Origin of the sequence: Aeribacillus sp. FSL K6-8394 (assembly GCF_038008865.1) — a bacterium.
Taxonomy (GTDB): Bacteria; Bacillota; Bacilli; order Bacillales; family Aeribacillaceae; genus Aeribacillus; species Aeribacillus composti.
Genome location: NZ_JBBPAA010000003.1, coordinates 57,672 through 115,342, shown reverse-complemented (window position 1 = coordinate 115,342; position 57,671 = coordinate 57,672). Strand labels below are relative to the sequence as shown.

The following is a 57,671-nucleotide window of genomic DNA, read 5'->3' as shown; positions in this document are numbered from 1 at the left end:
CGAACCTCATATAAGGCTAGGTATGATTGAGTGAGTTTGCAAAACAAAACAAAGCTCTTTCTGTCGAAGGTCATATCGAGTAAATGAGGCGGATAGATGGTGTGAAAGTGCATGTACTTACCCGGGGAGGTCTGGCGGATATGTGAAGTACTCTTCATAACCTACTTAGTGATAAGTAGCTGAACCGTCAGAAGTCAGCAGAGGTCATAGTATTAGTTGGTCTAGAACAACTAAGAAGGACCGAACAATTAAGAGAGAATAGCCCTTGGCATTCAGTGAGTCATGATGAACACAGAAAACGTAGTACCTCACTTGAGGGAGGAAGCGGTGAATCCCGTGGGAGACCTCTTGGAGGGTGGAGTGACCACTGGCATAAAGAGAACAGCTATTCACGGAAGTTATAAAGACTTGCGTCAATTATCTTAATGGAACCGCCGTATACGGAACCGTACGTACGGTGGTGTGAGAGGACGGGAGTTAATCGCTCCCTCCTACTCGATTATAAAAAAACTTAGCAAAAAGACTTGGACAGAATGTTCGACAGCAACAAATTATTTTCCGGGAAATACGACAATATTTTATTTTTTTCGAAAAAAGGATGAATTCCTAGCATTTCCACCTACAAAAGAAAAAAGTTTGTGAAACATCCCCAAAGATATCACCTACATTTAAGCATATTCGTGATAAAATAAAATACAATAGAACATTTGAAGTAGGAGAAAGCAGGTGACACCGTGTGTAAGATCATTTCCATAGCGAACCAAAAAGGCGGCGTTGGAAAAACAACAACTTCCGTTAACCTCGGAGCTTGCTTAGCATACACAGGAAAGCGGGTTCTATTAGTCGATATAGACCCTCAAGGTAATGCGACAAGTGGGGTTGGTATTGAAAAAGCGGATGTCGACCTTTGTGTGTATGATCTTTTAGTAGAGGATGCAGATGTAAAAAAAGTCATTAAAACAACACAGATTGAAAATCTTGATGTGATTCCAGCAACTATTCAACTTGCAGGTGCTGAAATTGAATTAGTTCCGACGATTTCCCGTGAAGTCCGATTAAAAAGAGCGCTTGAACCAGTGAAGCAGCAATACGATTACATATTAATTGATTGCCCGCCTTCGCTCGGACTTTTAACACTCAATGCGCTAACGGCTTCGGATTCGGTCATTATTCCAGTTCAATGCGAGTACTATGCTTTGGAAGGATTGAGCCAGCTGTTAAATACTATTCGGTTGGTTCAAAAACATTTGAATTCGGATTTGATGATTGAAGGTGTATTGCTGACAATGCTTGATGCGCGGACTAATTTAGGCATTCAAGTAATTGATGAGGTAAAAAAATACTTTCAAGACAAAGTGTATCAAACCATTATTCCACGAAATGTGCGGCTTAGTGAAGCACCGAGCCATGGACAGCCTATTATCCTTTATGATTCAAGATCCAAAGGAGCAGAGGTTTATTTAGAATTAGCAAAGGAAGTGGTGGCAAATGGCTAGAGGATTAGGGAAAGGAATTAATGCACTTTTTGCCAATTTAGAACTGAATAAGGAAGAAGTGGTGCAAGATATTAAAATAGGGGATTTACGTCCAAATCCTTATCAACCGCGAAAAACATTTGACCCTGGTTCGATTGAAGAGCTTAAGCAATCCATTTTGCAGCACGGAATTTTACAGCCGCTGATAGTCCGAAAGAGCATAAAAGGCTATGAAATTGTAGTCGGTGAACGCCGTTATCGAGCAGCAAAAGAAGCGAAGCTTAAGACAGTTCCGGCAGTTGTGAAAGAGTTGACAGATGAGCAAATGATGGAAATCGCTCTATTAGAAAATTTGCAAAGGGAAGATTTAACCCCGATTGAAGAGGCGAAAGCGTACCAATCGCTTTTGGAGCATTTAAACATTACACAAGAAGAATTGGCAAAACGTCTTGGCAAAAGCCGTCCGCATATTGCCAATCATTTGCGGCTCCTAAGCCTTCCACCGTTCGTCCAAACATTGATATCTGAAGGCAAGCTATCAATGGGTCATGGGAGAACATTGCTTGGCATAAAGAAAAAAGAGAAACTTGAATATTTAGTGAATAAAATTTTAAAAGAAAATTTAAATGTCCGGCAAGTAGAACAGTTAGTGCAGCAGATGAATGAAAGTGTTTCACGTGAAACAAAGAAAAAGATAGAGAAAAAAGATGCTTTTATACGTGAACAAGAATCGTTTTTACGAGAAAAATTTGGAACATCCGTTTCCATTAAGCAGCAAAAGAAGAAAGGGAAAATAGAGATTGAGTTTTTTTCGAAAGAAGATTTGGTGCGTATTTTAGAACTGTTGGATGTAAAAGTATCATCTTGATGTTGAAGAACAGCTAAAATTCAAATCCTCTTCGAAATAGCGATACGTTTGATTGTTCAGATTCTCTTATAGAATTGAAGGCATTGATCAAACTTGCTGAGATGACGTCAGCCATGCTCATAACAAGATGGAGCCTCGTATTTTGCAAAACAAAAAACTCCATAAAGCCGCTGACATTAACGATTCCGGTGATGTGCATATCTCCGACCGCCGGAAGCGATTTGTTGACAGCTGCACCTGGCTTTAAGGGACCTTCCGCTACTTGAAAAGAACCAATGTTTTGATAGAGACCTAAACAAGCATCCACAGCAATGATGAAGGGATGTTCGAACTGATTGTTTATCGTCTCAATCGTTTCTCCTAAATTGACAGCATGAACCGGAGATTTCAAAGTCCCAAATATATGAACATGAGTTGAATTTTGTTCCATTAGCTTCGTCCCGACTATCGGACCTAACGCATCTCCTGTTGAACGATCTGTTCCAATGCATAAAACGACGATGGAATCTTGATGTTCTTTTGGTATAAGACTTCCAATTTTTAGTGATAATTTAGTAACAGCATCTGTATGATGATAAAAGATTCTTTCTTTTTCTTTTTTATAAGGGAAAAAATTTGTTTTTATATTCATCAGCCATTCACCCCCTGAAATAGTATTACCAGTATACGGAATATTTAAATTTTCTATACCTAAAAATGAATAGTGTTTATACCTTCAAACGGGATTGGCTTGATGAAAGGTACAAATCAAATACAAAACTTGTTAAAATAAATCTATCATGGCGCCATCTAAGTATAGATGGCTTTTCGCTTTAACTAAAAAGATATACTGTATGTTTGCTATAAATGGAATATTTAAGGAAGGGATGATGACGGCTTAGATGGTTAACAAGGAATTTGACCTTTATGATATTGTTGAAATGAAGAAACCTCATCCTTGCGGAGAAAATCGCTGGAAAGTGATCCGAATGGGAATGGATATCCGTATTAAATGTGAAGGTTGCAGCCATAGTGTTCTCATGCCGAGAAAAGAATTTGTAAGAAAGATGAAAAAAGTCATTGAAAAACATAGTGAGAAGCAACAATGAAAGACTGCTGCCTTAAATCGGCAGTCTTTTTTTTATAGAGCTGATCGATTTGGAGGATGAAAGCTTGTCATTTTTCTTGTTCCTATCTATAATGGGTGAAGATTAGTTGATGAGATAGTGTCCGTACAAAAAGAGGAGTGGAAAATTCATGGGATTAACTGCTGGTATTGTTGGTCTTCCGAATGTTGGAAAATCAACGCTGTTTAATGCGATCACACAAGCGGGGGCCGAGAGTGCGAACTATCCGTTTTGCACCATTGATCCGAACGTAGGAATTGTTGAAGTGCCTGATTATCGCCTGCAAAAGCTTTCAGAATTATTTAAGCCGAAAAGAACGGTTCCGACAACATTTGAATTTACTGATATTGCAGGAATTGTCAAAGGGGCAAGCAAGGGAGAAGGTCTTGGCAATAAATTTTTGTCTCACATTCGCCAAGTGGATGCAATTTGCCATGTTGTTCGCTGTTTTGATGATGAAAATATTACGCATGTTGACGGAAAAGTGGATCCGATTGCAGATATTGAAACAATTAACATCGAGTTAATTTTGGCCGATTTGGAAACAGTTGATAAACGGATCGATCGCGTTGCCAAAATAGCAAAACAAAAAGACAAGCAAGCTATGTTTGAATATGAAATTTTAATGAAGTTAAAAGAAGCGTTTGAAAATGAAAAGCCCGCCCGTTCTGTTTCATTCACGGAAGAACAGATGAAATATGTAAAACAGCTTCATTTGCTCACCATTAAACCTGTACTTTATGTAGCAAATGTTAGTGAGGAAGATATATCCTCTGGAAGTAATGAATATGTGGAAAAAGTGCGCAAATATGTTGCTGCGGAAAATGCCGAAGTAATTGTCGTATGTGCAAAAATTGAATCTGAAATGGTCGAGCTTGATTCGGAAGAAAAAGAAATGTTTTTGCAGGAGCTTGGAATTCAGGAATCTGGTTTAGATCAATTAATTAAAGCATCTTACAGCTTGCTGGGACTCGCCACATATTTTACTGCTGGGGAACAAGAGGTTCGGGCATGGACGTTCCGCAAAGGAATGAAAGCACCTGAGTGCGCAGGCATCATTCATTCTGATTTTGAACGGGGATTTATTCGGGCCGAAACAGTTTCCTATACAGACTTAATTGAGGCAGGTTCGATGGCTGCTGCAAGAGAAGCTGGAAAGGTTCGATTGGAAGGAAAAGATTACGAGGTTCAAGACGGAGATATTATTCATTTTCGATTTAATGTCTAATGTTGCGAGATCAATAAAATTTTGCTATAATTTTGGTTTGTGAGTAATGATAATTACTCCTTGCCCGAATTGGGCCGTCAAGACCAAAAGGAGGTGTAAGAGAATGAGAAAATACGAAATTATGTATATTATCCGTCCAAATATTGAAGAGGATGCTAAAAAAGAGCTAGTTGAGCGTTTTAACGGCATTCTTGTGAACAATGGTGCGGAGATTACAGAGGTGAAGGAATGGGGAAAACGCCGTCTCGCTTATGAAATTAAAGACTTCCGAGATGGTATTTACATGATTTTAAACGTTCAAGCTTCACCTCAAGCGGTTGAAGAATTTAACCGTTTGGCAAGAATCAATGAAGATATTTTACGTCATATCATTGTTAAAGAAGAAGAGTAATTTGTTCCAATATACGTGTTAAAATGGTAATATCATCTTAAAAGACATTTTAGGAGTGGTTCTGAAATGATGAATCGTGTCGTTTTGGTCGGTCGGCTTACAAGAGATCCCGAATTACGATACACGCCCAGCGGTGTAGCCGTTGCAACCTTTACATTGGCAGTTAATCGAAATTTTACAAATCAGCAAGGGGAACGCGAAGCAGATTTTATCAACTGTGTCGTTTGGCGGCGTCCTGCGGAAAACGTAGCCAACTATTTAAAAAAAGGCAGCCTTGCGGGTGTTGATGGCCGTCTTCAAACACGCAGCTATGAAGATCAAACGGGAAGAAGAGTATTTGTAACAGAAGTTGTGGCGGACAGTGTTCAATTTTTAGAACCGAAGAGTGCCGCAGCCGGGAATAATTCGGGATTTTTTGCAGGAAATCAAGGAAATGCAAATCCATATGGCGGTGCACCATTTGATCCAAACCGGAATAATCAGAACCACCAAAACTTTGACGATGATCCATTTGCTAATGATGGACAACCGATTGATATTTCAGATGATGATTTACCATTTTAACCGATTGTACGCCTAGATAAATGTAAAGAAGGGAGGAATTGTAATGGCTGGACGCAGAGGCCGCGGTAAACGCCGGAAAGTGTGCTATTTCACAGCAAACGGCATTACGCACATTGATTACAAAGATGTTGATTTGCTTAAAAAATTCATTTCTGAACGCGGAAAAATTTTGCCTCGCCGTGTAACAGGAACGAGTGCAAAATATCAACGGAAATTAACAGTTGCCATTAAACGGGCCCGTCAAATGGCATTGCTTCCTTATGTTGCAGATGATAAATAAGAAATTTCAAAGGCAGCAAGGTGAATCCCTTGTTGCTTTTTTCTTGTCCGTTAAATGAAACCATGATTTGATTGTTTAAAAAGTCTAGATTAAAATAATGGTATGAGTCTTGATTGAGGTGAGTCTGTGAAACGTACGAATGTTTTAACAGAAGGTGCTATATTCGTTGCTATTTATACCGTTTTTCTATTAATTACTTTATATGTTCCGATATTAAGCGTTATATCAATATTTTTCCTTTCGACGCCGTTTATTATTTTCGGTATCCGCCACGGAATCAAGCAGTCTTTTGTTTTATTATTAGCATCAATCGTGATGACATTTTTGGTCGGCTCCATCGTTTCGCTGCCGATTGGGCTCATGTTCAGTGTGACAGGTATCATAATGGCATACTTTTATCGTCAAAAACGGCAGCTGTTTGCGTTAATAGGCGGCACCATTTCATTGCTCATCAATTTTGTTCTTGATTATGCGTTATCAATTGTTTTTTTGGGCGTTGATCTTTTTAGTGATGTTATACAACAAACCAAGTCTTCAGTAAGGGAAACATTAGCCGCATTCCCTTCAATGGATGAAGAAATGAAAAAAACAATGATGGAGCAAATGAACGAGCAGTTTGATTTATTAATGAACTTGCTTCCGAGCATGTTTGTCATTGTGTCATTTATGTTAGCCGTGATTATACATATATTGAACATTGGAATTATAAAAAGATTAAAATTGAATGTTGGAACAATCACCCCTTTCCGCGACTGGAAATTTCCAAAAAGTATTATTTGGTATTATTTAATCGCCATTCTCCTTATGCTTATCAATTTGCCTAAAGAATCTTTCTTAAATAACGCGCTTTACAATATTGTGTTTGTTTTACAGACTGTGCTTTTAATTCAAGGGTTTTCCTTTATTTTTTATTTTTGTCATGTGAAAAAACTTTCGAAAGCAGTGCCGGTATTGATTGTAATTGGAACATTTATTTTGCCAATTCTTCTTTATCCAGTACGAATATTGGGAATCATTGATTTAGGGTTTAATCTCCGCGAAAAAATACGTTAGGCCTTGGTTCGTTCTTTTTGCAAGGAGCTGAATAAAATGCCGAGTTTTTTTGAAAAACCTTTATTCTTTTACCCGTTATACGCACTCATCGGCGTAATAGCGGCAATGATCGGTTTTCTGTTATTTTATAATTGGGTGATTGGCTGTATTAGCGCAATCGTTGCAGGTTGTCTGTTGTTTTTTTTCTTTTATGCTGTTAAACGATTGAAATTGGAATTGGAACATTCTATTTCTGATTTAACGTTTCGTTTGAAAAAAGCTGGCGATGAAGTTTTTATGAAGATGCCGATTGGCATTATGCTTATCAACGATCAATTTGCAGTGGAATGGGTCAATCCATTTTTAGCTTCATATTTTAAGAACGACAAGCTGGTCGGTCGTCCTCTTGACGAAATTTCTGAAACATTAAAAGTGTTATTTCAAAAAGGGATAGATTCCGATATCGTGACTCTTCAAAATCGTAAATTTCGCGTCATTGTCAAAAAAGAAGAAAGGCTTCTTTATTTTTTTGATGAAACGGACCAAACGGAACTAAAAAAGCAGTATGAAAGCGAACGGATTGTTTTAGCTTATATATTTTTAGATAATTATGATGAAATTGCACAAGGGCTCGACGATCAAAAGCGGAGCAATTTAAACAGTCTTGTGACATCCATATTAAATAAATGGGCAGTCGATAACGGTATTTTTTTAAAAAGAATTTCCTCTGAACGTTTTATTGCGGTTTTTAATGAAAAAATTTTGGCTGAGCTTGAAAAAACGAAATTTTCTATTTTAGATGAAGTCAGAGAAAAAGCGGTTATTCAAAATGTTTCTCTCACCTTAAGCATCGGGATTGGAGCCGGCATTAAAGATCTGTCTGAATTGGGGCATCTGGCGCAGTCGAGTCTAGATCTTGCCTTAGGCCGCGGAGGAGACCAAGTTACTATTAAACGGGGAAATGGCAAGGTTAAATTTTACGGCGGACAAACAAATCCGATCGAAAAACGCACACGCGTTAGAGCTCGAGTGATTTCCCATGCATTAAAAGAAATCATTCGTGAAAGTGATAAAGTATTTATTATGGGTCATAAAAATCCTGACATGGATTCAATTGGTTCAGCAATAGGAATATTGAAGGTGGCGCAAATCAATCATAAAGAAGGTTTTATTGTTGTAAACTATGAAGAATTCGGCCAAGGACTTCAAAAGCTTGTGGAGGAAGTAAAGAAGGATGCTGAGTTATGGTCCAGATTCATTACTCCGGATGAAGCCCTGAATATTGCAACAGATCATTCTCTTCTCGTGATTCTAGATACGAATAAACCTTCAATGGTGGCTGAACAAAAATTGCTGAGCGAAATTGACCATGTAGTAGTCATTGACCATCATCGCAGGGGAGAAGAATTTATTCAAGATCCACTGCTTGTTTATATAGAACCTTATGCATCATCTACATCTGAACTTGTTACGGAAATTTTAGTATATCAGCCTGCAGAATTTAAAATGAGTACAATAGAGGCAACTGCATTGTTGGCAGGTATTACGGTAGATACAAAATGCTTCACGCTTCGAACAGGCTCTAGAACATTTGATGCGGCGTCTTATTTGCGATCAAAAGGAGCGGATACAATCCTTGTCCAAAAATTGTTGAAAGAGGATATTCAACAATTTGTTCAACGTGCCAAGTTCATTCAAAACACAGAGATTATGAATAATGGGGTTGCAATAGCAAAAGCAGATCGAGAAGATGAATATTACGATCAAGTGATCATTGCTCAGGCAGCTGACACTCTTTTATCAATGAACGGCGTATTGGCGTCGTTTGTCATTGCGAAGCGTGATGAACATACAGTCGGTATTAGTGCTAGATCATTGGGCGATTTTAATGTTCAATTAATAATGGAAGCACTTGGAGGTGGAGGGCATTTAACAAATGCCGCGACCCAGTTGGAGCATGTTACGATAAATGAAGCAGAAAAACGATTAAAAGAAGCTGTTCAACAATATTTAGAAGGGAGAAATGAAGAATGAAAGTGATTTTTTTACAAGATGTAAAGGGGAAAGGGAAAAAAGGTGAAGTAAAAAATGTAGCTGACGGCTATGCCCAAAATTATCTTTTTAAAAAAGGTTTGGCTGTTGAAGCGACGAGTGCCAATTTAAAACAGCTGGAAGCGCAAAAGAAAAAAGAAGAAAAAGAGGCAGCGGAAGAATTAGCGCAGGCAAAAAAATTAAAAGAACAGCTTGAAAAAATCACGGTTGAATTAAAAGCGAAAGCCGGTGAGGGCGGAAGATTATTTGGTTCTGTAACAAGCAAACAAATTGCTGATCAATTAAAAAAAGCACATAATATTCAAATCGATAAACGGAAAATTGATCTTCCAGATGCGATTCGTTCTTTAGGCTATACAAATGTTCCGATTAAGCTTCATTCGGAAGTGACGGCGACGTTAAAGGTACATGTTACAGAAGAATAATGGCAAGGAGCAATGTGGTATTATGGAAAGAAGTTGATCTTGAAGTAATGCCACATTTCTCTTTATACTTTTTGGAGAAAAAATTTATGTGTCCACGGTAAGGCGGTGATCATCTTGAATGATCTTCTGGTCAGTGATCGAATTCCACCACAAAATATAGAAGCAGAGCAGGCAGTGCTTGGGGCAATTTTTTTAGAACCTGAAGCGCTTATGTTAGCTTCCGAAATATTAGTTCCTGAAGATTTTTATCGATCCAGCCATCAAAAGATTTTTCAATCGATGTTGAGGCTTTCGGAAAAAGGAGAGCCCGTCGATTTAGTAACTGTGACAAAAGACTTGGCGGATGCGAAAATTTTGGAAGAGGTTGGCGGGGTTTCTTATTTAAGCGATTTAGCGGGATCCGTTCCTACAGCAGCAAATATCGAATATTATGCGAAAATTGTTGAAGAAAAATCGATATTGAGAAGACTTATACGAACAGCAACGGCTATAGCTCAAGAAGGCTATAATCGGGAAGACGATGTGGAAACACTTTTAACAGAAGCCGAAAAAAGCATCATGGAAGTGGCGCAGCGGAGAAAAGCCGGATTGTTTCAAAACATTAAAGATATTCTTGTTCGAACATACGATAAAATTGAAATGCTCCACAATCGCAAAGGGGAAATTACAGGAATTCCTACAGGCTTTTCCGAATTGGATCGTATGACGGCCGGTTTTCAGCGAAATGATTTAATTATCGTAGCGGCCCGCCCGTCTGTCGGTAAAACTGCATTTGCCTTAAACATCGCTCAAAATGTTGCGACGAAAACGGACGAAAATGTAGCGATTTTTAGCTTGGAAATGGGTGCGGAACAGCTTGTCATGCGTATGCTTTGCGCAGAAGGAAACATAGATGCCCAAAATTTGCGAACGGGAAATTTAACCCCGGATGATTGGGGAAAGTTGACGATGGCAATGGGGAGTTTATCAAATGCCGGCATTTATATTGATGATACACCTGGCATAAGAGTGAGTGATATTCGCGCCAAATGCAGACGGTTAAAACAGGAAAAGGGCCTTGGTTTAATTATCATAGATTATTTGCAATTAATTCAAGGAAGCGGGCGGAATCGGGAAAACCGCCAGCAGGAAGTTTCGGAAATATCAAGATCTCTTAAGGCTTTGGCACGTGAATTGGAAGTGCCGGTCATCGCATTATCCCAGCTATCACGAAGCGTCGAGCAGCGTCAAGATAAACGCCCGATGATGTCAGATATTCGGGAGTCCGGTAGTATTGAGCAGGATGCAGATATCGTCGCCTTTTTATACAGAGATGATTACTACAATACGGAATCAGAAAACAAAAATATTATTGAAATCATTATAGCCAAGCAGCGGAACGGCCCTGTAGGAACTGTTCAGCTTGCATTTGTAAAAGAATATAATAAATTTGTAAATCTTGAAAGAAGATATGAAGACGATCATATTCCTCCTGCTGTCTCTTGATGAGGCAGTTGTTTTTTGTAAGTATCTTATATAACACGAACAAAATATTTAATAATAAAGTGAACGTTCGGATTTTATTGACTCTACTTGCTACAATTGGTAGAATAAACTTGTTTCTTTGTATTGGATTTTTGGTGAACACGGAGGTGCACACATGTCATCAGTTGTTGTTGTTGGTACACAATGGGGGGATGAAGGAAAAGGGAAGATAACCGATTTCCTTTCTCAAAATGCGGAAGTGATCGCCCGTTACCAAGGTGGAAACAATGCTGGCCATACAATCAAATTTAACGGTGAAACATATAAACTGCATTTAATCCCATCCGGTATTTTTTATCAAGATAAAATTTGTGTCATCGGAAACGGAATGGTTGTCGATCCTAAAGCGCTGGTAGAAGAGTTGAACGGTTTGCATAAACGGGGAATTCAAACAAATAATCTGCGAATTTCCAACCGCGCTCACGTCATTTTGCCTTATCATTTAAAATTGGATGAAGTGGAAGAAGAACGAAAAGGAGCCAACAAGATCGGGACGACGAAAAAAGGAATAGGTCCAGCCTATATGGATAAAGCAGCCCGTATTGGCATCCGCATCGCCGATTTATTGGATCGTGAAGTCTTTGAAGAAAAATTGAGAAGAAATTTAGAAGAAAAAAATCGCCTGTTTGAAAAAGTATACGAAGTTGAAGGGTTTAAACTGGAAGAGATTTTAAATGAATACTACGAGTACGGCCAACAAATCAAACAATATGTATGCGACACATCTGTTGTGCTGAACGACGCGCTTGATGAAGGACGCCGTGTTTTATTTGAAGGCGCTCAAGGTGTTATGCTTGATATCGATCAAGGTACATATCCTTTTGTTACATCTTCCAATCCAGTAGCAGGCGGTGTGACAATTGGAGCAGGTGTAGGTCCTACGAAAATTAAACATGTTGTCGGCGTATCAAAAGCTTATACAACTCGTGTAGGAGACGGTCCGTTTCCGACAGAGCTCCACGATGAAATTGGCGATCAAATTCGTGAAGTTGGACGGGAATATGGCACAACAACAGGACGTCCGCGTCGAGTGGGCTGGTTTGACAGCGTTGTTGTTCGCCATGCGCGCCGGGTAAGCGGAATAACTGATTTATCTTTAAATTCCATCGATGTATTGACAGGAATCGAAACATTAAAAATATGCATCGCCTACAAATACAAAGGTGAAATTTTAGAAGAATTTCCAGCAAGTTTAAAAGTACTTGCACAGTGCGAACCTGTCTATGAGGAATTGCCGGGTTGGAAGGAAGACATTACGGGGGCAAAAAGCTTGGACGATCTTCCTGACAATGCACGCCATTATGTTGAACGGATTTCCCAGTTAACAGGTATCCCACTTTCCATCTTTTCAGTTGGTCCAGATCGTTCACAAACAAATGTTGTCCGCAGTGTATACAGTCCAATATAATAAACTTGGAGGGATCGGCTGTTCCCTCTTTTTTTGTGAAATTAAAAAAAATCGTTGTTTTGTCCCTCTAGAAATGATATTATTATACACGTCTTGAGAAAAATGAGCGTATTGGCTCCGAACTGTTCGCACAATGCATCCATCATCCTCGAAAAATCAGGAAGAGGAAGGGACATCTGACAAATGAAAAATGGATTAGATAGAAAAAAATTTTTTTATGAGCCATTAGCTCAGTCGGTAGAGCAACGAGCAAGGCTTCATCGAATAGGCGACGAGTTGTCCCGATGCATCTAACATCCTCGAAAAAGCCGGAAGAGGAAGGGACATCTGACAAATTTTAAAATGGATTAGAAGAAAAAAAATTTTTATGAGCCATTAGCTCAGTCGGTAGAGCAACGAGCAAAGCTTCATCGAATAAGCGACGAGTTGTCCCGACGCATCCATCATCCTCGAAAAAGCCGGAAGAGGAAGGGACATCTGACAAATGAAAAATGGATTAGAAGAAAAAGTTTTTTATGAGCCATTAGCTCAGTCGGTAGAGCAACGAGCAAGGCTTCATCGAATAGGCGACGAGTTGTCCCGACGCATCTAACATCCTCGAAAAAGCCGGAAGAGGAAGGGACATCTGACAAATTTTAAAATGGATTAGAAGAAAAAAAATTTTATGAGCCATTAGCTCAGTCGGTAGAGCAACGAACAAGGCTTCATCGAATAGGCGACGAGTTGTCCCGACGCATCTAACATCCTCGAAAAAGCCGGAAGAGGAAGGGACATCTGACAAATTTTAAAATGGATTAGAAGAAAAAAAATTTTATGAGCCATTAGCTCAGTCGGTAGAGCATCTGACTTTTAATCAGAGGGTCGGAGGTTCGAATCCTCCATGGCTCACCATTACAATCGAGAAATATTATACAAGCTGCCTCACATTCGAGAATCCACATATATGAAAGGCTTGAGAGAGGGAAAAAGAGTTCGCATTCTTGAAAACTTTATACGGCTCGGTAGCTCAGTCGGTAGAGCAAAGGACTGAAAATCCTTGTGTCGGCGGTTCGATTCCGTCCCGAGCCACTTCATACGCACGGTTTATCCGTGCTATTTTTGGTTATAAGTAAGTTAAACCAAAATTGGTAACATTTGTGGTTGTAAATAGAAATTTGATTTCTCATCTCAAGCTGTTACAATAAGATAAAAATTGATATAATAGGCTTGATAGGAATTTACAGGGGGTTTACTCTAAGTTCCAAAACCTATTGAATTTAAGACCTCTAGCAATAGCTAGGGGTTTTCTGCTTGTTTTTTCCATTTGTATTGAAAGTTGATGATGAGATGAATGTAATCGTGATAAAGTAAAGTTAATAGATCAAAAGGGGAGAAAATGATGGAAAATAAAAAAATATTAGTTGTTGATGACGAAAAACCAATTGCAGATATATTAGAGTTTAATCTTAAAAAAGAAGGTTTTGATGTATACTGTGCTTATGATGGAACAAGCGCGATTGAAATGGTGGAAGAAATTAAACCTGACTTGATATTGTTAGATATTATGCTTCCCAGCAAGGATGGAATGGAAGTGTGCCGGGAAGTCCGAAAAAAATATGAAATGCCGATTATTATGTTGACTGCGAAAGATTCAGAAATCGATAAAGTGCTTGGTCTGGAGCTTGGTGCTGATGATTATGTGACAAAACCATTCAGCACAAGGGAGCTCTTGGCAAGGGTAAAGGCAAATTTACGAAGACAGCAAACAAATGCTGCAAGGGAAGCGGCTTCTGAACAGTCGGAAATTCAAATCGGCTCTCTCGTTATTCATCCTGATGCATATGTCGTTTCAAAACGGGGAGAAACGATCGAGCTTACTCATCGTGAGTTTGAATTGCTTCACTATTTAGCGAAGCACATTGGACAGGTCATGACCCGAGAGCATTTGCTGCAAACCGTTTGGGGATATGACTATTTCGGAGACGTCAGAACTGTAGATGTCACGGTTAGAAGACTTAGGGAAAAAATTGAAGACAACCCAAGCCATCCAATATGGATTGTGACAAGAAGAGGGGTAGGTTATTATTTGCGCAATCCTGAACAGGAGCAGTGAACATGTATAGCAGTCGAGTGAGTTTTTTCCGTTCGATACATTTTAAAATTGTGCTGATCTATGTGCTTCTGATTATTTTGGCTATGCAAATCATCGGTATTTACTTCGTTAAGGAATTGGAATCTTCTCTTATAGAAAATTTTAAATCTTCCCTTTCGCAGCGGATTGATTTGCTGGCTTACCAGATTGAGCAAGCGATGACGAATGAAGAAGTGGACGAATCATTGAATATGGAAGATGAGATATCTGCTATTTTGCAAGATTTTAAACGGGAGGAAATTCATGAAGTTCGCGTAGTGGACCAAGATGCGCGTGTCATCGGGACATCTGATTATAACAAAGATGTGATCGGGAAAAGAACAACTGAAAATATGATTAAACGGACTTTAATCGTCGGTTCGCCTGAAAGCAATATTTTGCTTGATCCGCAAACGAAGCATCGAATGTACGTATCAGCGACTCCGATCGTCACAGATTATAAACGAGAAACAATTGGCGTTGTTTATGTCGTTGCCTCAATGGAGGAAGTTTTTTCACAATTGCGGACGATTAACAAAATTTTTGCAACAGGCACAGGGATGTCCCTTCTTATTACCGCGGCGCTAGGAATTTTTCTTGCCCGCACTATAACCCGTCCGTTGTCAGATATGAGAAGGCAAGCGTTGGAGCTGGCAAAAGGGAATTTTTCCAGAAAAGTAAAAGTGTATGGAGAAGATGAAATTGGACAGCTTGCATTAACGTTCAATCATCTCACAGAAAAATTGGAGGAAGCACAGGAAACAACTGAAGAAGAGCGCAGAAAGCTGGCGTCTATTATTACTCATATGACAGAAGGTGTCATAGCTACAGATCGGCATGGAAAAGTAATTGTCATGAACAATCCGGCCCATGAAATGTTGAATGTTTCACGTGAAACAGCCTTAGGAAAATCAATTGTGGAGCTTTTAGATTTAACGGATGAATGTACTTTTGAAGATTTAGTGAACCAGCAAGAACCGATGCTGTTAGATTTCAGCACAAAGGAAAAACCGTATATATTACGAATCAGCTTTTCTACAATACAAATTGATGAAGATCATATTAACGGATTGATTGCAGTAGTTTACGATGTAACAGAGCAGGAACGAATCAACCAAGAGCGGCGTGAATTTGTCGCAAACGTTTCTCATGAGCTGCGGACGCCGCTTACTACAATGCGCAGTTATTTGGAAGCATTGGCGGAAGGGGCTTGGAAAGACGAAACGATCGCACCAAAATTTTTACAAGTGACGCAAAACGAAACGGAGCGGATGATTAGGCTGGTTAATGACTTGCTCCAGCTATCAAAACTAGATAGTAAAGATTATCAATTAAATAAAGACATGGTGAATTTCACAGACTTTTTCCACAAAATTATTGACCGTTTTGAAATGTCTAAGCAGCAGCATGTCACATTTGTACGAAACATTCCGAAAAAAAGCCTTTATGTAGAAATTGAACCCGATAAAATTACGCAAGTGCTCGATAATATTATTTCCAATGCTTTGAAATATTCTCCTGAAGGCGGAAAAATCTCTTTTCAAGTAAAAGAACAAGTTGACCATATTGAAGTCAGTGTAAAAGATGAAGGCATTGGAATTCCAAAAGAAAGTGTGAAAAAAATTTTTGAACGTTTTTATCGTGTTGATAAGGCTAGATCACGCAAAATGGGCGGAACCGGTCTTGGTCTTGCAATTGCAAAAGAGATGGTGGAAGCACACGGAGGAGAAATTTGGGTGGAAAGTGAAGAAGGAAAAGGCACGACTGTATTTTTCACATTGCCATATGAACAGAACCAAGAGGATGATTGGCTATGAACCGGGAAACGATAAAATCCATTATTTTAACATTTTTAGTGCTGACAAGTTTATTCTTCACCTGGAATATTTGGACATATCAGCCAAACTACGGGGAAATTTCGAACTCCAACTATATTGAAAACAACCCGTTAAGCAATGTAACAAAAAAGCCTTATGAAGTCGTGCAGCCGGATCATATTATGATTCATGAAAAAATAAAACATTACGCAACTTATGACGAAATCGTCATCGAAAGAATTTGGAAGGATATCCGTCAGTGGGAGCTAGAAGAATTCAAAAATATTTCTGGAGAGATTGAAAAGCAATATGGTTTTAATCAATGGATAAACAGGGAAATACATAATTCAACCCCTAACTTTGAAGTTATTTTTAACGACTCGATTCCGATGTCAGCCCTCTTATCAATAACCGACTGGACGGATGAAGAAGATTTCAATATAGAATTTGATCGGATTTACATTCCTCTGACAAACGAGAAAGCGAACCGAAAGCTTTATTTAGTCGACTACGAGCATAAATATGTTGTAGAAGCACAGGTGAAAACCGCTTTAAGCAATTTGTGGACGGAAGTGTATAAAGAAAAAGAAAACTTTGAAAGCTACGTGTTTTGGAACGGATTATTTTTGCCTGAAAAGCCGTTTCCGATTCATCGCCTTCAATATTTTACAAAATCAATGAGCGGTGAGCAGTTTAAAAATGCATTGTTTAGTGATCCAAGTTATGTAAAACGGGATGTCAATGCTTCCGAATTTGTGTATACAGACAGCTCCCGTCAGCTTGTCATCAACGAAGATAAAGAAAGGGTTGTTTACGTTAATCCGACAATTGACCAGTCTTTAACGACGGAAAAAGGAAAATTGATCTTGCAGAGCATTGATTTTTTGAACAAACATGGCGGTTGGCTGTCAGGATTAAATGATTATCGCTTCGAAAAAACGGATCAAGAACAGAAAATTTATTTTCGTCTAACGGTTCGAAATTTGCCAGTATTTTCGTTCAGCGATTCGCATTATTCGATCACGACGATTATGCAAAGCTGGGGAAAGAATGATATTGCCTTATATCAGCGTCCGTTATTTTATTTGGATGGTTTTATCCGGGAAGATAAAACGACTTTACCTAAAGCAGCAGATATAATTGAAGCTATTAAGGATAATCCAAGCATTGAAGCCGACAAAATAAAACGTATTTTTCCCGCTTATGACATACAACAGTCGTCACGGCAAAATATCGTAAATTTGGAGCCGATATGGTGCATTGAACTCGAAAACGATAAATATCAAAGGCTGAATGTGAAAAAAGCGGGTAAAGGAGGGGAAGGTATTGGATTGGAGTAAAACGAAAACGGTGTTTATTATTGCCTTCCTGATCCTTGATATTTATTTAGCTTTTCAGTATGTTGAAAAAATCAAAAGCTCCAAATATGATATGATCACGAAAACGACGATTGAAGAGCAGTTTGCAGCGGAAAATATACAATTTGGGAAGCTTCCAAAAGAAGTAATAGAAGGTTCTTATATAACGGCTGAAAGCAAAATATTTAAGGAAGAAGAAATCGAACAACTGAAAAATCAAAAGCCGATGCTGCCTGATGAGGAGTTGACTCGTTCGGTAACAAAGCTTCGGATGAGTTTTGACAAACCGATTCCAATTGTAGGAGAAAATATCGAAAATAAGATCAAGCAAATTTTAACGACACAAATCATTGCGGGCAGTCAATACAAGTTTTGGCGCTACAGCAAAGAAACAAGGGAAATTATTTGTCTGCAGGAATACAAAGGAAAAATTATTTTTCAAGATGTAAGTGATGGAATCGGTATGATTGTCTTTTATTTAAATGATAAAAATGAAATTGTGTCTTATCAGCAAACATTGCTAGAAGATATAAAAGAATTGGAGAAGCAGGAAATATTGCCTGCGATTAAAGCATTGGAAGCTCTTTATGAAAAAAATGATTTGAAATCTAACAGTAAAGTAACCGATGTAGAATACGGATATTACACACAATACCCGCTGTCGGAACAGCAAATTTTGGCTCCGACATGGCATGTAGTTGTCAATAAAACAGAAGATTATTATGTGAATGCATTGGAAGGTCAGGTCATTAAACCGGAGAAAGAGAATAATAATTTGGAGTGAGTGAAGGAAATGAGCCTTAATTTCAGTGTTCTCGCGAGCGGCAGCACAGGGAATGCCATTTATGTAGAAACAGATGAACATTCCCTGTTAATCGATGCAGGATTAAGTGGTAAACAAATGGAAAATTTGTTTCAAGAAATTCAACGGGACATAAAAAATTTAAGCGGTATATTAGTCACCCATGAGCATAGCGATCACATCAAGGGACTTGGAATTTTAGCGAGAAAATACGAAATTCCGATTTTCGCGAATGAAAAAACATGGAAAGCAATGGAGAGAGAAATCGGCGAAATTCATTTAGAACAAAAGTTTACTTTTGAAATCGGCGAAACGAAATCGTTTGGAAGTTTAGAGGTTGAATCATTTGGCGTTTCCCATGATGCAGCAGAACCAATGTTTTTTGTGTTTCACCACCGTGGAAAAAAACTAGCGTTAATTACTGATACTGGATATGTAAGCGACAGAATGAAAGGGATCATACGCGGTGCAGATGTTTTTATTTTTGAAAGCAACCATGACGTAGAAATGCTGCGAATGTGCCGGTATCCTTGGAATGTAAAACGAAGAATTTTATCTGATGTTGGACATGTTTCAAATGAAGATGCTGCACTTGCCATGGCCGATGTCATTGGCGACAAGACGAGACGAATTTATTTGGCGCATTTAAGCAAAGAAAATAATATGAAAGAGCTCGCACGAATGTCTGTCCAGCAAGTATTAGAGAAAAAAGGATTCGTTGTCGGAGAACAATTTGAATTATATGATACAGATCCAAAGAAACCGACTCCGCTTGTAGCTGTTTAAATGTTTGAATTTCTCCATCGTTGGGTATGTTAATGTTGTCATATATTTTTCCTGCCAGCTTGCGTTATACTATAATGTAGATAAAATCATTCGTCATCGGAAAGGAATGATGAGGCGATGGGATATTATGATGATGATTTTGAACGGTATAATAACAGAAAACAAAGGGGAAACCGGGGCGGATCATTATTGGCAGGGTTAATCGGAGCCGTGTTAGGCGCGTTATTAGTTATTTTCTCCCTTCCAGCATTAGCACAATTCAATATTCTTCCATATGATCTGAACATCAGTCCAGAGCAAAATGAGGAAGGGGAAACAGGAAATGTCCAAGGGCCAGTCAAAACAGTAAATGTAAATGTGAATTCAGCAGTTACAGAAGCAGTCAATAAAGTGAGTGATGCGGTTGTCGGAGTCGTCAATATTCAGCAAGTAAGCTTCTGGGATCAAACACAAGAGGGAGAAGCAGGAACAGGATCAGGGGTCATCTACAAAAAGGAAGGCGATAAAGCCTATATTGTAACAAATCATCATGTTGTAGCCGGAGCGCATCAATTGGAAGTTGTATTAAACGACGAAACACGCATTCCCGCTGAACTTGTCGGCAGTGATCAGCTGATGGATTTAGCAGTATTGGTTGTGGATGCAAAGCATGTTAAGAAGGTTGCTGAATTCGGCAATTCGGACACAGTCAAACCAGGTGAGCCGGTGCTGGCAATCGGAAACCCGCTCGGCTTGCAATTTGCTGGGTCTGTTACACAAGGGATTATTTCTGGAACAGAACGGACCATTCCTGTTGATATTGATGAAAACGGAACAGTGGATTGGCAGGCGGAAGTGCTGCAGACGGATGCCGCGATTAATCCAGGAAACAGCGGCGGAGCACTTGTGAATTTAGACGGGAAAGTAATTGGAATTAATTCCATGAAAATTGCTGAATCCGCGGTGGAAGGAATCGGACTGTCTATCCCAATTAACATTGCAATTCCGATTATTAATGATCTTGAAAAATTCGGCGAAGTGAAGCGTCCATATATGGGAATCGGTCTTCAGTCTCTTGAAGACATCCCAAGCTATTATTGGGAAGAGGCGTTAAATTTGCCAAAGGGCGTTAAAAACGGCGTGATTGTGATGAGTGTTGAGCCGATGTCGCCAGCTCAACGCGCAGGTTTGAGAGAGAAGGACGTAATTATAGAGCTTGCTGGGAAAAAGGTTGAGAATGTTCTCCAGCTTCGAAAGCAGCTATACAGCCAAAAGGTTGGAAGCACAGTGGAAGTAAAATTCTATCGAAACGGCGAGTTGAAAACAGTGAAGCTGAAGCTCGTTGAACAAAAATCTTTTTAAAGAACAGGAAGGCGGAATCAGCTTTCCTGTTTTCATTATGGGGTAGGAGGATTATAAATGTATTGCTGCGAGGATCATATTGATTTAGCAATCGACATGTATGTAGACCAGTATGAAACAGCACCAAATATTCAAAAAATTGAATTTAATCACAGCTTATCCACAACCTGTGAATTGTGCAAAAAAACCGCAGTATATATAGTTGGGAACTGATTTTCGGGCACGAAATATAGAGGTGTTCATCCACAATTGTGGATAAAATCTGTGGAATATTTGTTATTTTGTGTGGGAAATAGTTATCAACATGTTGATAAAATAAAAAAGGGGAAATATGAAAGTTGAACATTCAAATTATAGCGATTGGGAAGCTGAAGGAAAAATATTTAAAGCAGGGAATCGACGAATATTTAAAGCGTCTTTCATCGTACGCAAAAGTTGACATCATTGAACTTCCTGACGAAAAGGCTCCTGAACAAATAAGCCCGCAGGAAATGGAACTAATCAAAAACAAAGAAGGCGAACGAATTTTAGCCAAAATCCCGTCCGATGCATACGTCATCGCCCTTGCCATTGAAGGCAAGATGAAATCCTCGGAAGAGTTCGCACATAGTATAGATAAACTGGCCACATACGGAAAAAGCAAAATCGCCTTTCTAATCGGAGGCTCTCTCGGCTTAAGTAAAGAGGTAATGAAACGGGCGGACGAAGCCCTCTCCTTTTCCAAAATGACCTTCCCTCACCAGCTCATGCGTCTCATTTTGCTCGAACAAATCTACCGTGCTTTTCGCATAAATAGGGGTGAACCGTACCATAAATAGAGGCAAAAATTGTTGAAGATATGGAGGTAATTCTTTATCGGAAGCGGGTATTGGCTGTGGATAATCAGTTTCATTATCCGCTTCACGATACAACATGTGATTGATGAATTCACAGTTAATGGGGAATTTGAAAATTTTAGAACGTATAAACTAGAAAGTAAACTTAAGTATAGATTAGTAATAAACTGTAGATGAGCAAATTCGCTAACATAAATTTACAACCAAACAAAAAAAGAGACATGAACCCGATTCCTTGATTAGAATAGATGTGTCACCAAAACTATTCACAAGGAGGTTCATGTCTCATGAATAGATTAGCACATCATCAAGGAATCCACAAGTTTTTCACGATGTTGGGGTTGGCACTTTATTTTTCAAAACCTGTCATGAAGCATCTCGTTCATATCGTGGATGCGCTGACCACCAAAGGATTTGCGGGAACATTGACCGATCTTCATCATTGGAGCTTTCATCCGAACCACCGCACGACACTCAGCCATTTTTTCACGAAAAGCCCTTGGGATGAAGAGACGCTGCTTCGCAAACTTCAACAGTGGATGCTTCGTCGTGTCGAACGCATCGCCAAACAGGAGAATCAACCCCTTTTTGTTTCGATCGATGATACGATTTGCCAAAAAACCAAGCCTTCGTCACAGGCAACGCACGCCATTCAAGGGTGTGATTGGCACTATTCTCACACAGAGAAAAAGTCGATCTGGGGACATTCTCTCGTTTGGCTCATGGTTCATACGATGACCCAGGCTTTTCCCTTTGCGTTCCGCCTCTACGACAAGGCGGCTGGGAAAAGCAAGGGGGAACTCGCGATCGAGATGCTTTCTTCTTTGGATGTACACCGTCCTGTTTATGTGCTGATGGACTCTTGGTATCCATCGCAAACGCTCGTGGAAGCTTGTCTGAAAAAGGGATTCCACGTCATCGCAATGCTCAAGGCCAATCGGCTTCTTTATCCAAAAGGCATTGCGGTTCAGGTGAGGGAGTTTGCCCGCTACATCGAACCGAAAGACACTCACCTCGTCACGGTGGGAGAAGAGCGTTATCGCGTGTATCGCTACGAAGGCTCTCTCAAAGGTCTCGATGATGCCGTGGTGCTGCTCGCTTGGAAAGCCGATCAGCCGATGACATCGGAACATCTTCACTGCGTCTTGAGCACCGACCGGGATCTAAGCGATGAAGAGATCTTGCGCTACTATGCCCAGCGTTGGTCGATCGAATGTTTTTTCCGTCAAGCGAAAGACCAGCTGAAACTCGATGGATACCGCGTTCGCGGACGTCGGGCGGTGAAACGCTACTGGATCTTGGTGCAGCTTGCTTACGTGTACAGCATGTTCGAGTCGAACAGCGATTTTTCTGATGGGCTCGATCTTCTGCGCAAGAGAAAAGGACATAGCCTCGTGGAGTTCATTTACCGTGCAGCGAAACAAAATATTCCCATTGATACCGTGAAAAAACAGCTCCACGTGGCATAAGGGGTACCCTGTTTGTCTCTTTTATATGGTAATTATTGTAATTAAAATTACTCAACTACAGTAATAAAATTGGAATAAATACTATTAACGTATTTTCTTACTCCTCTTTTAAGGAATATAATAAGATTAGAGGAGGAGAAAAATGAGTTGGACCAAAGAAAAAAATATTCGAAATGCAGGTCATTGGCTTGCGAGAGCAATTGAATTAATTGAATTAAAAGATTATCAAAAACGGAATGGAACAGTACCTACAATATATAGAGGTGGGGTATTTAACGTTGAACTAGGAGAGGGCAATTTAGGAGGGGAAAAGAATAAAAGACGGCCTTGCTTAATTATTAGTAGGAATCAATTAAACAGTGGAGATACTGTTGTTTTGATTCCATTAACAACTAAATTCAAATATAACCTTGTGAACGGAGTGAAAACACCAAAATATAAAAATCATTACATACTCCTTAAATCCAAATATCCCTTTTTAATCGAAGATTCATGCGTTAAGTTCGAAGATATTAAAACGGTAGATAAAGTAAGAATTGGTGAGCATTTAGGGAATATTGACGTGAAAGATTTGGATCTTATGAGAAATCGTTTATTATTTGCAATGGGATTTTAAATTTTATAACGAAAATAATCAACTTTTCCCCAAAAAATTGACTGGTTATCACTTGTCAATATGAATAATTAATGATATTCTTTAATTAGAAAATATTTTATGTTTAGATTGCCTCGTCGCAATCAGAGAGGTCCAATCATTAAGATTGGGGTTTAAGGCCATTCCATTTTGGAATGGTCTTTTAATTTGTTTATATTACTATTTCATCGAAATAGGTACCGTCAAGAATTTTGTGTAATGTAAGGATAGATAGGGTATCTCTGAAATGGATTTAGAATAGAGAGGGCCTGTTTCTTCCACACAGGAGACTGAATATTCAGTCTCCTGTGTGGAAAGGGATATCCCCCTCATCTTATCGATTTACATTATTTGGTTAATCATAACGTTCTTCAAACATCGCTGCAGGGCTTCATGAGCTTCGGCAAATCCTCTTAACTTTCGCCCTGCCCATTTCTCATTAAAGTCTTGGATGGTCAAATACATGACTTTTTCCACGGCTTCTAAACTGCTCAAACTGTTCATCGGCTTTAGACGTTTCCGAATCTCCTTGATCGTTCGTTTGATGGCATTGGTCGGCTTGGATCATTCATAAAGGTAAGAAGGACATCTAACTCATTTCCCCAAGATTGAACTTCTCTCGGATACTTGCTCGACCATTTTGACTCAAACTGTTGAAACATCTGTAACGCTATTTCCTTATTCGGTGCGCAATAAATCAGTTTGAGATCTTCTGCCACTTCAAATTGGTCTTTTTTTCGAACACGACTGAGTGTGTTACGGACTTTGTGAACGACACAACGCTGCACATCGGCTTTCGGATAAACAGCTTTAAAGGCTTCTTCCAGCCCCGGTAGCCATCGAATACGCCCAGAAGCACTTCCTTTACGCCTCTGTTATATAGTTGTTGAGGAATCTCCTGCCATCCATAGGCGCTTTCCTTTCCTCCTACGAAAAAATCAAGAATTTCCCGATATCCTTCTTCGTTTACACCTAACACGACATAAATGACCGATTTTTCTACCGTATCTCGACGAAGTTTCACGTACAACCCATCCAAATATAAGACCAAATAACGCTTTTGTAGAGGATGCGTATGCCATTTCTCGATGTCCTCCTTCACGACATCAGTCATACGACTGATCGTTGCAGGTGAATAAGTATTTCCTAAAATTCGTTCAATAAACTTGCCAATCTCACGCGTATTCATGCCACTTTGATACATCTTGATGACAGCTTCCTCGAGCCAGCCGGTATGGCGTTGGTAAGGGGGAAACAACTGCGTTTGAAATTCCCCGTTTCGGTCTCTTGGGACCAAAAGGCCTTCAATTCGACCATATTGTGTATCTAGGTTTCGCTGATAGTAGCCGTTTCTCATATTCGACGTTTCAGTCTGTTCCATTTCGAGGAAATGTTTTATTTCTTCACGCATGATGAGTTCTAATTTTTCCTTTACAAACTGGCGAATCGCACTTTCGATTTGATTGACCCAGTCTACATTCGGTATACTTTTAGACATAGGTAGGGTTCTCCTTTCTCTGGAATGTGTTGTTGGTCAAATCAGAGAATACCCTACCTTTTTTCTTTTGGTCTAGCAAAATGCTTTACACAAACTTTTATACATCATCTTTGCCCCATAAAACACAATAATAGTAAATGTTTGATTGACTGGAAACTATTTACCTATTACAATATAACTATATTGACCCAGACAATATTTTGGTAGGTGATCAATTGATAGGTTTAGAATACATCCTTGAACTTTATGGTATGCAGCAAATTGAACTGGCCGAAAAGCTTGGAATTAAAAAGCAAAATATTAATCTTTGGATTAAAAGAAAGCAAAAGATCTCTAAAAAACATTTACCTACGTTGGAACAAATTTTTGGCATAGACGCTAAATACTTTTCAAAAGAATTAACTGATTTAGATAAACTGGAGATTCAAAAAGAAAAATTAAAGCGGGATTTACAGCCTATTATCACGAAATATGAAGAACAGTTCCTCATTGGGGAAGAAAATGATCTTGTTGAAGTGCCGGTTTATGACAAAGAGGAATTGAATCAAATTGAACATGCTATTGAAAAAGCCAAGCTAATTGAAAAATTTCAGAACATGCTTAATCGTGCTGAACATCAACCTTATTTAGACACATTTAAATTGATTCTTGAACTTTTAGATAAAGCACAGCATGAACCGGTCTTCCATAAAACAATAGAAGCTTTAGCACATTATTTAGAAGTGTTACCAGATTGGGTGTCAACAGGCCCTGAACAAGATGAATTTGAAAGTGAATTATTCGAAGTATTCGATGATTATAATTACTAGATTTAAAAGGAGATGCGATGATGGACACAGCAAAGATTGGTTTTGAGGAAACACTTTGGAAAGCGGCTGACAAATTACGTGGAAGCATGGATGCATCCGAATATAAACACGTAGTCTTAGGATTGATTTTCTTAAAATACATTTCTGATAAGTTTGAAATGAAGTATAACGAGTTAGTTGAAGAAGGAGAAGGTTTTGAAGAAGACCGCGATGAATATACAGCAGAGAATATCTTCTGGGTACCGAAACAGTCACGTTGGAGCTTCATTAAAGACCGTGCGAAAGACCCGAAAATCGGTCAATATATTGACGAAGCGATGATCGAAATTGAAAAAGAAAACCCGTCACTCAGAGGTGTGTTAGATAAACGTTATGCCCGCCCTGAGATTGATAAACGCCGTTTAGGAGAACTGATAGACCTCATTTCAACCATTAAATTGCACAGCAAACAAGAAAAAGACTTACTTGGCCGTGTGTACGAATATTTCTTAGGTAAGTTTGCCAGTGCAGAAGGAAAAGGCGGCGGCGAGTTCTATACGCCACAAAGTGTTGTTAAAACATTGGTTGAAATGATTGAACCGTACGAAGGGCGAATTTATGACCCTTGTTGTGGCAGCGGCGGCATGTTTGTTCAAAGTGAAAAGTTTGTTGAACGCCATCAAGGAAAAATTGATAATCTCTCTATTTATGGTCAGGAACTCAATTCAACGACTTGGAAGCTTTGTAAAATGAATCTTGCTATCCGTGGAATTGAGGGGAATATCGGCGATCATCATGCGGATACGTTCCATAATGATTTACATAAAACGCTGAAAGCAGATTTCATCCTTGCCAATCCTCCATTCAATGTGAGTGACTGGGGCGGAAATGAATTAGTTGATGATGTTCGTTGGAAATTCGGTACACCACCAGCGAGCAATGCCAACTATGCATGGTTACAGCATATCATTTATCACCTTTCACCAAATGGCGCTGCTGGTATTGTATTAGCCAATGGTTCGTTAAGTTCCAATACATCGAATGAAGGGGAAATCCGTAAAAACATACTCGAAGCGGATTTAGTCGATGCCATTGTTGCATTGCCTGATAAATTATTCTATTCAACTGGTATTCCGGTATGTTTATGGATTTTAAACCGTAATAAGAAAAATCATCCTAAATACCGAAGCCGTGAACATGAAATTCTATTTATCGATGCCAGAAACTTAGGAAAAATGGTTGACCGTCGCCTGCGTGAATTAACGGAAGAAGATATTCAAAAAATTGCAGGAACATACCGAAACTGGCGTAAACGAGATGGGAAATATGAAAACATCAAGGGATTCTGTAAATCAGCGACTTTAGAAGATGTACGTCAAAATGATTATGTATTAACTCCCGGACGCTATGTTGGAATAAGTGATGTCGAGGATGATGGTATACCATTTGAAGAAAAAATGGAAACTCTCACCAGTGAATTAAGAGAACTATTTGAAAGATCCCACCGATTGGAAGAAGAGATTAAAAAGAATCTAGGGGGGATTGGGTATGGAATCTAATGAATGGAAAGAGTATAGGTTTTCTGAATTAGTAGAGATAATTGGTGGAGGAACTCCAAAAACAAATGTGGAAAAGTATTGGAATGGAGATATACCATGGCTATCTGTAAAAGATTTTAATTCTGATAATAGAAAAATTTATTATACAGAAAAAACAATAACAAAAGAAGGTTTAAAGAATAGTTCTACCAATTTATTAGAAGAAGGAGATTTAATCATTTCGGCAAGGGGTACTGTAGGAGCATTAGCACAATTAGGAAGACCTATGGCTTTCAATCAATCGTGTTATGGTTTAAAAGCTAAAAAAATTACATCTAATGACTTTATTTATTATTTATTAAAATATAAGATTCGTGAAATAAAGCAAAATATACATGGTTCTGTATTTGACACAATAACAAGAAATACATTTGACGTATTAACAGCTAAAATTCCAAATATAAAAGAGCAAAAAGCCATTGCAAATATCCTATCAACCTTAGACGAAAAAATTGAAACGAACAATCAAATCAACGAAAAGCTTGAAGAAATGGCACAAGCATTGTTTAAACATTGGTTTGTTGACTTTGAGTTTCCGAATGAAAATGGCGAGCCTTACAAATCAAGTGGCGGCGAAATGGTTGAAAGTGAGTTGGGGATGATACCTAAGGGGTGGGAAGTTGGAAAGTTAGGAGAATTAGTAGAAATATCCAATAAAAGCATAAAACCACAAGAATATCCAGAGAAATTTTTTGAACATTATAGTATTCCAGCTTTTGATAATGGAAGAACTCCAGAAATTCAAAAGGGAGAAGAAATAAAAAGCAGTAAATACGTTATAAATAATCATATGGTGCTAGTTTCAAAATTAAATCCTAGTACTAAAAGAATATGGAAACCTATAACACAAACCAATAATGCTATTTGTTCTACAGAGTTTATTGTTTATATGGCAAAAAAAGAAAATATTTTATCATATGTGTTTGAATTTCTTAATAATGAAAAATTTCAAGGAATATTAACTGCTAATGCTACAGGTTCAACTGGAAGTAGACAGAGGGTAAAACCTAAAGAAACTTTAAATTATAAAGTAGTTTTACCACCCCTTAAGTTAATGCGACAGTTTTCTAAAATAATTGAGCCGATGCATTTGAAGATTGGTAGTAATATGATTGAAAATCAAAAGTTAAAAGGGTTAAGGGATATTTTATTACCGAAACTAATGTCCGGAGAAATCCGTGTCCCGTTGGATGATGAAGTGTTATCAGAACAAAATTAAAGAATAAATGTCATATCCCGTTTCGAAAGGGGAGAGGAGAATGAGTTTTTTAGAAAATTTTACGGAAGATAAGCTGGAAGAAGCAGCTATAGAAATTCTTCAGGAGCTTGGGTATGACTATGTCTTTGGTCCGGACATTAGTTGTGATGGGGAAAGACCGGAACGAAAAGATTATCGTACAGTTATTTTAGAAGACCGTGTAAAAGATGCTTTGTTTAAACATAATCGCCATTTGCCACAGGAAGCAATAGAAGAAGCATTTCGGCAAATTATAGCTTTTAATAGTCCAAGCTTAGAAGAAAACAACCGTCATTTTCACAAATTAATCACTGAAGGCATTGATGTGTCGTTTCATCAAGATGGTCATAGCCGTTCGATGAAGGCATTCTTAATTGATTTTGAAGAACCAGCTAATAATGATTTTTTGGTAGTGAATCAGTTTACGGTCGTTGAAAAAGAAGAACGTCGTCCAGACTTAGTCCTTTTCATTAACGGTATTCCTTTTGTCGTTATCGAATTAAAATCAGCAACCGATGAAAATGTGAGTATCGATAATGCCTATGCACAGATTCAAACCTATAAACGAGATATTCCATCTTTATTTTACTACAATGCGTTTTGTATTTTATCCGATGGGATTAATGCGAAAGCGGGAACGATTACCGCAAGTCAAGAACGTTTTATGAATTGGCGGACGGTGGATGGGGAAAACATTGAACCACTTGAAGTGCCGCAATATGAAGTGTTGTTAAGAGGGATGCTGGCAAAAGACCGGCTTATTGATATTATTGAAAACTTTATTCTCTTTCAGGAATCCAAAGAAGAAGAACGGGATGAAAATGGGAAGAAAATCGGCGAAAGAAAAACGATTGCCAAAATTCTCGCTGCCTATCACCAATATTTTGCGGTAAAAAAAGCGGTGGAAAAGACAAAAATAGCGACCAGTGAGAATGGAGACCGTAAAATCGGTGTTATATGGCATACACAAGGTTCGGGTAAAAGTTTTTCGATGGTTTTTTATACAGCACAGCTTGTCAAAGAGCTAAATAATCCAACCATTGTGGTAATTACCGACCGCAACGATCTAGATGACCAGTTATTTTCGACATTTTCTAAATCAAAGGATATTTTAAGACAAACACCGAAACAAGCAGATGTCCGCAAATTGAATGAAGAACAGAAAAAACAACAGGCAAATGAAAAATCCAAAGAGATAAACGGATTATATGATCTTCTAAATGACCGGGAATCAGGCGGTATTATTTTTACAACGATTCAAAAATTCAAACCGGAAGAAGGCGAAATGCCGGTTTTAACCGATCGTAAAAATGTGATTGTTATTGCGGATGAAGCTCATCGCAGTCAATATGGTTTTTCTGCAAAGACAGATACGAAAACAGGCGAAGTGAAATATGGATATGCAAAATATCTTCGTGATGCACTTCCGAATGCTTCCTTTATCGGTTTTACAGGAACACCGATTGAGCTGGAAGATAAGTCAACGCCCGCTGTTTTCGGTAATTATATTGACATTTATGATATGACGCGAGCAGTTGAAGATAAAGCAACGGTTAAAATTTATTATGAAAACCGTATTATCCGCTTGGAAGCCAATGAAGAAGAATTAGCTAAGATCGATGAAGAATTTGAAGAGATTACCGAAGATCAGGAAGAATCAGTACGTGAAAAATACAAATCCAAATGGTCGAGGCTCGAAGCCATCGTCGGTTCACCTAACCGGATCAAACAATTAGCCAAAGATATTGTTCATCATTACGAAGAAAAGGCAAAAGCAATTGACGGAAAAGCAATGATTGTTTGTATGAGTCGCCGTATTTGTGTCGCACTTTATAACGAAATTGTCAAATTACGTCCAGATTGGCATTCTGATGATGACGATAAAGGTAAAATTAAAGTCGTCATGACAGGGAGTGCTGGGGATGATGATTTCTTACAGCCGCATATTGGTGGAAAAAAACGGCGGGATTTATTGGCAAAAAGAATGAAAGATAATAATGATGAACTAAAAATCGTGATTGTACGTGATATGTGGCTGACCGGATTTGACGTACCTTCGATGCATACGATGTACATCGATAAACCGATGAAGGGTCATAACCTCATGCAGGCAATCGCACGGGTAAACCGAGTATTTAAAGATAAATCAGGTGGAGTAATTGTCGATTATATTGGGATTTTAGAAAGCTTAAAGAAAGCATTAAATCAATATACCGAAAGTGATAAGAAAACAACAGGTATCGATACATCAGCTGCAATTGCTGTGATGAAAGAAAAACTTGAAATCCTGCAAGATATGATGCATGGGTTTGATTATTCGGCTTATATGGGTTCATCCCAAGCAGCTCGTATTCGAGCCATCACGGGCGGAATGAATGTCATTTTTGGTAAGAGTGAAAAAGAACAAAAAGAATTCAAAAAGACGGCAACCGAGCTAGCGAAGGCGCATTCACTATGTGCAGCGACGGATGAAGGAAAAGCAGCAGCCCTTGAAGTCAGTTATTTTAAAGCGGTTAAGGCAAGCCTAAATAAACTACAAGAAAAACAGCCGAAGCGGAAGACGAAAAAAGAAATCGAAGCCCGCGTTAATCAATTACTCGAACGTTCCATTATTTCAGAAGAAGTAGTTGATGTATTTGAAGTGATGGGATTGAAACATCCTGATGTATCTATATTATCGGAAGAATTTCTCGAAGAAGTACGTTCATATGAGTATAAAAATTTGGCGGTTGAAATGCTAAAAAAATTACTTGAAGGCAACATCAAAACAATGGAAAGACGCAATCTTGTCAAATCCCAAAAATACTCGGAAAAACTGAAACAGTCGCTGAACAAATATAAAAACCAAGCCATTACAAACGCCGAAGTAATCGAAGAACTAATTCAAATGGCAAAGGACATGAAAAAAGAACGAGAAGAAGAAAAAGATCTCGGTTTAAATGAAGATGAAATTGCCTTTTACGATGCTTTAACATCTGAGTCTATAGTTAAAGAGTTAATGGAAGATGAAGTCTTACGTAAAATCGCCAATGAACTGACCCAAGCAATCCGACGTAACATGACCATTGACTGGCATGTTCGAAAAAGCGCCCGTGCAGGAATGAGGAGAATTATTAAGCGACTATTGAAGAAGTATGATTATCCACCAGAACAAGCGAAAAAAGCTTTAGACACAGTTATGCGACAAGCAGAGTTGATGGCAGAAAATACGGAAGTAAGAGATTGGAATACGCTACAGGCTGCGGAGTCTAAAGGTGAATATGAAGTTTAAGAAAATCTTTTCTTAACTAATTCTATTTCGAATTCTTTACTCTTCAATCTTAGATTGAGAAAAAAGAAAAGAGATATAAATAATGTATTGGGCTACCCAGATAAAACAACTAGATATAACAACAGAAGGCAGTTCCTGGGAAATTTATATTTGGAACTGTCTTTTCATTACATTTAAGAATTGAATATAACAAGGAGATATATAGAATACAAAATTGGTTGTAGATACGGGAAAAATGTGTAAATAGATAGTTGAATGAGTTTTTAATGTACGAGATTAGGAAGTGATTAAATGTTTCAAAATGTTGTTTTTTCTATTGGTAGATTAATAGATAGTATTTACTATCCAGCGGGTACCTGTACTTTGATTAATAAATCGAATCTATTAGTAACTGCGGCACATGTTGTAAATGGCAGTAATGAAAATTTATTTATTAGACTTAACACCAATTACAAATCGGGATATCAAGATACTACTGTACAACAAAGTCAACTTGTTCCTGTGAAAATTGAGGCAATAGATCCGTTTAGAGATATTTGTGTCTTATCTTTACAAGGGGGGCAATCTGTGCAATCGAACCTTAAATTGGGGACTGCCGATATTGTTAATCCTGGTGAGGAAGTTGTAGTTGTTGGTTTTCCTCATTCAAATTTAGGTAGAATAGTTTTGACACAACAGACTTGTGAAGTGGGTGCAAAAATACTTCTTAGTTCCAAAAATATTAAATCAAAACATTTAGTACTAAATATACAGGCACGACCCGGTCAGTCAGGAGGTCCAGTAATTCGCACTTTAGATGGTGCATTGATTGGTATACTCATAGGGCCATATGTTCCAACCCTTAAAGGGGGTATTAGATTAGGTGATATTGATCCACAAACATTACATCAAACAACTCATGCTGTTTCAGCAGGGTATATAGAAAGGATGATTTCATGATGGATAATCTAAATTTATTTAATGTTAAAGAGGACAAATTCTGGTTAGATACATTGCCTAATTATCAAAGGGATATTGTATCTGAGTTATTGAACATTAAATCGTATGAGGAAGCGGCAATAGCATGGCTTGAAGCGTCAGTCGATAATACATCACCTTTTTCTGCACAACCTCAACCTGAGAAGAGGTTTTTCCCATTGCTAAAGAAAGAAGTTCATAAGTTGCTTTGTGGAGATCCTGTATATGCTGCTGAACGTAGTGAATTAGTTAAATTATCTCAATCTCATGAAAACAAAACAGCTATTGTTTCAATGGTTTCAGCACTAATAGGTGCTAAAGTTGGTTTAGCTGCTACATTTATTGCTCCTGCAATTGTTATCATTTTTATAATGATTGCTAAGACTTCATTAAATGCTTGGTGTGCATTGGATACAACGGAAAATTGATATATCAGATATACTCATTCAAAAGGTAAGCTCCACTAACTCAAAATCGTTTATTGTCTCCACACAACACACATCGCATGTAAAATTTATATAAAAAAGCATTGAGAGTTAAACTAACTCCCAATGCTTTTTTACCTCTTAAATCACCACGGTGAACCGTATCATAAGTGAATAGCGGTTTTTGGAGATAGCTTAGTAGATGGATTTTGGAGAAAATGGCACTGTGAAGGACAAAAATAATCTAATAAAATTTGTAAATGTCATTCATCGTAAACCAATTATACTTTTTTACCCCGGTCATTTTACCGGATTAGACCTACGACTATTTGGGATTTTACATAATGAAGATCAGTATCAATTAACGAGAATATCATAGAGGAGAAGATTATGTGTTAGTTAAAGAAATATTTAAAAAAGAAATTTTTCGTCCGATTAATGAGGGTGTACTAAGTGCAATAATGGGCCAAGCATGGGTCATTGTCACATCTCAAGAAAAAATAAAAGCGTCACTTAATGTCCATAGCGAAAAAAGATTTTTCCAAAATCCAAGGACGTTTTGCGACCCGAATTAATTTATCTAGCGCAAATACAGATGAAGTCATTAAATGAGAGGGGTTTTCTATGACATATTATTATTACCTTGCCTCAGATATTAAACTACCATCAGGTATATACTCTAAAAGTGGTTTTATTAATTTAAATGGGAGTAAAATAGCTCTTGATCAAACTCTTGACTTAACAGAAAGTGATGAAAAAGTAGATGGATTCGATTATCCCGTGCAAATTGAAATCGTTTATGGTTTGTGTGATCCTGAAACTTTAGAAGCATATGATGATTTTGGATTGCCATTGCTTCATAAATATATTCTCGACGTATGCAGTTACTATAAGACATGTACCATTCAAATTGCTCACATTTTAAATACACACCGACACCCTTTAAAAATTGTAGAACGGGGAAAACTCTTATTGAATCAATTATCGAATCCTAAACAACTCGCTCTACATCATGGTGAATTGCTGACGATCAAGAAGATTCCGGAGTTCTAAGTTGATTAGACCGGTGAATTTACGAACAGTTGCATTTTGTTATTATGGGTAAAATGAATTTTAGTTTACTTATTCCTAGTGTGTAGATCTTCCATCAAAAAACTTGGATGCCTCATTCTGAACAGCCCTTTTTTACTATATTCGTCTTGGTATTATGTCAAGAAAATAGACATGTAAAAAAATTTACGTAAAATTTTTATTTTATAAAATAGTAAGTTTAGTCGTTCTCATCACTTTTCATTTAGTTAATTATTATATTTTTATATTAAATTTTAAAGATTATTTAACCCTCTTATTTCTTCATAAATGATTTTCTCCTTTTTATCATTACTTTACTCAACATCTCAAAAGTTCATATTTTTTTCATATATATTGTGAAAAATTTCACAAACAGATGTTATACTAACTTTGTAAGCAAAATAAATAATTTAGGGGGAGGATGTAATACATATTGTGAAATATATCACAAAATCATTTCGTCGATTTTAAAGTATAGGGGCTGAACAAGATGCATGTATGGGAGCAAGTTTATAATCCATTGGAAAATATATGGCTTTCAGCTATTATAGCTGCCGTTCCTATCATCGTTTTTATTGTTTTGCTGACAGTATTTAAATTAAAAGGATATATAGCAGGGCTTTTCAGCATAATTGCTGCAGGCATTTTTGCCGTCTTTATTTATAAAATGCCTGCAATCTTAGTTTTGATGTCTGCGATATATGGAATTTTAGTCGGTTTATGGCCAGTAGCATCAATCGTATTTGCTGCTATTTTCCTTTATAAAATAACAGAAAAAACCGGAAAATTTGCCATTATAGAAAAAAGTATTTCTTTTATTACAGCGGATCAAAGAATTGCAAGTTCTTATTGGGGCATTCTCATTTGGGGCATTTTTAGAAGGAGCTGCAGGATTTGGAGCACCTGTTGCCATAACAGCAGCAATTTTAGTAGGGCTTGGATTTAGTCCAGCTCTGTTGTAAACAACGGTTCCTTATTTGCTCCACTTCAAGCTGTCACTGCTTCACAAATTGGAATAGCACCCGAAACGATGGTTGCTGTCAATGTAATGGGTGGTACAATGGCTAAAATGATTTCACCTCAATCAATTGCAGTTGCAGCTGCGGCAGTTGGATTTGCAGGAAAAGAAAGTGATTTATTTAAAGTGACAATTAAATATAGCTTATGTTTGCTTGCTGTAATTGGATTAGTTAGCTGGTTCCTATTTTAATCATATAACATTTTAAGGGGGATGTATAACCATGAATAAAGAAAAAGTAAATCGTGTTGTAATCGTTGGAACAGGTGCTGTAGGCTGCAGTTATGCCTATTCACTAATTAATCAGGGGGTCGTTGAGGAATTAGTTTTAATTGATATAAATGAAGCAAAAGCTGAAGGCGAGGTGATGGATCTTAATCATGGAGTGCCGTTTGCACCTTCGCCAATAAAGGTATGGAGCGGTTCTTATCAAGATTGCGCCAATGCGGACTTAGTTGTTATCACTGCGGGATTGGCACAAAAACCAGGTGAAACCCGATTGCAGTTAGTTGAGAAAAATACGCGAATATTTAAACAAATTATAAAAGAGATTATGAAAAGTGGATTTAATGGCATATTTTTAGTGGCAACAAATCCAGTAGATATCTTAACTTATGTCACTTGGAAGGAGTCAGGACTGCCAAAGGAACGCGTCATTGGCTCAGGAACAGTCTTAGATTCTGCACGTCTAAGATTTGAATTAGGGAAGTATTTCAATGTGGATACAAGAAATATTCATGCAATTATCATAGGGGAACATGGAGATACCGAGCTTCCGGTTTGGAGCCATGCCAAGATCGGAATAGAGAATCTTGATGATGTTTTAGAGCGAAAGAAAGATTTAAAGAAAGAATGTTTAGAGGAGATCTTCGTAAACGTCCGTGACGCTGCTTATCATATCATTGAGCGAAAAGGGGCGACATACTATGGAATAGGAATGTCCCTTGTCCGAATTACAAAAGCAATTCTTAAAAATGAAAATAGTATCCTGACAGTATCTTCCTATCTAGAAGGTGAATATGGACAAAATGATGTATATATTGGAGTACCAGCCAAGCTTAATCGTAACGGCGTGCACGAAATAATCGAAATTGAACTGAACGAAAAGGAACAAGAACAATTTAATTATTCCGTTTCAGTGCTAAAAGATACGATGAAATCTGTCATTTAATCCACTTGATGGCAAAGCGACATGCTCTGTAGTGACCCTTGTATCGGGAGAACGTTTAGGAAACAAGGATTGGGAAAACCAATTTACGATTACTAACTGCTGCGAGGCTTGTTAGGATGAAAAACTCAACAGCTTTCCAAGGATATGGGATGGTCATAATGACCGCGTTTTTCTAAGGCTTGCGGTGTTGTAAAGCTATTTGAAGGGTGATCATTACTCAGATACAAAGAACAAAATCGCTGCCTATTGTTTTTGAATGTTTGCTTTTTCTATTGAATGTGCTCTTGCATGGAGTTTCTCCTTTCAAATGTTGGATCGCATTTTCATTTTAACGGAGACCCTCTATGCAAGGGCTATTATTTTGCAAATTGCCTCTGATTTTATTTACCAACACAGTATTGTATATCACCAAAGCTTCTATACCATTCAATATACCTCAAATTCTACCTTATTTTTCCTCAGTAACTTTATCTGTTGCGCCAATCTTGGCTCGATCATTCTTTTAAAGATGATAAATGGCAGGTTCCTTCATATAAAGCTTCTGCATATTTATTTCCTATAAATATACATATATTGGATAAATAACACGGATCATTAAATTTTCTGATGAAAATTACTGCATTTGTTGCCACGTGACTATATTAGGCGAATTATATTTTACTAAAAAAATAATTTGATGGATAAGCAGAGAGAAAACCAATAACGATTTATATGATATTGATGACAAAAGAAGAATGTCTATTGTTGTTTATGGACGCGACACCGATCCATTTAGGATGAACCACGTCCATAAGCGGTATAAAACTGATTCACGCTTTTGCCGGGCAAATTTCCAGCATTAACATGTTTCATCATGGGGATTCATTGTTCATATTCAGTTCATAAAGAGGTGTTACCATCACCAATGTACTTAGTTGCAGAGGAGGAAATGAAATGGGACATAGATACCAAACAGTGTCAAGCAATGGTGATTGGGCTATTGAAGCGCACGGACTCGTAAAAACTTTTGGCGATAAACGTGCGGTTGACGGCGTAAATTTGAATGTGCGCGCTGGGACAATCTACGGCGTGCTTGGGCCGAACGGGGCAGGCAAGACCACAACAGTCAGAATGCTGGCGACTTTATTGCGACCAGACGCAGGTTCGGCATACATTTTTGGTTATGATGTGGTGAAGGAGCCGCAGATCGTGCGTCAGTTAATTGGTGTGACTGGCCAATATGCATCGGTTGACGAGTCACTCAGCGCGATCGAAAATCTAGTCATCTTTTCTCGGTTGCTAGGGTTGAGCCGTACCGAGGCAAGGCGCAAAGCTCTGGAGTTGTTGGAGGAATTTGGTTTGACAGAAGCGGCGAAGCGCCCGTTGAAGCATTTCTCCGGCGGCATGCGGCGCCGGCTGGATCTGGCAGCAAGCCTTATTGCACAGCCGCCGCTCATCTTCTTAGACGAGCCGACTACAGGACTGGATCCACGCACGCGCAATCAAATGTGGGAGACGATCCGGCGATTGGTCAAGCAGGGATCAACCGTACTGTTAACAACTCAGTATTTACAGGAGGCTGACGAACTAGCTGATCGAATCGCGGTGATTGATCGCGGCCGAGTCGTTGCCGAGGGAACAGCGGATGAGCTGAAAGCGTCGGTAGGCAGTTCGTCACTGCAATTGAAAATCCAAAATGTAAAAGATATCGAAAATGCCCGGCAAATTATTGAACAGGTGCTCAAAGTCCGGTCCAATGTGTCGTTGGAAACAGGAAAGATTACGGCACCGATGGCGGACGCTGACCGAGTTACGGATTTGCTGATCGCTCTTCGCGAGACAGGGATCCGCTTGTCTGAATTGAGTGTTCAGAAGCCGACTCTTGACGAGGTCTTTTTAACCATTACTGGTCATAGTGTGAGGGAGGACACAACAGAGACATTCGATGAAACAGAGGAGGTAAGGATATGAAAAATGCTTCTAATCAGCTAGTTGCAAAGCGTCAACTAAAAAACAATACAAGCTTTGGACAGGCAGTGCGCAACTCGTTGACGATGGCCTACCGTGGTTTACTGAAGATTCGGCGTACGCCTGAGCAATTATTTGATGTTACGCTTCAGCCAATCATCTTCACCTTAATGTTTTCCTACATCTTTGGCGGGGCGATCTCGGGAAATGTGCATAGTTATTTGCCAATCATCATTCCTGGTATCCTCGTGCAGACTGTTATCGCGACATCTGTTGTGACCGGAATCCAACTGCGAGAGGATATGGATAAGGGCGTGTTCGACCGCTTTAAGTCGCTGCCAATTGCCCGCATTGCTCCGTTGGCGGGCGCTCTGTTGGCAGACACCATCCGATATACCATTGCAACAGTGCTCACGTTTGTGATGGGGTATATCATGGGCTATCGTCCAGAAGGAGGACTGGGGTACGTCGTCATCGCTGCGGTTTTTGTCATTGTATGTTCTTGGGCAATCAGCTGGATCTTTGCTTTTTTTGGCGTGATTGCGCGCACGGCTTCAAGCGTACAAGGAATCGCAATGCTTTTGCTGTTTCCGCTAACGTTTCTTTCTAATGCTTTTGTTCCAGTCAAGACGATGCCCGATTGGCTTCAATGGTTTGCGAAGATTAATCCAGTTTCGCATATTATTACTGCCGTCCGTGATCTGATCAATGCTGGAACTATTGGCTCGGATTTTGCTGTCTCTCTCATCGGGGCTACTGCCATTGTGGCAATCTTTGCGCCCATCACCGTCCGTGTATATATGCGCCGGGCATAAATTGGATATTGTGTATTGATCTGTTCGCGATATCCTAGTAAAAAAGCTTTTACCGAAAAATTACGGAACCTTGCTGCTTACAGAACTTTTAACACATCATATAGAATTTCACATGTCTGATTTAATTATTTCAGCCACTGCTGACATCCCTTCATTACCTTCCATTAAACAAGTTGCCTAACTCGGGGTATGGTATGTAAGGGATGCTGGCAAGTGGCCTTTTATTTAACATATGGCCGTTTAATGACAGTAATACATTTCAGACACCCGACCAGTCCCGTGTTAACCCGGGATCTGAAGGAAACTACCCGGCACAACGTTCTGTAAAAAGGGGCTCGGTTCGCCTACACTGTAAAGCTGCAAGTAATGCATAGCCCGGGTGCAGGCGGTGTAGAACAATCTGCGCAGGCTCTCAACGCCGTATACGTTCGATGAAGCGTTATAAATGATGACGGCGTCGAATTCGATGCCCTTCGCCAAATACGCCGGTATAACGACAACACCTTGTTCATATTCGGTAGAGCCGCTCTTCACAAGTTTTATATCTTCAACTCTTTTCAGTTCTTCGTATGCGGCGGTGCTTTCCGCAGCAGATTTACATATAATCGCGATCGTATTATATCCCCGTTTCCGCAAGTCCGCGACTTTGGAAGCAATACAGCGGTGCAGTTCAGCTTGATCGGACACTCTCGTCAACACAGGCTTATCGCCGTCGCGTTCAAAAGCAGTGATCCGTTCGCCATCGGGTACGAGTCCGCGCGTAAATTCAATGATCTGTCTTGTGGATCTGTAACTGCGGGTCAAGGTGATCGAATCCGTTTTATCCGGTTCGTATAGGCTGGTAAGCGTGTGGAAATCGACTGTTTCACTGGCATGAGCGAATATCGCTTGGTTAAAGTCGCCGAGCACAGTCATCCTCGCCGAAGGAAACAAACGCTTCAAAAATTCGAATTGAAACGGAGAATAATCTTGCGCTTCGTCTACAAGCACGTGTTTGATCGAGACGTTCGTCTGAAAGCCTTGAATCAGCTCTTTCAAAAATAAATACGGAGTTGCATCTTCGTAAAACAGTTTGCCTTCGTCTAGCGTTTTTACAGTCAATCGGCAAATATCCTCCCACTCCTCGGGTGTTTCCCCTTCCATCCACTGTTTGACCCGCGTTGGATCGGCGAAAAGCTGCTTGTATACTCCCTTCATGTCGATGAAACGAAGCGTTCGGATCCGTTTGCGCAACGGTTTCAACTTCTTGCGAACGATCAATTGGCCCAGCGCTTCGATCTCGTTCTCATAGTTGTTCAACGTTTCTGCTTTAAAGCCGCGTTTTTTCCGTAAGAGAGTATGAGATTTATGATAATCCTCGTTGCTAAGCAGCTCGATTTCTTCCTGCACCCATGGCTTAGTCCGTTCAAGCTTCTCCGCTTCATCGATTTGCTTGTTTAGCCAATCTGCCAGCTTTTCAAGTCTGCTGTGAAAACGGAGCGAGGTGTCGCTGCTATAAAACCTTTCTGTGATTTGTTTGGCGGTGATGATCGGTTTTCCTCTAAATAGAATATCTTTGAATAGCATGCCGGATAATTCCAGCGACTTACAGTATGTTTTAATCGTCTCGAAGAAACGGGTTGATGCCTTGAATCGGATGCTCGCAGTTCTAGTCCGGTATAAAGAGTCATCCGCTTCAGTCAACATATATTCCAATTGCTCGTATGGATCCTCGATTTGAAATTCTTTGTTCAGCCGATATTCCAAATATTCCTGGAAGGTGACCTGCTGCATATTCTCTTCGCCTAGTTCGGGCAGCACATTGGATACGTAGCTGTTAAACATCGAATTAGGTGAAAATAAAATGATTTGATCGGCTCTCAGCTTATCCCGATACTTGTAGAGCAAGTAAGCGATCCGCTGCAGGGCAGCCGATGTCTTGCCGCTGCCGGCGGGTCCTTGCACGATGAGCAGCCGCCCGCGATCATGACGGATGATCTGGTTTTGTTCCCGTTGAATGGTGGCCACGATGTTGTGCATATGTTTGTCTGTCACTCTGCCAAGCACCTGCTGTAAAATGTCGTCTCCAATGGTGAGACTCGTATCGAACATCGACTTGATAACGCCGCCGCGGATGATATATTGCCACTTTTTCTCCAGCATGCCGCGGACTGTGCCTCCAGGAGTAGTATATTCGGCCGGGCCGGGCGCGTAATCGTAGTAGACACTCGAGACCGGCGCCCTCCAGTCGTAGATCAGGATGTTCTCTCCGCTTGTATCCGTGAGCGTGGAGATACCGATATAGATTCGTTCAGCAGCTGAAGACCCTTCCTCAATGAAATCGATTCGACCGAAATAAGGCACCTTCTGCATGCGGCGCAGCGCGGACAACCTCTTGAAGGCTTGTCTGTGGGTGCTTTGGCTCACGGACAGGTTCTGCGCCTGTTGTCTCAAGGCGATGATCGTCTCAAGATAATCGTCGAACGTATCAGTATTCACCTTGACGTCATCCCAAAAATGTTTGCGGAAATCAATCACTTCTTTTCGACGCTGGGAGGTTTCGTTTTCCAGCATGCCGATTTGCTCCACAATGATCGCCATTATGCTGTCCAATCGTTCTTGCTCCTGCCGAAGTTCTGTATTCATATTAAGCACTCCTCGTATAGTATTTTTAGAATCCTCTTTTGAGGTATTTTCCAGTTAGATTTTTGTTCTTTGATAACTTCATGGGAGCTAGTTCAGATCGTGGTGGGCCAGCCCACCACAATCTGAAAAAATTTCATTTTAGTCGATTCAAAAGGCGGCCCGTTCGTCGTATCGGTTGTCCAAGTGTGTCGAGGATTCCATCGACTTGCTGTTAGGGCTGTCGATTCAATCAATCCGCAGCCTGCAATCGCAGCTCAAAGAGCTCGATAAAGCCATTACCCGCCATCTTGAAGGCATTCCGAACACACTGCAAACCATCCTAGGCATCGGACCGGTTTACACCGCAGGCATCCTGGCCGAAATCGGGCAAATCGAGCGGTTTCACAACCAGGCCGCCTTGGCAAAATATGCCGGCTTGACATGGTCCAAGCACCAATCGGGCCGTTTTCAAGCCGAGGACACCTCCTTCATTCGTTCCGGCAATCGCTATCTCCGTTACTACCTAGTGGAGGCTGCCAACTCGGTGCAACGGCATGATGCGACGTTTCGTGCGTACTACCGGAAGAAGTATGAGGAAGTGCCCAAACACAAACATAAACGAGCCCTCGTCCTCACCGCTAGAAAACTCGTGCGTGTGATCGATGCGCTGCTACGCAACGGTCAAATCTACACGCCAAGAAAGGGGGAAGATCGATAAAAGGATCGATCTGGTATACCAATATCAACCTTTAGACCTAGTTTATTACATGTACCAATACTGGGTTTCTTCAGTATTGCCTTTTTTCGGATCATCGGACAAAGGAATTTCCAATTTCTATGATTTTTCACCTTGACATATTACCGCAGGACTTTAAAAATAATGAGAAATAGGGGTTGACTGAAGGAAATTTATGTTGTAAAATTATAATAGGGTAAATATTTTTTAATTTAAACAAAAATGTGTTTCTAATCTAATTTATCATAATTTCTCAATTTTTTCAATGTATTAACCACTACCGCTGATATTATAAACAAGGATACATTAATTAATACTCTTAAGAATTTAATAGATTTTTTAAAATCGTAAGCGATGATGAAAAAAGTTACTGTAAGGCCATTAATTAAAAAAATTCGAATGTAAGAGAACCGGAAGGATATAGATATAAAGGAGATAACGTTTTGGTTTCCTCAGATAAAGTTTTACCATCTCATAAAGTTTGCAAAAACGTACCATAAGTGAATGAGTTTTTGGATCTTGTCATATAAACAGTCTAACTAAATTAGTTAGGCTGTTTTTTGTGTGCGCCCGGCATGGGTGTAATCTATAGGGTGAAAGTCCCGAGCTGCGAAGGCAGAAGTAGCAGTTAGCTTAACGCAAGGGTGTCCGTGGCGACGCGGAATCTGAAGGAAGCGAGCGGCAAACTTTGGGTCTCTCGGAACACGAACTTCATATGAGGCTAGGTATCACTGGGTGAGTTTGCACAACAAAACAAAGCCCTTTCTGCCGAAGGTGATACAGAGTAAATGAAGCAGATGGATGGAAGGAAAGATTACACTCTTACCCGGGGAGGTCTGGCTGGCACGCCAAGTAACCTTGGTAACCTATCTAGTGATAGATAGCTGAACAGTCAGAAGTCAGCAGAAGTCATAGTACTCTTTCAAGCTCGAGATGGAAGAGGAAGGACTGAACAATTAAGGAGAACGAATCGCTAGGCGTTCATCTTCTGTGTGGAAGCAGACAATCCGATAGGACTTACTTGAAGGAGGAAGTGGTGAATCCCACGGGGGACTTCAAGAGGGTGGAGCAGAAGATGGCACAAATAGAAGAATTCGTTCACGTGGAGAGGATATCAATGTTGATGGAAATGATTTTGTCACGGGAAAATCTCCTGGCGGCACTGAAACGAGTCGAACAGAATAAAGGAAGTCACGGAGTAGATGGCATGTCCGTAAAAGACCTACGAAAACACCTCTACGAAAATTGGGACTCCATTCGACAGTCGTTGAGAGAAGGAACCTACAAGCCCTTACCCGTCCGTCGAGTCGAAATCCCGAAACCGAACGGTGGAGTAAGGCTTCTAGGGATCCCTACCGTGACGGATCGTTTCATCCAACAAGCGATTGCCCAAGTGTTGACGAAAATCTTTGATCCGACCTTCTCGAACCATAGCTATGGTTTCCGCCCAGGTAGAAGGGGACATGATGCGGTTAGGGAAGCAAAGGGTTATATCAAAGAAGGATATCGTTGGGTAGTCGATATAGACCTAGAGAAATTCTTTGACAAGGTGAATCACGACAAACTGATGGGGATCTTGGCGAAAACGATCAAAGATCAAATTCTACTGAAGGTAATTCGCCGGTATCTTCAATCAGGCGTGATGATCAATGGAGTGGTAATGGAAACGGACATGGGAACGCCTCAAGGCGGCCCGCTTAGTCCACTTTTATCAAACGTCATGCTTCATGAATTGGATAAGGAGCTTGAGAAACGTGGACATAAGTTTGTTCGGTATGCGGATGACTGTAACATCTATGTGAAAACAAAGAAAGCAGGAATTCGTGTCATGAACTCCATTACGAACTTTATAGAGAAGGAGTTAAAGCTCAAGGTAAATAAAGAGAAATCGGCGGTAGACCGTCCTTGGAAACGGAAGTTTCTCGGTTTCAGCTTCACACTCAATAAGACTCCAAAGGTACGAATTGCGAACGAAAGTGTGAAACGTTTGAAGAACAAGATCCGTGAAATTACATCAAGGTCGAAACCGAATCCAATGGAGAAAAGGATTGAGAAACTGAACAAGTATTTAATGGGATGGTGCGGATATTTTGCCTTGGCAGAAACACCAAGTAAGTTCAAAGAATTTGATGAATGGATTAGACGAAGGCTTCGAATGTGTTTGTGGAAAGAATGGAAAACCCCGAAAACAAGAATTCGGAAACTCAGAGGATTAGGGGTTCCAAGCCATAAAGCATTCGAATGGGGCAATACACGCAAGAAATATTGGCGGATTGCCTGCAGTCCCATTCTACACAAAACCCTCGACAACTCCTATTGGAAGCGTCGAGGGTTAAGAAGTCTATTCGAAAGATATCAAGCACTACGTCATACTTAATTGAACCGCCGTATACCGAACGGTACGTACGGTGGTGTGAGAGGTCGGGGGTTAGTCACCCCCTCCTACTCGATTTTATAAAAGTTCTTAAAATAGCTATGATAAAAGGAACTCATCGTTTAGCTACAATTAAAAATGCCGATCGAATTCTAGTTATCACGAAAGAAGGAATTATAGAACAAGGGACACATAAAGAACTGATTGAATGATCAATGTCTTTTTAATTTGGTCAAAAATTTTAGAAAATAACTATCTTTCGAAATATATTATAATATAATAAACAACTTCAATGGAGTGAGTTTATGGACAGCAATTTACGAATGACGAAGTATTTCAGAGATAGTATTGCCGCAAAACTCCCGATTGATTTTAAAAACAGTGAATATGAAATTGTATCTTTGGAAGAAGTTGAACTAGGTAAGATATCAGAAAACAACTTACAAAAAATATTTAAAGAAAAAAGTGGAAATAAACTTGAAGTAATAATTGTAGCGAAAACGATTAAAAGAATTTTTACAGTGCAAGAAGGGGTTAATAACAATAATGATACGTTATCTGGCATATTTTTTATTCCCGCATTATTAGATGAAAATGGGGAACTTTATCCTTCAGAAAATAAATCTCCGTGGATACCAAGAGAATATCTATATCCTATAGTCGATACTACATTAGCAGTAGGCCATTTAGAAGCTTTTGATGATTTTATGACTAACCATCACAACGAACTAAAAAATAGCACGGATTGGAAAACTTATTTTAATTTATGCAAAGAAATGTATGAAGCCGTCACAGGAAGTAAGATAACAGATCAATCAGTGAATGGGATAGAGCTTGAAGATAAAATCTATTTGCTGAAAGATAATTCTATTGTTTCGACAAGAAGTATTTTAAAGCTATATGATTTTTTACAAGAAGGAGATTATTTAAAATCCAAATTATATTTAAACTTTATAAAACAAGAATTTAGTCCTATAAAGCCGCTAATAAAAAATTCAATAGAGGAGTCAAAAAAGCACATCGGTCAAATGAATGGGATTCATAAGCTGTCTCCTTCTCAGAGGGAGTGTTTGATACATTTCAATAATATGGAGGATGGTGATATTTTGGCCGTAAATGGACCTCCTGGTACGGGAAAAACGACGTTATTGCAATCTTTGGTTGCCAATTTATATGTCGAGAGAGCTTTAAAAAAAGAAAAACCTCCTTTAATTGTAGCTTCATCTACAAATAATCAAGCCGTTACAAATATTATAGAATCATTCGGGAAAATTACAAAAAAGTGGAAGCATAGTAATTTAGAAAATAGATGGATAGAAGGTGTTAATAGTTTTGCGGTCTATTTTCCATCCACAAGAAAAGTGAATGAAGCGGAAAAAAAAGGTTTTCAACATACGAATCAAAAAGGTGAAAACTTCTTTGAGAGAGTGGAAAGCGACGAAAACATTCAAGCTTCCAAAGAAAAATTTTTACGGGAATGCTCTCATTATTTTAATACAAAAATAAACACTTTAAACGAATGTGAAGATATAATTTGGCAACGGTTAAAGGAAATAAAAAAATATACTGATGATATTTTACAGTTATTCCATGAATTTTTTGAAATTTGTAATGGTGAGAAAAGTATAAATGCTTTTATTCAAGCGATTGAAAAAGAAATAGCAGCTGATAGAGAAAAATTAGATTATATAAACCATCGGAAAAATGAATGGCAAAATGAATATAGAAGAATTCCATTTTATTATCGATGGCTAAAATTTATACCAACTTTCAAACAGAAAATTTTGAACAGATTAAGTATCTTTATTAGTCCAGAGGAAGATTTTTTAAAAGAATCGATGGACATAGATGAAATTTTTGATAAATACAGTTCGATAGCTAAAGAAGTCAGAACAAATCTCAGGGAGAAGGAAGAAGTTTCAAAAAAAGTAAAAGCATTAAAATCATCTATACAGTCCGTTATTGATAATTTAATAAACCTAAAATTGATAAACAGAGAAGACTTTAAGATCTCAAGTAAATCAAAAATAGATGATTTGAATAAATTATTAGACACCTGCTTAAGGTATACTTCCTTTTGGCTATCGGTCCATTATTATGAATGTAAATGGTTAAAAGCAAAGAAATTAAGTGCTGAACAAAGGGGAAAAAATTTCAAAAATGTTTTAGAGCTGTTTTATGAAAACTTAAGTATGCTTACACCCTGCTATGTGATGACATTTTACCAATTACCAAAGCTTTTTCTTGCGTATGATGGAGTAGAACAGTACTTATATAATAAAATTGATTTATTAATAGTCGATGAGGCAGGACAAGTGACTCCTGAAATTGCTGCATGTTCGTTTTCATTAGCTAAACGGGCAGTTGTAGTAGGAGATATATATCAAATTGAACCTGTTTGGAATATTAATAAATCATTAGATATTTCATTAGCTATAGCAGCCAAAGTGATCCAAAATAAAGACGAGTTTGAAAAATTAAGAACTTTAGGCTTAAACACTTCAGAGTCTAGTGTGATGAAAGTTGCTTGCAAAAGCTGTCAATACGAAAAGTTTGGTGAAAGAGGGTTGTTTTTAAGCGAGCATCGTCGTTGCTATAATGATATTATTGAATACTGTAATTATCTAGTCTATAAAGGGAATTTAGAACCAAAAAGGGGCTATGGTAGAAATGATGAAAAATGTCCATTAAGGAAACTGTCAATTCCTCATTTTGGGCATTATCAAGTAGATAGTCAGAAATCTAGTAAACGAGCGGGTAGTAGATATAATGAAAAGGAAGCCAGAGAAATTGTAAATTGGATAATGAAGAATTTTGAACAAATAAAAGCTGCATACAAAGCTGAGTTCCCAACGTTAAACCCCAAAAATATTCTAGGTATTATAACCCCTTTTAAAATGCAGGTTGCAGAGATTAAGAAAATTTTGCCAGAAGAGCTTAAAAAAGTGGTTGATGTTGGAACTGTGCATACATTCCAAGGCGGAGAACGAAATGTGATTATTATGTCCACTGTATATGGTAAGGATGATGGATGTTATTTTATTGATGCAAAAAAAAGTTTGTTGAATGTGGCGGTTTCAAGAGCAAAAGATAGTTTTCTAGTTTTTGGTGAGATAGGCTGTCTTTCAAATAGTGAAGCAACTCCAAGCGGATTGCTGAAAAAAATGTTGACAAGTTTTAAATGAAGAATGTTTTTCTAGTAAAGATAGCCGTAGTATTAATAGTGGATAAATGCTTTAATAATTTAGGTTTTATGTTCTTTCCATTTTGCCGCTACCTGTTATTGCTATTATGGAACTGGTAAACAAGATTTTTTTATATTTACCGTTTTATTTTTAGAATGCAGGTAAGAGAGGGCTTTTAAGTTGCATATTTCAAAACAAACCTAAAAAAGCACTTTAGAAAACAGCAATACGAGAAAGTAATGATGTTGTTTTGAATCGTAACAAATTAGAGTACCTATAACATGTTAAAATGGTTATTGTTTCATTGAGAAATGTTGCATGCATATCCGAAAATGAGTGTTAGAAAAAAAATTTTTTTGCTTTAACGGAGGGATTTCTTTAGTAAATAAAATCAAAGTAATGTGGCAATAATAGAAATGACCATTACCTGCCAAAAAAGTCCAAATACGAAATGAAAATCGATTTTAAAAATATCTCGGCTTAAGGAGAAAAGATGGCGCCTCCTAGAACAGCTAGTGGCAAATCAGAACATTCACTTTTTTTCATTTCTATATGCTTGACTGTGAGCCTCTAACGGTATGAGTTTTTGCGAAAGCAAGTGATAAGAATTTGCAAGACGAACAAGCCTCTCCATGTAATAGTGAATTTGCAATAAAATATACAAACTCTTGTTTCTTAAATGCGATTAACCAATTATGTTTATTTCTCTCTGTTCTCCGTATCCATTTTTTTAGTCTAACATCAAGGCTTTATGCTTCGCCTATTTGATGAAACAAATTTAAAGCGCTAAAGTGAAAAGTATGGTAAACTTTATTATCATTAAAATGTAATAGGGTGTTTGATTCAATTGGAAATTAAACAATTGAAGTGTTTTCTTGAGGTTACACGTACCGGCAATTTTACCACTGCATCTGAGAACCTGTTCATTACGCAGCCTGCTCTCAGTAGAATTATCAAATCATTGGAGGATGAAATTGGAGCACCGCTTTTCATACGTACTAGAAAAAAGCTGATATTGACGGATGCAGGCCGTATTTTAAAAAAACATGCTTTAAAAATTGAAAATCAGCTGCAGCAATTGGATGCAGAACTAGATAAAATGTTTATGCAAAGAAAACGACAAATTCGCATCGGGCTACCTACGATTACGAATTCCATTTTCTTCTCAAAATTGATTGCATCGTTTCATGAAGAATATCCAGAGGTGATTTTCCTACTAGAAGAGGATGGTTCCAAACCAGTTGAAGAGAAGGTTCTCAATAATTTATTGGATTTTGGGGTCGTTGTTCTTTCTGAGGAAAATGAAAATCTTGACAGTATTATATTTGTGAATGAGAAATTAAAACTAGTTGTCTCTTCGTCTCATCGTCTGGCGGGAAAACAAGAAGTGTCTTTGCAGGAGCTAAAAAAAGAGGACTTTATTATGTTCGACCGGGATTTTGTGCTAAGAAATCTTGTCATCAATTCTTGTAAAGAAGCCGGTTTTCAACCGAAAATTATTTCGGAAACATCACAACTGGAGTTTATTCAAGAATTGGTTGCCTACAATATAGGTATTACTTTGCTGCCTGAAAGTACGTGTATAGAACTAACAGATGATTTTAAAACGATCACCGTCACTAATCCGGAAATCGAATGGAATCTGGCAATGATTTGGAGAAAGGATGCAAGCTTATCACAGATTGCGCAGGAATTTATACGATTTGCAAAAGAAAAGCTGTCGACGGCTAATCCCGGCCAGGATTCTAAATCCGATTGAGTCAACTATAAGAAGGCTTCCGTTAAAGGGGAGCTTTTTTTATTTTGTTCAGTTTAAAGAGCGCTTCCATACTATTTTGTAATGAATTGTATATAGGATTGGCATTGTATCTTTGCAAACCAACTATATTATAATTCTCTTTGTAAAAATTCTAAATGCGGATGAAGCGTACGCTTCAAAAGTATTTTTATTTGCAAGGTGATCATAATGGAAGCAAAAAAAATGAAAGAAACACGTGTTGTTCAAACCGATCAAGTGCTCATTAATGATTTGAACAATTATCATACATTATTTGGCGGAGTTTTAATGAAGAAGATGGATGCATGTGCGACGCTTTCTGCCCGCAGACATACAAGGGTAAAGGAATGTGTTACAGCGTCGACCGACTCCGTTAATTTCCTTGAACCGATCCGGGTAAGTGATTCGGTTTGTATTGAATCGTTTGTTAGCTATACAGGTAAAAGATCCATGGAGATTTTCTGTAAAGTGATTGCAGAAGATCTAGAAACTGGAAAACGAAGAATTGCAGCTACAGCATTTTTCACTTTTGTTCCTCTAGATGAAAATAAAAGGCCGTTGGAAGTACCGCCAGTTATTCCAGAAACAGAGGAAGAAAAATATCTTTATGAAACAGGAAAAGAACGTGAAAAGATTCGTAAGTTAAAAAGACAACAAAATAAAGAACTCGTGTCCAGACTTTCACTGAATAAACCGTGGGATTAATACGGAACAAAGGAATGATATAGTGTGATAATAGACTCTAGTTACGATGAGTTGAAAAATGCACAAACCGCTATCGAAAACTTAAAGGCGACAACACCATCTATTTATCGGAAATTTTTAAATATCATCCATTTGACTCGTCAATTACAGTATGGATATCAATATATGGGTTCTTTACTAATGGATGAAAACCCAGGTAAATTCCAACCGAAATTTCAGGATGATTATGTGCTGTCTATCTATCATCAGGAAATCGAAAAACTAAAAGCTGATAAAAGATTTCCCGAATTAAAACAATTGCTGCAATCATATAAACATATTAGCTATACAAACATTAGCAAGCTGGCTTTAGGGGAAAAACCAGCAGCATTAATTGGTCCAGCTGTGGTCCATTAATTGCTCGAAGGGAACTGAAAAAATTTAATTGGGTGGATCGAACTTTGATTCGATTCACCTTATTTATTTTTAAAGAGTGTTAAAAGGCTGCTTTCTCCGGTCATAAATTCCATGCAAACAGCTGTCCGAAAAAATGTTGCTTGAAAAAAGGGGCGCCTCTTAGCTGAAAAATCAACTTGAGACAGCCCCCACACCACCAACGGTTATTCTAAAGCCTTACTCCTTTTTAGTCCATTCCCCGACAAATTCGATTTCGTTATAGGAAAAGAAGTCTTTCAATATCTTTTCACGATCATCTAAGAAAAGCTGATCCGCTACTTCAGATACGAGCCTGCGTATCCCGTATTTCAAGCCGGAAAGAGCAGCTGCCGTAATACCGCAGCTGATCAAACCCGAATAGTTGAAAGCGAAAAGTCCGTACAGAAGTTTTTTGCCCTTTTCATCGCGGCTTATAAAAGCGAAACCAGGGCTGAGATAAGGATGGGCATCAAGCATTGGATTGGCCAACTCCTTCGGGGGATGATAGCGGTCTCCCCAACGAGCTATGTGGCTTTCGACAAGTCTAAGCTCCGGGCGCAAAGCAGGATCAGTGACGAGTCCGGTGCAGATGATCAGAAAATCGAAGGTGAACTTGCCCTGAGGTGTGGTCACTACAGCACCCTGATCTGCAGCTTCAACATCAAGCCATGGCGCTCCTAAGTGCAGTTGAAAACCGGGCCATGCGGCTGCGCGTCCGAAGGTATCGTTGGTCGGCGGCTGATTATATTTAAAGAAATGAGCGATGATTGCATATTTATCAGCGTCCGATAGAGCTTGGAAATGTTCGATTAGACCGGAAACTTCCATATAGCGGATCGGATTAATACGCTGCAATTCCTTGCGGCGAACAAAGACATGAACTTCTGCCGCACCCTCTGATAAGGCGAAATTGGCATTATCAAAGGCAGATGCGCCGCCGCCCAAAATTCCGATCTTTTTCCCTTGTAGTGCTTTAAAATCAATTGCTTCTGAGGAGTGGGCATAGAGATGACGCGGCAATTTTTCAGCAATGAAAGGAGGAACATGCCATTCGCCGCCGCCTTGAATTCCCGTGGCTAAAATAACCTTTCGTGCGAGCAATATGTCCGATGGTGCCCCCGTCCCTTCGATATGAAGCCGATGAATCCCTTCATCAGTCGGCTCTATCAGCTTCAGCTTCACTTCATTGATGACGGGCAGATTGAGAACTTTCCGAAACCAGCGCAAATAATTCATCCAGTCTCCCCGAGGAATTTTGTCCAGCGCTTCCCAGCCTTCCGGTCCGAATTGTGCTTCCCACCAAGCGCGGAAGGTTAGGGAAGGAATCCCAAGGTCGATGGAGGTCAAATGTTTAGGTGTTCGCAAAGTCACCATACGGGCGTAGGTTTCCCACGGTCCTTCCAAGCCCTCTCGGTTTTCGTCAATGACGAGAATGTTGGATATCCGCTCGCGTAGAAGACCGAAAGCCGCACCTAAGCCGCTTTGGCCGCCGCCGACGATCACGACATCGTAGACATGCCCTTCAGGTTTTTTTAGCGTTCGCACCCAGCTTGGACCTCCGAAGGCGAGATAGGAAAGATCGGTTTTCACTTGTTTGTTTAATGCCTCTAGGCTCATCATTTTTCACTTCTTTCAACTGTAAGAATTTGAAAGTCACATATGTCAGCTTATCCGTAAACAGAAATCCGCATGAGAAGAATTATTATATTGAATCAATCATTATTGTTTTTACAGTACCACTTGCCCATATAGTATCACTTCAACCATTTTTATTGAATGTGTATTGTATCTAAAATCTCCTTTAATCATTATGTAAAATAACTAAAAATGCTTGTTTATTTTCCTCTAAGGAACGAATACCAAGGCTATCTTCATCTAGTCGTTCCTGCAAAACACGCTAAATCAGTCAATAGCTAACCGATTGCCCCGATTTTTCCTGCATATTAATGGACATAATTTGTGCAAAAAAGCGCATCTTCTGATGTTCGTTCCTCATTCAATTTGTATGGAAGCAAGCATTAAAAAGATGGTTTTTCTTAGTTCAAATACTGGTTGCTGCTGCAGGGCAGGACCATTTTTGTTTGAATCCGCAGCGGTCAGTTTTTTTAAAGATAACTATTAAAGCCGAGTTTGTTTTAAAAAATTTTTTCTATTATTCGCAGAAATGAGTGATTACTCACTTCGCAAAATTCATTTGGTCATCTATAATGTATGTGAGTACTCACTCATTTTATACGAAAGGAAGGGAAAAAATGGCCTCAATGATTATTGTCCGTAAAGCTGCGATTTCATTCGGGAAGGAAAAAGTTCTAAAAAATATTAATTTGGATGTTAATGAGGGAGAGATTTTCGGGCTTCTTGGCCCATCCGGCTCTGGGAAAACGACGTTGGTCAAAATGATTACAGGAATTTTAGAGGGAGATCAAGGGAAAATTTCCATCAAAGATCAAAAAGTTCCTTCACTCGAACTGATGAAATCAATTGGTTATATGGCGCAATCGGATGCCCTTTATCAGGAGTTGACCGCGAAAGAAAATCTGGAATTTATAGCTGCCATTTACGGACTAAAACGCCAAGAACGGAAGAAAGCGATTCAGGAAGTTTTGGAAATGGTTGGTTTAACCGATCATATGGATAAAGTTGTAAGGGATTTTTCAGGTGGGATGAAAAGGCGGTTGTCTCTAGCTGCTTCACTCATGCATAAACCGGATCTATTAATTTTAGACGAACCGACGGTTGGAATCGATCCAGTGCTTCGCCAATCAATATGGGGTGAATTAAGAAAACTAAAAAACAACGGGATGACCATTTTAGTTACGACACATGTCATGGATGAGGCGGAAAAGTGTGATCGTCTTGCCATGCTAAGAGACGGTTATATCATTGCTTGTGACACGCCGGAAAAGCTAAAGGAAAACCAAAAGGTCGATTCACTTGAAGAAGCATTTTTAGCATACGGGAGGAATGAGAAATGAGAGTAGGAGCTGTTGTCATCCGAATTATACGGCAGCTGCTCAGGGATAAACGGTCGATTGCTTTATTGATCTTTGCGCCGCTTTTAGTTATCACCCTTGTATGGCTTGTGGCGACCCATACGAACCGAAAATAGCTGCGGAAAATATACCGGCGCCGCTTGAGCAAGCATTGCAAAATGAATTGGAGAAAGATGTTGTTCACATGTCCGAAGGTGAAGCGAAGGAGGCTTTTCAAAAAGAGGATTTAGATGCGTTTATAACGATAAAAAATCATGTTCCGTATGTTTTGCTGGAAGGAAGCGACCCGACAGCCAATTCAGCGGTCATGAAGGTGATTCAAACCGCCTTCAGCTCCCTGTCAGGCCAAAAAAATATTCAGCCTGATGTCGAATATTATTATGGTTCTGACGAAATCAATCTTTTTGATCAGACGGGTTCAGTACTAATCGGTTTTTTTGTCTTTTTCTTTGTTTTTGTGTTAGGCGGCATTTCATTTTTGCGGGAAAGAACACAAGGAACATTAGAGAAATTGTTGTCGACGCCTATTAAAAGATGGGAGATTGTAACAGGCTATTTGCTAGGATTTGGCTTATTCACGATTGTTCAATCGTTCATTATTGTTGCTTATTCCGTATATGTACTTGATATTTGGATGGCAGGGGATTTTTGGCAGCTGTTAATCGTCACTTTTTTATTGGCAATCACGGCGCTGACGCTTGCGACCCTTTTATCAGCCTATGCGAATAATGAGCTGCAAATCATGCAGTTTATTCCGCTTGTCATTATCCCGCAAGTATTTTTCTCGGGAATCTTTAACTTGGAGACAATGGCGGAATGGATGCAAGTGTTAAGCAAATTTATGCCGCTTACTTATGGAGCGGATGCCATGCAGGAAATCATGATTAAAGGAAAGGACTTGGTCGATCTTTGGCAGGATTTGTTTATACTAGCTTGCTTTGCGCTTCTTTTCTATGTCTTAAATATCTTTGCATTGAAAAAACATCGCAGGTTATAACAAATAGAAGAGAGAGTAGGAGGAGGAAAGCGTATGGACCAGAAAAATTTATTGGACGAGTTCATGAAGGCAGCGGATCAAAATTTAACGCCGAAGCAGGCAAAAATTCTTCAAGCGGCAGTCGAAATTTTCGCCGAAAAAGGGTATGCTGCGACATCCACGAGCGAAATTGCGAAAAGAGCTGGGGTAGCGGAAGGAACGATTTTCCGCCATTACAAAACAAAAAAAGATTTGCTGATTTCCATCGTTTCACCGATCATTATAGAATTTGCCGTCCCTTTTTTTGCTGAAAGGTTTATCAATGAAGTTTTCCAGGATCAGCGTCATGATGATTTTGAAGAGCTGTTAAGGAAAATCATCCGCAACCGCTACCAATTTGTCAAAAACAATGTCCCATTGTTAAAAATTATTTTGCAGGAAATGGCGTTCCATACAGAAATTCAAGAAAAATATCGTGCGGTTTTTACTGAAAAAGTTTTGCCTCAGTTTATAAAAGTTGTCGACCATTTTAAGCAAAATGGGCAAATAGGAGATTTTCCCACCGAGACCGTCATACGTTTAACGATTAACACGATCGTTGGTTTTTTCATTACCCGGTTTTTGGTCATTCCGGACTATCCATGGGATGATGAAAAAGAAATGGAATATACGGTCCAATTTATTCGAAACGGGTTAAAAGGGGTTTGATGGCTTAATCAATTATTAAAGATACATGATCTTTTGCAGGATGGGGGTGTCTAATAAGTCGTTTTTACTGCTTATTAACACCCCCTTTAATGTTTTAGAAACGTTGATATATCGATGTTTATGATTTTTTGTTTTTATGGGGATTTGACTTTCTGGACAGCCCCATCCTTTTTTAATTAAATTGGAAATAAGGGAGTTTTTAACCAAGCGGTCTTCGATATTTAGCAATATGGTATATATAAAGATACTTGTGGCTTGTTGAATCTGATTTCATTTACCCTCGTTTTTTTCTCATCAAACTGCTGATTATCAAATTTGTTAATGCATTATCAATCAACCACCACTACTTGTTGGCTGCCATATATCTTTTTAATGTTAGGACTAATATTTTCTGTTATTAAGTATGTTAAATCTTTAGTAGGACATACAATGTGATTGGAAACAGTGCTTAATTTATCAGATGTTGCCATCCCTAATATTTCAGAAGAGATGGAAGCCATTTTCCGCTTTACTAATGCTTCTGATAAGCTTGGGACGCTGATTCCTATATAAGGATCAATTTTGTAAATTCCCATGATATATAAATCTGCTCTCATATTACTTAAAGATTCGACAGTGTCTATTCCTAAATTAACCATTGATTGTTTGAATAAAGTTCCGCCGATCATAATAACATCAATATGTTGATGATTAGTCAGAGCCATAGCGATTGGCGGGCTGTTTGTAATGACGGTGGCTTTTAATGTTAAAGGTAATTGGTTTACTAGATGTAAATTAGTCGTTCCTCCATCAATTAATAAAACCATGTCTTCTTTTATAAAGGATAAAGCTTTTTTAGCTAATTTAATTTTAACTTCATTAAACATGTGCTGCCTTGTTGAAAAATCAACAACAGGAGGCCCTATCCTCAAAGCTCCGCTATGAACCCTTTTAATAAGTCCGCGGTTATCAAGCTCCTTTAAATCTCTTCGAATTGTATCCTCCGAAACTGACAGGCGTTTACTTAAATCGCTTGCAATAACTTTATGTTCTTCATTTAAAATCTGCAAGATTTTTTGTTGACGTTCTTCCTTTAGCATAGTGACTTTACTCCTTTAAGTCTTTCTTATAGTTTATCATAATTTCAACAATTGATCAAAACGCATTCGCGCAAATAATGGCACAAAAACGCAAAAACATGCTTTACTTTTCATTATATGCGTTTTATAATAAAGGAAAACATGCAAACACATGCAAATGGAGGCACAAACATGCAAAATAATAAAAAAATAACGATTGCACCTTCTATAATGTGTGCTGACTTATGTAATTTAGAAAAAAGTGTAAAAGAAATTGAGAAAGAAGGACTGGATACTTTACATATTGATATTATAGATGGACACTTTAGCCCTAGTATGCCATTGGGAATAGATACTATTAAGCAATTACGAAAAATAACTGATATGAATTTTGATGTCCACATTATGTCCAATAATAATGAATTTTTTATACAAGAGATGATCAAAATTGATGTACAACAAATATCATTTCACTATGAAACGAGCACTCATATTGATCGATACATTAACTTAATAAAAAACAATGGAATTAAAGCAGGTTTAGCACTCAACCCAGCAACTCCCCTGTCTGTCCTGGATTATATTTTGCCGCAGTGCGATACCATTTTGTTAATGTTAATCAATCCAGGCTTTGCAACTGATGAAAATGAAAAGCAAGTTTCTTATGCAATAAAAAAAGTAGAAGATTTGGCGCGATTAATAAAAGAAAAAGAATTGGATACAAATATTGAGGTTGATGGCAGAGTATCTTTAGACACAATACCAAGCTTAGTAAAAGCTGGGGCCGACATACTAGTTGCCGGGAGTACAAGCTTATTTATTCGAGACAAAAGTTTAGC

General features: G+C 38.8%; 47 protein-coding genes, 2 tRNA genes and 4 pseudogenes (1 of these 53 only partly in view). 48 read left to right on the top strand and 5 right to left on the bottom strand.

The genetic code is table 11. The features are described 5' to 3' along the window. Positions 1-734 precede the first annotated feature (734 nt). Positions 735-1,496 carry a ParA family protein gene (locus NSR00_RS17235; RefSeq protein ID WP_063387755.1) on the top strand — a complete coding sequence of 254 codons (762 nt, stop codon included), beginning with the start codon at positions 735-737 and terminating at the stop codon, positions 1,494-1,496. Beyond that, positions 1,489-2,343, top strand: a complete 855-nt coding sequence (locus NSR00_RS17230; protein ID WP_063387756.1) for a ParB/RepB/Spo0J family partition protein — start codon at positions 1,489-1,491, stop codon at positions 2,341-2,343. The genes NSR00_RS17235 and NSR00_RS17230 overlap by 8 nt, the downstream gene beginning before the upstream one ends. Before the next feature lie 13 nt (positions 2,344-2,356). On the opposite strand, the gene yyaC is transcribed toward NSR00_RS17230, so the two are convergent. Continuing rightward, positions 2,357-2,974, bottom strand: a complete 618-nt coding sequence (yyaC, locus tag NSR00_RS17225) for a spore protease YyaC (RefSeq protein WP_340789959.1) — start codon at positions 2,972-2,974, stop codon at positions 2,357-2,359. Between the two features lie 250 nt (positions 2,975-3,224). On the opposite strand from yyaC, the gene NSR00_RS17220 reads away from it, so the two are divergent. From NSR00_RS17220 to NSR00_RS17115, 22 genes are all read left to right on the top strand, one after another. After that, positions 3,225-3,431 carry a DUF951 domain-containing protein gene (locus NSR00_RS17220; protein WP_063387758.1) on the top strand — a complete coding sequence of 69 codons (207 nt, stop codon included), beginning with the start codon at positions 3,225-3,227 and terminating at the stop codon, positions 3,429-3,431. 148 nt (positions 3,432-3,579) lie between these two features. Further along, the gene (ychF, locus tag NSR00_RS17215; RefSeq protein ID WP_063387759.1) at positions 3,580-4,677 is read left to right on the top strand and encodes a redox-regulated ATPase YchF; all 1,098 of its coding nucleotides are present in this window, start codon (positions 3,580-3,582) and stop codon (positions 4,675-4,677) included. A gap of 103 nt (positions 4,678-4,780) precedes the next feature. Beyond that, the gene (rpsF, locus tag NSR00_RS17210) at positions 4,781-5,068 is read left to right on the top strand and encodes a 30S ribosomal protein S6 (RefSeq protein ID WP_063387760.1); all 288 of its coding nucleotides are present in this window, start codon (positions 4,781-4,783) and stop codon (positions 5,066-5,068) included. A gap of 66 nt (positions 5,069-5,134) precedes the next feature. Next, positions 5,135-5,632, top strand: coding sequence for a single-stranded DNA-binding protein (gene ssb / locus NSR00_RS17205; protein WP_340789958.1), 498 nt, complete (start codon positions 5,135-5,137; stop codon positions 5,630-5,632). A 43-nt stretch (positions 5,633-5,675) separates the two neighbouring features. Beyond that, a complete protein-coding gene (rpsR, locus tag NSR00_RS17200) occupies positions 5,676-5,912 on the top strand; it encodes a 30S ribosomal protein S18 (RefSeq protein ID WP_044748995.1) in 237 nt (78 codons plus the stop codon). A gap of 126 nt (positions 5,913-6,038) precedes the next feature. After that, positions 6,039-6,965 (top strand): YybS family protein, encoded by a 927-nt coding sequence (locus NSR00_RS17195; RefSeq protein WP_340789957.1) that lies wholly within the window; start codon positions 6,039-6,041, stop codon positions 6,963-6,965. A gap of 36 nt (positions 6,966-7,001) precedes the next feature. Then, entirely contained in the window at positions 7,002-8,978 is a 1,977-nt protein-coding gene (locus NSR00_RS17190; protein ID WP_340789954.1) for a DHH family phosphoesterase, read from the top strand. Further along, positions 8,975-9,421, top strand: a complete 447-nt coding sequence (gene rplI / locus NSR00_RS17185) for a 50S ribosomal protein L9 (RefSeq protein ID WP_063387764.1) — start codon at positions 8,975-8,977, stop codon at positions 9,419-9,421. The genes NSR00_RS17190 and rplI overlap by 4 nt, the downstream gene beginning before the upstream one ends. A gap of 114 nt (positions 9,422-9,535) precedes the next feature. Continuing rightward, positions 9,536-10,906 (top strand): replicative DNA helicase, encoded by a 1,371-nt coding sequence (gene dnaB / locus NSR00_RS17180; protein WP_063387765.1) that lies wholly within the window; start codon positions 9,536-9,538, stop codon positions 10,904-10,906. A 154-nt stretch (positions 10,907-11,060) separates the two neighbouring features. Then, complete coding sequence (locus NSR00_RS17175; protein WP_063387766.1) at positions 11,061-12,353, top strand: adenylosuccinate synthase; 1,293 nt, start codon at positions 11,061-11,063, stop codon at positions 12,351-12,353. 815 nt (positions 12,354-13,168) lie between these two features. After that, positions 13,169-13,244: transfer RNA gene (locus tag NSR00_RS17170), tRNA-Lys, on the top strand. 104 nt (positions 13,245-13,348) lie between these two features. Beyond that, positions 13,349-13,421: transfer RNA gene (locus tag NSR00_RS17165), tRNA-Phe, on the top strand. Positions 13,422-13,731: 310 nt separating this feature from the next. Further along, positions 13,732-14,445, top strand: a complete 714-nt coding sequence (gene yycF / locus NSR00_RS17160) for a response regulator YycF (RefSeq protein WP_063387767.1) — start codon at positions 13,732-13,734, stop codon at positions 14,443-14,445. A 2-nt stretch (positions 14,446-14,447) separates the two neighbouring features. Further along, positions 14,448-16,280, top strand: a complete 1,833-nt coding sequence (walK, locus tag NSR00_RS17155) for a cell wall metabolism sensor histidine kinase WalK (protein WP_340789953.1) — start codon at positions 14,448-14,450, stop codon at positions 16,278-16,280. After that, positions 16,277-17,620, top strand: coding sequence for a YycH family regulatory protein (locus NSR00_RS17150; protein ID WP_340789952.1), 1,344 nt, complete (start codon positions 16,277-16,279; stop codon positions 17,618-17,620). Before walK ends, NSR00_RS17150 begins: the two co-directional genes overlap by 4 nt. Continuing rightward, entirely contained in the window at positions 17,607-18,422 is an 816-nt protein-coding gene (locus tag NSR00_RS17145) for a two-component system regulatory protein YycI (protein WP_063387770.1), read from the top strand. Before NSR00_RS17150 ends, NSR00_RS17145 begins: the two co-directional genes overlap by 14 nt. Before the next feature lie 9 nt (positions 18,423-18,431). Further along, complete coding sequence (locus NSR00_RS17140) at positions 18,432-19,226, top strand: MBL fold metallo-hydrolase (protein WP_340789951.1); 795 nt, start codon at positions 18,432-18,434, stop codon at positions 19,224-19,226. Positions 19,227-19,343: 117 nt separating this feature from the next. Then, complete coding sequence (locus tag NSR00_RS17135; protein ID WP_063387772.1) at positions 19,344-20,567, top strand: S1C family serine protease; 1,224 nt, start codon at positions 19,344-19,346, stop codon at positions 20,565-20,567. Positions 20,568-20,624: 57 nt separating this feature from the next. Further along, positions 20,625-20,780: a CxxH/CxxC protein gene (locus NSR00_RS17130; protein WP_065095530.1), complete on the top strand. Its 156-nt coding sequence runs from the start codon at positions 20,625-20,627 to the stop codon at positions 20,778-20,780. 125 nt (positions 20,781-20,905) lie between these two features. After that, positions 20,906-21,385 carry a 23S rRNA (pseudouridine(1915)-N(3))-methyltransferase RlmH gene (gene rlmH, locus NSR00_RS17125; protein WP_130158231.1) on the top strand — a complete coding sequence of 160 codons (480 nt, stop codon included), beginning with the start codon at positions 20,906-20,908 and terminating at the stop codon, positions 21,383-21,385. A 305-nt stretch (positions 21,386-21,690) separates the two neighbouring features. Continuing rightward, on the top strand, positions 21,691-22,872 hold the full coding sequence (locus tag NSR00_RS17120; protein ID WP_040037972.1) for an IS701 family transposase: 1,182 nt from the start codon (positions 21,691-21,693) through the stop codon (positions 22,870-22,872). A gap of 142 nt (positions 22,873-23,014) precedes the next feature. Further along, positions 23,015-23,488: a type II toxin-antitoxin system PemK/MazF family toxin gene (locus NSR00_RS17115; RefSeq protein ID WP_340789949.1), complete on the top strand. Its 474-nt coding sequence runs from the start codon at positions 23,015-23,017 to the stop codon at positions 23,486-23,488. A 373-nt stretch (positions 23,489-23,861) separates the two neighbouring features. On the opposite strand, the pseudogene NSR00_RS17110 reads toward NSR00_RS17115, so the two are convergent. Beyond that, positions 23,862-25,004: pseudogene (locus tag NSR00_RS17110) on the bottom strand (IS256 family transposase). 215 nt (positions 25,005-25,219) lie between these two features. Here NSR00_RS17110 and NSR00_RS17105 point away from each other — a divergent pair. From NSR00_RS17105 to NSR00_RS17040, 14 genes and pseudogenes are all read left to right on the top strand, one after another. After that, positions 25,220-25,813, top strand: a complete 594-nt coding sequence (locus NSR00_RS17105; RefSeq protein ID WP_340789947.1) for a helix-turn-helix transcriptional regulator — start codon at positions 25,220-25,222, stop codon at positions 25,811-25,813. Positions 25,814-25,833: 20 nt separating this feature from the next. After that, positions 25,834-27,351, top strand: a complete 1,518-nt coding sequence (locus NSR00_RS17100) for a class I SAM-dependent DNA methyltransferase (protein WP_340789945.1) — start codon at positions 25,834-25,836, stop codon at positions 27,349-27,351. Continuing rightward, a complete protein-coding gene (locus tag NSR00_RS17095) occupies positions 27,341-28,609 on the top strand; it encodes a restriction endonuclease subunit S (RefSeq protein ID WP_340789943.1) in 1,269 nt (422 codons plus the stop codon). Before NSR00_RS17100 ends, NSR00_RS17095 begins: the two co-directional genes overlap by 11 nt. Before the next feature lie 40 nt (positions 28,610-28,649). Next, a complete protein-coding gene (locus tag NSR00_RS17090) occupies positions 28,650-31,898 on the top strand; it encodes a type I restriction endonuclease subunit R (RefSeq protein WP_340789942.1) in 3,249 nt (1,082 codons plus the stop codon). A gap of 291 nt (positions 31,899-32,189) precedes the next feature. After that, positions 32,190-32,837 carry a S1 family peptidase gene (locus tag NSR00_RS17085; protein WP_340789941.1) on the top strand — a complete coding sequence of 216 codons (648 nt, stop codon included), beginning with the start codon at positions 32,190-32,192 and terminating at the stop codon, positions 32,835-32,837. Then, positions 32,837-33,283 carry a hypothetical protein gene (locus tag NSR00_RS17080; protein ID WP_340789940.1) on the top strand — a complete coding sequence of 149 codons (447 nt, stop codon included), beginning with the start codon at positions 32,837-32,839 and terminating at the stop codon, positions 33,281-33,283. The genes NSR00_RS17085 and NSR00_RS17080 overlap by 1 nt, the downstream gene beginning before the upstream one ends. Positions 33,284-33,482: 199 nt before the next feature. Further along, positions 33,483-33,659 (top strand): BREX protein BrxB domain-containing protein, encoded by a 177-nt coding sequence (locus tag NSR00_RS17075; protein WP_340789939.1) that lies wholly within the window; start codon positions 33,483-33,485, stop codon positions 33,657-33,659. A gap of 13 nt (positions 33,660-33,672) precedes the next feature. Further along, positions 33,673-33,855 (top strand): hypothetical protein, encoded by a 183-nt coding sequence (locus NSR00_RS17070; RefSeq protein WP_340789938.1) that lies wholly within the window; start codon positions 33,673-33,675, stop codon positions 33,853-33,855. Positions 33,856-33,904: 49 nt separating this feature from the next. Then, on the top strand, positions 33,905-34,333 hold the full coding sequence (locus NSR00_RS17065) for a hypothetical protein (protein ID WP_340789937.1): 429 nt from the start codon (positions 33,905-33,907) through the stop codon (positions 34,331-34,333). A 508-nt stretch (positions 34,334-34,841) separates the two neighbouring features. Beyond that, a pseudogene (locus NSR00_RS17060) lies at positions 34,842-35,301 on the top strand (L-lactate permease); the annotation flags it as partial. 59 nt (positions 35,302-35,360) lie between these two features. Next, the gene (locus tag NSR00_RS17055; RefSeq protein ID WP_235600454.1) at positions 35,361-35,561 is read left to right on the top strand and encodes an L-lactate permease; all 201 of its coding nucleotides are present in this window, start codon (positions 35,361-35,363) and stop codon (positions 35,559-35,561) included. A gap of 31 nt (positions 35,562-35,592) precedes the next feature. Beyond that, positions 35,593-36,540, top strand: a complete 948-nt coding sequence (locus NSR00_RS17050) for an L-lactate dehydrogenase (protein ID WP_339198129.1) — start codon at positions 35,593-35,595, stop codon at positions 36,538-36,540. A gap of 933 nt (positions 36,541-37,473) precedes the next feature. Continuing rightward, positions 37,474-38,490 (top strand): ATP-binding cassette domain-containing protein, encoded by a 1,017-nt coding sequence (locus NSR00_RS17045; protein WP_130158237.1) that lies wholly within the window; start codon positions 37,474-37,476, stop codon positions 38,488-38,490. Continuing rightward, entirely contained in the window at positions 38,487-39,302 is an 816-nt protein-coding gene (locus NSR00_RS17040) for an ABC transporter permease (protein ID WP_066251805.1), read from the top strand. Before NSR00_RS17045 ends, NSR00_RS17040 begins: the two co-directional genes overlap by 4 nt. A gap of 282 nt (positions 39,303-39,584) precedes the next feature. On the opposite strand, the gene helD is transcribed toward NSR00_RS17040, so the two are convergent. Then, positions 39,585-41,927, bottom strand: coding sequence for an RNA polymerase recycling motor HelD (gene helD / locus NSR00_RS17035; protein ID WP_340789934.1), 2,343 nt, complete (start codon positions 41,925-41,927; stop codon positions 39,585-39,587). Between the two features lie 142 nt (positions 41,928-42,069). On the opposite strand from helD, the pseudogene NSR00_RS17030 reads away from it, so the two are divergent. The 6 genes and pseudogenes from NSR00_RS17030 to NSR00_RS17005 form a co-directional block, all read left to right on the top strand. Then, positions 42,070-42,624, top strand: a pseudogene (locus NSR00_RS17030) (IS110 family transposase); the annotation flags it as partial. A gap of 1,135 nt (positions 42,625-43,759) precedes the next feature. After that, positions 43,760-45,019 carry a group II intron reverse transcriptase/maturase gene (gene ltrA, locus NSR00_RS17025; RefSeq protein ID WP_340789966.1) on the top strand — a complete coding sequence of 420 codons (1,260 nt, stop codon included), beginning with the start codon at positions 43,760-43,762 and terminating at the stop codon, positions 45,017-45,019. Between the two features lie 302 nt (positions 45,020-45,321). Beyond that, positions 45,322-48,201, top strand: a complete 2,880-nt coding sequence (locus NSR00_RS17020) for an AAA domain-containing protein (protein ID WP_339198123.1) — start codon at positions 45,322-45,324, stop codon at positions 48,199-48,201. An 847-nt stretch (positions 48,202-49,048) separates the two neighbouring features. Then, a complete protein-coding gene (locus NSR00_RS17015; protein WP_066251505.1) occupies positions 49,049-49,960 on the top strand; it encodes a LysR family transcriptional regulator in 912 nt (303 codons plus the stop codon). Positions 49,961-50,167: 207 nt separating this feature from the next. Continuing rightward, entirely contained in the window at positions 50,168-50,683 is a 516-nt protein-coding gene (locus tag NSR00_RS17010; protein ID WP_327863964.1) for an acyl-CoA thioesterase, read from the top strand. Positions 50,684-50,707: 24 nt separating this feature from the next. Then, positions 50,708-51,079, top strand: a complete 372-nt coding sequence (locus tag NSR00_RS17005; protein WP_340789933.1) for a hypothetical protein — start codon at positions 50,708-50,710, stop codon at positions 51,077-51,079. 216 nt (positions 51,080-51,295) lie between these two features. Here NSR00_RS17005 and NSR00_RS17000 read toward each other — a convergent pair whose 3' ends face one another. Continuing rightward, the gene (locus tag NSR00_RS17000; protein WP_340789932.1) at positions 51,296-52,714 is read right to left on the bottom strand and encodes an NAD(P)-binding domain-containing protein; all 1,419 of its coding nucleotides are present in this window, start codon (positions 52,712-52,714) and stop codon (positions 51,296-51,298) included. 635 nt (positions 52,715-53,349) lie between these two features. On the opposite strand from NSR00_RS17000, the gene ccmA reads away from it, so the two are divergent. From ccmA to NSR00_RS16985, 3 genes and pseudogenes are all read left to right on the top strand, one after another. Continuing rightward, positions 53,350-54,072 (top strand): heme ABC exporter ATP-binding protein CcmA, encoded by a 723-nt coding sequence (gene ccmA, locus NSR00_RS16995; RefSeq protein WP_340789930.1) that lies wholly within the window; start codon positions 53,350-53,352, stop codon positions 54,070-54,072. Continuing rightward, positions 54,069-55,087, top strand: a pseudogene (locus NSR00_RS16990) (ABC transporter permease). The gene ccmA and the pseudogene NSR00_RS16990 overlap by 4 nt, the downstream one beginning before the upstream one ends. Before the next feature lie 33 nt (positions 55,088-55,120). Further along, entirely contained in the window at positions 55,121-55,774 is a 654-nt protein-coding gene (locus tag NSR00_RS16985; protein WP_340789929.1) for a TetR/AcrR family transcriptional regulator, read from the top strand. Between the two features lie 329 nt (positions 55,775-56,103). On the opposite strand, the gene NSR00_RS16980 is transcribed toward NSR00_RS16985, so the two are convergent. Further along, the gene (locus tag NSR00_RS16980; RefSeq protein WP_066251483.1) at positions 56,104-56,853 is read right to left on the bottom strand and encodes a DeoR/GlpR family DNA-binding transcription regulator; all 750 of its coding nucleotides are present in this window, start codon (positions 56,851-56,853) and stop codon (positions 56,104-56,106) included. A gap of 171 nt (positions 56,854-57,024) precedes the next feature. On the opposite strand from NSR00_RS16980, the gene NSR00_RS16975 reads away from it, so the two are divergent. Further along, positions 57,025-57,671: the 5' portion of a ribulose-phosphate 3-epimerase gene (locus tag NSR00_RS16975; protein ID WP_066251481.1), read on the top strand. It continues 49 nt past the right edge of the window; 647 of the gene's 696 nt are visible here — the first part of the coding sequence; the start codon lies at positions 57,025-57,027; the stop codon falls past the right edge of the window.

Coding starts and splice junctions, on each gene's coding strand:
- NSR00_RS17230 (WP_063387756.1), top strand. CDS start 1,489: ATGGCTAGAGGATTAGGGAAAGGAATTAATGCACTTTTTGCCAATTTA.
- yyaC (WP_340789959.1), bottom strand. CDS start 2,974: ATGAATATAAAAACAAATTTTTTCCCTTATAAAAAAGAAAAAGAAAGA.
- NSR00_RS17220 (WP_063387758.1), top strand. CDS start 3,225: ATGGTTAACAAGGAATTTGACCTTTATGATATTGTTGAAATGAAGAAA.
- ychF (WP_063387759.1), top strand. CDS start 3,580: ATGGGATTAACTGCTGGTATTGTTGGTCTTCCGAATGTTGGAAAATCA.
- rpsF (WP_063387760.1), top strand. CDS start 4,781: ATGAGAAAATACGAAATTATGTATATTATCCGTCCAAATATTGAAGAG.
- ssb (WP_340789958.1), top strand. CDS start 5,135: ATGATGAATCGTGTCGTTTTGGTCGGTCGGCTTACAAGAGATCCCGAA.
- rpsR (WP_044748995.1), top strand. CDS start 5,676: ATGGCTGGACGCAGAGGCCGCGGTAAACGCCGGAAAGTGTGCTATTTC.
- NSR00_RS17190 (WP_340789954.1), top strand. CDS start 7,002: ATGCCGAGTTTTTTTGAAAAACCTTTATTCTTTTACCCGTTATACGCA.
- rplI (WP_063387764.1), top strand. CDS start 8,975: ATGAAAGTGATTTTTTTACAAGATGTAAAGGGGAAAGGGAAAAAAGGT.
- NSR00_RS17175 (WP_063387766.1), top strand. CDS start 11,061: ATGTCATCAGTTGTTGTTGTTGGTACACAATGGGGGGATGAAGGAAAA.
- yycF (WP_063387767.1), top strand. CDS start 13,732: ATGGAAAATAAAAAAATATTAGTTGTTGATGACGAAAAACCAATTGCA.
- walK (WP_340789953.1), top strand. CDS start 14,448: ATGTATAGCAGTCGAGTGAGTTTTTTCCGTTCGATACATTTTAAAATT.
- NSR00_RS17150 (WP_340789952.1), top strand. CDS start 16,277: ATGAACCGGGAAACGATAAAATCCATTATTTTAACATTTTTAGTGCTG.
- NSR00_RS17140 (WP_340789951.1), top strand. CDS start 18,432: ATGAGCCTTAATTTCAGTGTTCTCGCGAGCGGCAGCACAGGGAATGCC.
- NSR00_RS17135 (WP_063387772.1), top strand. CDS start 19,344: ATGGGATATTATGATGATGATTTTGAACGGTATAATAACAGAAAACAA.
- NSR00_RS17130 (WP_065095530.1), top strand. CDS start 20,625: ATGTATTGCTGCGAGGATCATATTGATTTAGCAATCGACATGTATGTA.
- NSR00_RS17120 (WP_040037972.1), top strand. CDS start 21,691: ATGAATAGATTAGCACATCATCAAGGAATCCACAAGTTTTTCACGATG.
- NSR00_RS17115 (WP_340789949.1), top strand. CDS start 23,015: ATGAGTTGGACCAAAGAAAAAAATATTCGAAATGCAGGTCATTGGCTT.
- NSR00_RS17100 (WP_340789945.1), top strand. CDS start 25,834: ATGGACACAGCAAAGATTGGTTTTGAGGAAACACTTTGGAAAGCGGCT.
- NSR00_RS17095 (WP_340789943.1), top strand. CDS start 27,341: ATGGAATCTAATGAATGGAAAGAGTATAGGTTTTCTGAATTAGTAGAG.
- NSR00_RS17090 (WP_340789942.1), top strand. CDS start 28,650: ATGAGTTTTTTAGAAAATTTTACGGAAGATAAGCTGGAAGAAGCAGCT.
- NSR00_RS17085 (WP_340789941.1), top strand. CDS start 32,190: ATGTTTCAAAATGTTGTTTTTTCTATTGGTAGATTAATAGATAGTATT.
- NSR00_RS17080 (WP_340789940.1), top strand. CDS start 32,837: ATGGATAATCTAAATTTATTTAATGTTAAAGAGGACAAATTCTGGTTA.
- NSR00_RS17075 (WP_340789939.1), top strand. CDS start 33,483: ATGGATTTTGGAGAAAATGGCACTGTGAAGGACAAAAATAATCTAATA.
- NSR00_RS17065 (WP_340789937.1), top strand. CDS start 33,905: ATGACATATTATTATTACCTTGCCTCAGATATTAAACTACCATCAGGT.
- NSR00_RS17050 (WP_339198129.1), top strand. CDS start 35,593: ATGAATAAAGAAAAAGTAAATCGTGTTGTAATCGTTGGAACAGGTGCT.
- NSR00_RS17045 (WP_130158237.1), top strand. CDS start 37,474: ATGGGACATAGATACCAAACAGTGTCAAGCAATGGTGATTGGGCTATT.
- NSR00_RS17040 (WP_066251805.1), top strand. CDS start 38,487: ATGAAAAATGCTTCTAATCAGCTAGTTGCAAAGCGTCAACTAAAAAAC.
- helD (WP_340789934.1), bottom strand. CDS start 41,927: ATGAATACAGAACTTCGGCAGGAGCAAGAACGATTGGACAGCATAATG.
- ltrA (WP_340789966.1), top strand. CDS start 43,760: ATGTTGATGGAAATGATTTTGTCACGGGAAAATCTCCTGGCGGCACTG.
- NSR00_RS17020 (WP_339198123.1), top strand. CDS start 45,322: ATGGACAGCAATTTACGAATGACGAAGTATTTCAGAGATAGTATTGCC.
- NSR00_RS17010 (WP_327863964.1), top strand. CDS start 50,168: ATGGAAGCAAAAAAAATGAAAGAAACACGTGTTGTTCAAACCGATCAA.
- NSR00_RS17000 (WP_340789932.1), bottom strand. CDS start 52,714: ATGAGCCTAGAGGCATTAAACAAACAAGTGAAAACCGATCTTTCCTAT.
- ccmA (WP_340789930.1), top strand. CDS start 53,350: ATGGCCTCAATGATTATTGTCCGTAAAGCTGCGATTTCATTCGGGAAG.
- NSR00_RS16985 (WP_340789929.1), top strand. CDS start 55,121: ATGGACCAGAAAAATTTATTGGACGAGTTCATGAAGGCAGCGGATCAA.
- NSR00_RS16980 (WP_066251483.1), bottom strand. CDS start 56,853: ATGCTAAAGGAAGAACGTCAACAAAAAATCTTGCAGATTTTAAATGAA.